The organism is Kosmotoga sp. DU53, from assembly GCF_001639905.1.
In the GTDB taxonomy this organism is placed as follows: domain Bacteria; phylum Thermotogota; class Thermotogae; order Petrotogales; family Kosmotogaceae; genus Kosmotoga; species Kosmotoga olearia.
The window spans coordinates 1-57,671 of sequence record NZ_JGCK01000064.1; the positions used below are offsets into that span (position 1 = coordinate 1).

Here is a 57,671-nt window from a genome sequence, read left to right on the forward strand (position 1 = left end):
CCGATATTTATAACCATGTCAAATTCAATCGGCACCAGTGATTCAGGCTCCACTCCGTTTCATAGACCTTTACATCGGTCGGAACAGCGCCAAGAGGGAATCCGATGACAACAGCACGCGCCACATCAGTGCCTTCAAGAAGCTTGGTGACTAACGGAAGATGACAACTGTTGACACAAACACTGAAGAAGTTGTTCTCTCTGGCTTCCATACAAAGGGTTTTAATCATTTCGGGGGTAGGCATCAGGTTTCAACAGGGTATGATCGATATAACGAGCCAAATTAAGCTCTCCAGAGAGCTTGCGATTGATCGGTTCATAGCTTTGGTTCACCCTTTCTATGACCTCTTTAATTGTTTTTTCAAGCATGAATTTATCCATTTTTTTCACCTCACAAACCCAATTCTTTTGAAATTCCCTGCATCGCTTTGAGCGATATTTCTAAAAATTCATCGAGAGATAGTCCAAGATCTTTACAGCTTCGCATCTGTTCCCTGCTTGCACCCTTTGCAAAGGATTTTTCCTTGAACCTGTTTTTTAAGAACTGAACGTCTAAGTCGGAAAGCGTGCTTCCTCGACGAATAAGAACGGCTGCAACGATAAATCCCGTTACGGGGTCAGCAGCATAGATTGATTTTTCCAATAAGGTTTTCCTTTCTTTTTTACCACAGTGGGCAAGTATCGCATCTTTTACTTCCTGAGGAACATCGTAGGCTTCGAGCATTTCAACGGTTTTTAACCCATGCTTTTCTGGATTGTTTTTTGTTTCTTCATAGTCCAGATCATGAAGAAGCCCTGCGAGTCCCCAGAGTTCTTCATCTTTACCGAAATGTTTAGCCAATGCTTTCATCACCGCTTCCGTAGCCAGCATATGCTTGATAAGATTCACGTGTTTGATCTCTTTCTTTACAAGCTCCATCGCGAATTCTCTGGAAATCATCTCGCACCTCCGAGACATTTGTTTCTTTTTTTGAGGCGAAACTGTAATACCTTCCCTTTCCTATTATAACGTGATCTAAAAGCTTAATGCCAAGTGTTTCTCCAGCTTCTTTTAATCTTTTTGTGATGGCTTCATCTTCTTTGCTTGGGTTTGGGTCACCCGATGGATGATTGTGAACGAGAATGATTGCAGCGGCTGATTTTGATATAGCCGGCTTGAATACTTCCCTTGGATGCAGGAGGGAGCTGTCGAGGGTGCCGATAGTTATGGTGTTCATTCCTGAAAACATGAGTTTATTGTTTAAAGATATAACCCTTACCATTTCCTGGGTGAGTGTGGTCATGTCGTGGCATAGGTAATACACACTCTCTGGATCCGCTATCTTTGTTTTTGAGGTTTCGGTAAGTTCTTTGAAAACCCTATGGCCGATTTCGAGAGCGGCTTTTAAGGTTACGGCCTTTGCCTCTCCTATTCCCTTAAATTTTGCAAGTTCTTCATAACTCGCGCTCAGCAATCCGGAGAGTGAGCCGTACTTTTTCAACAATTCGGAACTTAATGCCATAACATCCATGCCTTTTGTTCCGGTTCTCAAAAGAATGGCAATCAACTCGGTCTCGCTCAAGTTGGGCGCACCAACAGCGAGTAAACGTTCTCGAGGCATATGATTATTTGACGATTTCAATCGTAGTACCCCCTATTCCTCAGGATCTCCCATATGCGGCCAATGGGTAACCCCATCACATTGTAGAAATCACCTCTTATTTCTTTGACGAACAACGCACCGTAGTCCTGTATACCGTAAGCGCCTGCCTTGTCCAGGGGGATTCCGGTGGCGACGTAGTAATCTATGGCGTCATCAGGGAGATCCCTGAACGTTACAAAGGTTTTTTCAACAAAAGTTATTTCTTCATTATCAGGAAAAAGCAATGCTACCCCAGTGTACACAATGTGGGTTTTGCCTGAAAGCCTTTTCAAGAAAGCTTTCGCCTCGGTTCTGTTAATTGGCTTTCCGAGTATCTCGTTGTCGAGGACCACTACAGTGTCCGCTCCAATTGTAACAGAGTCGGGGTAGATGTCAGAAATGCTTTTGCACTTCTTTACAGCTAGCCTCATCAGTTCGTTTTCCAGGTCACAGGCGTCGATGGTTTCATCAACATCTTTGGGGCTGACGCAGACAAAATGCACCCCAAGATATTTCATCAATTCTCTCCGACGTGGTGATGTGGATGCGAGAACTACTTTCTTTGACTTCATAACAAATCACCGATCCTTTTCAATACTGTATACGCCAATATAGCGTTTGCTATTGCTGAAATAGTTCCGATGATAACAAAATACGGATAAAGGTACATAATGGCAATGCTTTTAACAATGAACCATGCGGCAATCGCCAGCTGAACGGAATTGTTTATAATAGCTCCTGTCATGCTGATCCCAATCAGTCCGAACTTGCCTGACTTACCCATCAGCCACATGAAAAAAGTTCCTATTTCGATTCCCAGGAACCCCATGAAGAATCCCGGGGTTGCCAGTTTTCCCATCAAAGTGTTACCGATGACACTTTTTAAGGCAGCCAGAAACAGGAGCTCTTTCAACGTTCCACCGGGTATGGCGAGCAGGATTATCACGTTTGAGAACCCCCAACGGCCGCCCGGGATTGGCAATAAAAAAGGTATAAAGCTTTCAACAACGTATATAGCGGATCCCAGGGCTATTAAAAGTGAGAAAGAAGCAATTTTTCTTGCATTCATCTTGTTATCGCATCCATTTCTGTGTCGCCCTTTTTACCGTTAGAAGGAATAATGATGGTAATTTTGTTTGGGAGACAGACGATGGGAATATCAGGATGCGAAATCCAGCCGCTTTTAACGCACAGTTTCTCGGGACAATCTGATTCAATCACTCGCACCGATCCTTCACTAACTTCTACGACCATGTGGTCAAGGACATTGTAGGTTGCCTCTTTTGTGAGATCTAAAGTCCTGTAAAGCATTCCATCGTGGTAAATCTCAGCAATATTTTGAGCCAGGCCAGGAGATTTTCCTGAAAAAGCGAATATGGTAACCACGAGAAAAATTATCACCAGCAAATCTAAAGGCCTAAATAGCCTGTATTTCATTTTTTCTGATACACCTCAAATCCCGGTGATTTGTACGTACTCAGATCTTCCATAACAAGCATGACAAGAGCGCCATATCTGGGGAAAAAGGTTATCCCGGGTGAGGTTCCTATAACAAAAGCCGCCGTGGCAAAGGCATCAGCTTCCAGAGCGCTTTTGCTTATTACCGTTGCGCTTATCACACCGGATCTAGCGGGTCTTCCCGTGGTAGGATTGAAGATATGATGATATCTGATTCCGTCTTCAATGAAATATCGTTCGTAATCGCCCGATGTGGCAATTGCTCCATCATACATATAAACATACTCAATCACGTCGTCAGCCCTATCGCTTCTGGGATTCCTGATTCCAATTACCCACGGCCTTTTTCCGTATTTTGGTCCGATTATGCCTATATCACCGCCGGCATCGATGAACCCGGTGGCGGTTTCATCCATAGACTTAATTCTGGCAATAGCAAGATCAACTGCGTACCCTTTTGCTATACCCGAAAGGTCGAGTTCCGCTCCGTTGAGGATCCATACCTTGCTTGAGGATACATCGACAACGATGTTTTTGTATCCTACACGCTCGAGAGTTTTCTCGATTTCTTTTTCGGAAGGGACTCGCTTTTTGCTTGACGAACTATCGAATCCCCAGAGTTTGGTTATCGGGTAAATCGTGGGATCAAAAGCTCCACCGGTTTTTTCGGCTATATTGATTACTGCGCTGAGTAAAAAGGCAGTCTCTTCATCCACTTCCATTCCATTCTCACCGGCTTCCGCCATACTCTTCACTATTCCTCTATCTGATCCAAACTTTTTATCGATTCGGGTTATTTCTCTGAAAGCTGCATCGGCAAGAATCACGGGGGAAATCTTCTCCGATGCCACCTTTATGGTGACATAAGTGCCCAGTAGATATTCAGTTCTCGTGTAGTATTCCTCAGGTCGGTTCTTCAGGTAAACAAAAATAAGGGTCGCAATAGCAGCGACCATGAGTATTGAATAAAGGATCGTTCTTCCTATCAAAGAATCACGGGAATCTCTTTTCCGCAATTGGAGCACCTACTTTCCTCGGTAAGGTTTGCTATTTCAACGTCGAAGCCTCTGCGTTTTATCAGAGATGTACCGCAATCAGGACAATAAGTAGTGTTGAGATCTTCTGATGGAACGTTCCCTATATAAACGTAGTAAGATGCTCTTTAGCCACGTTGTGGAGTTCGTTCAATGTTTTAACATCAGTGGGTGGAATTGTGTATTTGTAGTTGGGGAAATATCTGGTTATATGCAACGGGATGTCTCTGGAGAGCGAAGCCAACCATTTTGCTTCTTCACGCATTTCGTCCAGGCTGTCGTTTTTTCCCGGGATAATAAGGGTGGTAATCTCCACATGAACACCGGCAGATAACACAAATTCTATGGTGTCAAGTACATGTTTTTTCGAAGCCCCCAGTTCTTTTGCATAGAATTCGTCATTCCAGCCTTTAAGGTCAATATTCATAGCACTTATAGACTGGACGAGTAATTTCAGAGGTTCCTGCTCGATGTAGCCGTTGGTTATAAGAACGCTATAAATTCCCTCTTTTGCTGCTGCTCGCGAGGTATCCAGAACGAATTCAAAGGACACAGTGGGTTCATTGTAGGTAAAAGCTAAACCAGGAGTTCCCTCGGATCTGGCTATTTCTATCAATTGGTGTGGAATCACCCTTTGAACGATTCTGGGGCGTCCCTTCGATATTTCCCAGTTCTGGCAGAAATCGCAACTTAGATTGCAACCCCATGATCCGACGGAAAATATCATCGTCCCTGGATAAAAATGGTACAGGGGCTTCTTTTCTATGGGATCAGTTCCGATCGATGTAAGTTCACCGTAGTTCAGAGAATAAAGCATACCTTTGACATTCTTTCGTGCTTTGCAGATCCCGGTTTCTCCGGGTCTTATAATACATCTATTGGGGCATAGATGACACTGTAAAACATCCCCTTCCAGCTCATCGAAATAAATAGCCGGTTTCATGAGATCACCTCTTGTTCAGGTTAATAGTAGCGAGTAGCTGAAAACCTGAAGATTTTATAAGGTTCGTTGGGTGAAATTCCAGCTTTCAACAGGGCAATCCTTAATTGTTCCTGAACAGTGACAATTCCCGGTAAATCTGGCAATAATACGCCTCGCCGCCATCCAGCTTCAACAATGACACCGTATTTTTTGGGGTCAAGATCTTCGGGTTTGCACTCCTCGGGTTCGCTGAGTATATCAACGGATATCACCAGATTGTTCAGCTCTTCAGGCTGAACTGGTGGGAACCGCGGGTCTTTTGTAGCGGCGGCAATGGCATTATCTCTTATCTCTTCGGCGAGGTTTCGCTTTGTTGGTAAAATCGTACCTATACAGCCTCGCAAATCCCCATTTGCTTTGTGAAGGGTGACAAAACAAGCTGCTCGCCTTTGGGTGAGTTCTTCAGGCAAATTCCCAGAAATGCCTGGATATTCATTCCTGAGTATGTAAGATTCGATTACATGCCAGGCCCATTCAACATATATCGATCTCGCGGTACTCACCCCTTCATCCAAAGAATATCTGCGCGAGTTTGTAGTATTCGAAGGGAACGAATTTTTTGGTGGCTATCCCATATTCCAGAGGAATTGAAACGATTGCATTTCCACGCAGAGCTACCATTCTACCAAAATCCTTTTCGAGAACGAGTTTCATTGCATGAACACCGTAACGGGTTCCAAGTATCCTGTCAAAAGCCGTGGGTGTTCCGCCCCTTAACAGATGTCCAAGAACAACAGAGCGGGTATCATATCCGGTTTTCTCCTTTATTATTTCAGCAAGGTAATGGGCGATTCCTCCAAGACGTATATGGCCAAAGGCATCGACTTCATTCTTATCACCGATGACATTTTCAAGGTCAGTGGGTTTAAATCCTTCCGCAACCGCTATGATCATGTAGCTCTTTTTATCCATCCTTTCATTCACGTACCTGACGATCTCTTCAAGAGTCATCGGGTATTCGGGGATTAGTATCAAATGAGCACCAGCTGCAAGTCCTGCTTCTAATGTTATCCAGCCTGCTTCTCTGCCCATGAGCTCAACGAAGAGAACTCTCCCGTGGGATTTTGCTGTTGAATGAAGTCTGTCTATGGCATCAGCACCAACGTTCACCGCTGTATGATAGCCAAATGTGTAATCGGTGTTGGAAACGTCGTTATCTATGGTTTTTGGAACACCTATAACCTTGTAACCCAGAGAGGATAACTTTGCTGCGACAGACAGAGTATCGTCTCCACCAATAGCGATGAGGGCATCAAGCCCGAGTTTCTCTATGTTTTCAAGCATTTTATTCTTGTTTTCCTCGCTTTTAAAAGGGTTTGTTCTTGAGGTACCGAGTATCGTTCCACCTATGATGTGAATCCCTTCGACGTCATCGTCAGTAAGTTTTGTGACCTCGCCAGTAATCAGCCCTTTCCAACCGTGCATTATCCCGATAATTTCTATGTCTTTGGGAGCTGATTTAACGATTCCACGAATAACCGCGTTTAGCCCCGGACAGTCTCCACCACCTGTAAGAATTCCGACCTTCATTTTCATTACCTCCTGCGCTCTAGAAGTGAGATTCAAAAAGAACATTTCGTGTATAATTATACCATGAACATCTATCTCTCTCCGAGAGGAGGAACGCTTGTATGAAGATCAGTAAAAAGAAAATTTTAGAGTTGTTAACTTCCGGGAAATACGTGCCGTCGACCTTTAAAGCTATCGCTAAGATTCTTGAGGTTAAAGATAAAGATGATAAAAAGAATCTAAGAAAGCTTTTGAAGGAATTAATAGAGGAAGGAAGGATAATCAGGGATTCTCGTGGAAGGTATGTGATTCCTGGCGAAAATATGGTGATTGGAGATATACAGTTTACCAGAAGAAGATTCGGGGCTTTTGTTTCCAGAGACGATGGGGAAGAGGTATACATTGCCTCAGACGATACGGGGTTCGCCCTCGATGGTGATCGTGTGCTGGTGGAAATAACAGGAACGTATAGAGATCTTCCGAAGGGTTGTGTTGTAAAGGTTTTGAAAAGAGGTCGAACCAGGATAGTCGGAACCTTTGTAACCAGAGGATTGTTCGCTTTCGTGATACCTGATGATCCGAGGATAAAATACGATTTCTATGTTCCACCGGAAGGGTTCAACGGTGCCAAACCGGATGAGAAGGTGCTTTTGAAGATAACCCGGTACCCTTCGCCCGGGAGAAATCCGGAAGGTGTTGTCGACAAGGTACTGGGTAACGCCATGGATCCAGCCGTTGATCTACCAACGGTTATTTTCAAGCACAATCTCCCTGAACCCGGATATTTTCCGGAAGAGGTTTTAAAAGAGGCGGTTAAGGTAGCGAAGCCTCCTACCAAAAAGGAGATAATCGAAAAGGAAGGACTACAGAAAAGATAGAATTTTTACGATTGATGGTGAGGATGCAAAGGATTATGATGACGCGATAAGCATAAAAAAATTGAAGAACGGGAATTATCTTCTCGGGGTGCACATCGCAGATGTTTCTCATTATGTTAGGGAAGGAAGTGCGCTTGATAGAGAAGCTTACGAAAGGGGTACCTCGGTTTATCTTCTTGATACGGTTATTCCCATGTTGCCTTTTGAGCTCTCGAATGGCATTTGTTCTCTGGTAGAAGGTGAGGACAGGCTTACCCTTTCTCTGGAGATGGAGATCGATCCCGGAGGGAAAGTGGTAGATTTCAAAGTTCATGAAGGGGTTATACGCTCCGTAAGACGACTTACATACACCGAAGTAAACAGATTTCTTAATGGAGATAATGATCCGGATCTCCTGAAACATCTCGAACCCGTAAAAAAAGAATTGCTTGTGGCGAGAGAGCTGGCGAGGATATTGAGGGATTGGCGTAAGAAACGCGGTTCGGTGATGGACATATCTTCGCGAGAGGTGAAAATACTGTTTGATGAAAAAGGGCGCGTCGTGGATATTCTTCCTCAGGAACGTGGAGAATCCGAAATAATGATTGAAGAGTTTATGATTAAAGCAAATGAAACCATCGCCGAGATCTTCAACACTCAGGATATTCCCTTTGTTTACAGGATTCACGAGAAACCCGATCCGGAGTCTATTATTCAACTAAAACATTATCTTGAGGCTATTGGAATGAAGCTGAGAATACCCAAGAATATTCATCCAAAAGTACTTCAAGAAATCCTTGAAAAAACGAAAGATCATCCTCTTCACAGTTCGATTGAGCGAATACTCGTTCGCTCTATGAAACGTGCGGTTTATTCCGAGAGAAATATAGGACATTTTGGCCTTGCGTCCCAGGCTTATACACACTTTACATCGCCGATAAGGCGTTACCCTGATCTGATAGTTCACAGGTTGCTAAAAAAAATAATTGAAAAGGGACATTTCAGCCCCGAGGAAATAGACCGTTATGAGAAAGAACTGCCAAGAATTGCTCAGCACTGTTCAAAGAGGGAACGGATCGCCAACGAAGCCGAATGGGATCTCCTCGACATGAAGAAAGTTGAATACATTAGCTATCATATCGGTGAAATCTTTGATTCTGTGATAACAGGAGTAACGAAGTTCGGTTTGTTTGTGGAAATACCTGAAAAAATGCTTTCCGGTCTAGTGCATGTTTCAACCCTTGATGATTACTATGAGTACAACGAAACACAGAATATTCTCGTGGGAAAGCACAAAAAACGGGTTTTCAGGATAGGAGATGGAGTGAAAGTAAGAGCGGTTCACGCTGATAAAACAACCATGGAGGTTGATTTCGTTATTGTTGAAAAGGAAAACAATAAAAATAACAAAAGGAATAATTCTAAAAACAAAGCAAAGAAAAGGAAGAAAAAACGGCGTTCTTAGTTCGGAGTAAAAAAACTGATTTTTTGCAGAGTATTACGTCCTAATTCGGTTAAATCAATTGTTGACCTTGTCTTTTTAATCATTGAGATACGTTTTCTGTATGGTATAGTTTATTTGAGGAAATGAATGGAGGCGATGTGATATGGAAGTAATCAGAATTACCCATAAAGGAAAGAGTTTTGACATAGATGAATTGACTCCTTTCGCAATAGCGATATTGGATCTCGTTTACGATGGTGATCTAAAGGTTGCAAAGGAAGATTTGAAAGGGACAACCCTTGAGGCTCGTTTGAAGGTTATAGAGGAATTGAGTGAGGAATTTCCCGTTCTTGAGCCCACGGTTTATGCTCCCATCGAATATCAGGAATTCAAGCTGTATCTAGAAGAGGCGAAACTGGATCTTTCAACTTTTAAGAACGGGACCTTTAGTGGATTTCGCGACAAGGTAATGGCACTTGCGGATAAAAGCGAATATGGCGAGGCACAGGCTTTTCTGCAAATGCTATACGATGCAGGACTCGATCAGGCAGCTATGGCTGAGATGAAAGGAACGCTTTACATCGAAGAAGGAAAGATTGATGAGGGAATAAAATGGCTAGAAGAAGCAATAGAGAAGAATCCCGCCCTTGTTTCTGCCTATTCTGCCCTTGGCCAGGCTTACTTCAATATGGGGAAGTATGAAGAAGCAGCTCAATACTGGGAGAAGGAGCTGATTCTTGTTCCTGGCAGAGTGGTTACCTATTTTATGCTTGCGGACGCATATTCGCTTTCAGGCCAGAATGATAAGGCAATAAATGTTTTAAAGACGCTTATTAGCAACGATCCAAACAATCTGCTGGCAAGGTATCAATTGATAGAACTTTACAGAGAAATCGGCGAGGAAGAAGAGGCGAAGAAACTCAAAATGGAGATATTGAATGCGATACCTACCCATACAAATGATATAGAGATTTGGGCCCGGGTGCAGTTTGAGCACGGTAATTATGATAGAGTAAAAGAGATTATTGAAAAGTTTGTTGAGACGTCTCCTGACATGCAGCATCTCAAACTCCTGCTGGTTATTCCCTATGCGAAAACCGGAGACACACAAAAGGCTTGCAGATTGTTGAAAGAATTCAAAAACAACGAGATGTGGTACTATTACGGTAAGAAGGAGCTTTTTGATGAATTCCTGACAAACGATGAGAGAAAGGCTTGTGGAATCCTTTGATGGCTGTAGTTTCCTTCATCTTTGGTCTGGTTTTTGGAAGCTTTTTTAATGTGGTAATTTATCGATTGCCGAGGAAAGAATACACCATAAATAGACCTGCACGGAGTTTTTGTCCTTCGTGCGGCCATGAGCTGGTGTGGAAGGACAATATACCATTATTGAGTTATATTGTTCTTAGAGGAAGGTGCAGGTATTGCGGAACCAGAATACCGATAAGATATCCAGTAGTAGAAGCTATTACAGCGGTTTCTTTTACAATCAACGCGCTTATATTTCCTGTTCCGCAGGCGCTGGCCCTTGATCTGGTTGCGGCGGGATTGATTATTTCGAGCTTTATCGATCTGGAACATTACTTGATACCCGATACGGGAATAATCCTTATCGGGATTGGTGCGGTTCTCTTTTCCTATTATCAGGGGAGATTTCCAGAAATTTTGATTCATGCTGCCCTTGTGACTGGGGCAATGGTCGCGTTTTTCTTGATTGCCAACGCCGTGAAGAAAGATTCCTTTGGTTTTGGTGATGTTGAACTTATAGGTGCACTTTCCCTGGCAAGTGGTTTACTTGGGTCCTTATATACGGTTCTTTTTTCTTCGATAGCTGCTCTTCTGACGTATCTGGTGATTATTGGGGTGAAAGGTGAAAAATTTGAAGGAACGAAGCAGATTCCTTTTGGCCCGTTTATAGCTATCGGTGGGTATACCGCTATTCTTCTTCTTGATGAACTCAGGCTTCTTTATGGATTGGTGGGGTAGAATTCCCCGATTTTTCTTTAAGTGTCGATTTTAGTGGTTAGATTTTCAAGGAAGTTTTCTACTACCTTTCTCCGGGATCTTTTGTCAAAGCAATACATTGCGATAACCATTGACTGGGCCTTGAGACCGAGCCTTTTTGCCAATTCAGAATAGCTCTGATTTTCCAGTCTTATACCCCACTTCCGGTTGTATCTGATATAATTCCTGATAAATTCATCTACGAGTTCTCTTGTGGTTTCGTCTGTGGAAAAATAACTGTTGAGGAATTTTTTTGTCTTTTTTGGTGGAAAATGATTAATGAATAACATCGCCAAGGCTTTTCTTGCTTTCTCGTAATCTGAAAGGGTATTGCAAGCGTAAAGGAAGTACGACCAGATGAATTTTGAGTCCAACTCCTTTTCCAGATTTTCTGGATCATCCAGTAGTGTAAACAATCTATCTATGGAACCTTTTCTTGTTAAATTCCGAAATAAATCTCTTCTTCCAGCAAAGCAACTGTAAGCGGTAAACACTTCTTTTTTTCTTTCTAATGGGTTTAAGTTATAGAGTTTTGAAAGATAGATTCTGCTTTGTTCGTCTATTCTTATTTTCACCCATTCGCTAACTATCGGCCCGGGAGCTGACATGGGATCAACATGAAGATTCAGCCCGGCAATAATCTTTCTAAGAGTTTCTCCTTTTATTGTTCTCGTTTTTCCGTGAATTATCCTTGAAATATTTTTCCGATCGATCCCGGTCAATCTGGAAACTTTTGAGATATTTCTAATGTATTTATCCAGATATTCCCTTAATTCATGTGATACTTCGTATTTTGAATTACCGGTGGAAGAGAACAGAGAATAAATCTTTCGGGCCTTTTCAATTACCAGTTTCGATCTTTCTTTTTCCCATTCCGGCAGTCGTGTTATAAGACCAACAATTGTTCGGGACAGCGGAACAAGACATCTTTTTCTTGTTTTGCTAAGCAGAGTAAAAAGGGTGTGTAGGACGTAAAAATTCCACGGTCTATCCGTAAAGTATCCAGCAAGATAGGCGGCTTTTTCTGCAACTTTAAGTCCAAGTACAGGGTGTTCTTCCCTGGAATACCATGCAATGGCATTAAGAGCGAGAATCATTCCAGCGGGATGTTTGGATTTCTCAGCCATTTTGAAACTCTCAATAAATTTCTTGATACCTTCGCGAGTTTTTCCTTTCTTCACAAGTTCTCTTCCCACATTGAGCAGAGTAAAACTCAAAGCATTTTCTTCCATATTGTTGAGCTTTAATTTTCCAAGACAACTAGTATAAGGTCCTTCAACTTTTGAACAGTATAAAAGCAAAGCATTTATCGTCAGCGTGTAACGTATCTCAGGGGTGATTTTATGGAGGTTTTTCCGTAACGATATATAGATCGGTCTTCCTTCCTTGTATCTTCCTGATTTTAGAAGAAGGGACAATTTTCGAGTCAGTAAGGCGTATCGCAAGGAAGGAACCAAACATTTTTTTAATGCTTTGTTGATCATCGCCAATGCTTCTTCGTATTTTCTCTCTCCTTCAAGTTTCAAGGCAACAAAAAAACTTCTCCATACCCTGTCCTCATCGTTGGACGGGGTGGAAAGTTCCTTTTCAACCACGTAGGTGAAAAATGGCCTGCCGAATCCGCCAAAGGAAAAAAGAATTTTTGTAACCGTCAAAAATCTTCGATTCATGAATTTTGCTCCTGAACTAAATCTTGACAACAGTGAGGTGTTATCTATCACATTATAATATTTTCCTATTTTCAAAGAAAAGTATATCAATGTCTCTCGCTAAAAACGAACAATACAGAAACCCTGAATCTTGAATATCAGAATAACCATTGTACCCTCTGTTTGAGGAGGGGATGGTTATGGTGAAGAAAGGGTTGATTTCGGAACTCGTAATAGTTTTGGTAGTGTTTCTCTGGTTTCTAATGGGTTCAACAACCGGTGTGAATATTTCTGTCAGTGATTACGACCCGCCTGATGGAGAGGTTGTGGATGGAGTTATTTTCACAACGCCGTGTATCGTGGATTACGATCCACCCGATGGGGAAGTTGTGGATGGAGTTTCAGAATTCAGGTTTGAATTGTGAAGGGAGAGATTTCATGGCACCAAAAGCAAAGGATAGTAGTAACAGTACGTCACTTGTTAAAGAACTTGAAGAAGAAACGGAATCAATTGTTGAAGAGGTTTACGATGAACAAGTAGTGTTTTAGTTGAAGTAAAGCGCCCAAAAAGTGCCTGTTTTTTTGGTAGATTACATATACAGGATGTGATTGCATGAATTTTTTTAGCCTGCTGTTGTTCTCAAGCTTTTTCAGTTTAGTTGCTTTGGGAGCAGTAACTGAGAGAGTTTTGGTGGTTGGTGTTGAGAATCCACCGTATTCTTTTTATGATAAATCAGGAGAACCCCAAGGAATTAGCGTAGATATGTGGAAGCTTTGGTCTGAAAAAATGGGGATAGAAGTTGAATACATAATTATGGATGATGAGCAAGCAGAACGTATGGTGAAATTAGGGACAGCTGATATCACAGATGGTCTTCTTCGTTCTGAGGAAAATGAAAAGTACTTCGACTTTTCACAACCCTATTTGAAGGAAACGGTTAACATCTACTATCATAAAATGTTATCAGGGATAGGTTCTCCAAGGGATCTTTCTGGTTTTACAGTAGCTGTTGTTAGAAGTGAGCCTTTTTCAAATGATTTGCCCAAAGAAAACATAAATATCCAATATTATGATTCCTGCGAAGAGGTAATAAAAGCCGTTGTGGAAGGAAAGGTGAAGATATTCATAATGAACGATATTTCAGCAAGTTATTATTTGATAAAGTACGGTATAGAAGATGAATTCAAGAAGACCTCACCTTCCTTTTTGCAAAATTTGTATGCTGCCGTAAAAAAGGGAAAAAAAGAGCTACTCGAAACGGTTAATAAAGGCTTGAAGCAGATAACACTTGGTGAGAGAAGGGAAATAATAGAAAAGTGGAACGGTGTAGTACCATTCAATAGAGAATTGAAAAAGTATTACTGGTTAGCGGGAATTTTGGCACTTGTCTTTTTTCATATGGTAGTCTTGAAAATGATATACAGTTATTTTGAAAAAAACTCTTTAGAATTCAGAATGCTCTGGAGAAGATGAAAACAGAATTGAAGTTGAAAAACAGAGATATAGATTTTTTGTACGACCATTCCACGGAGATGACAACCAGATTATCGCACGTACTCTCGCTGTCATCACGATTAACCGATGCGGCTTTGAAGAATGACGAAGTTTTTTTGAAAGAGTTGCTGGAAATGGCAATGAAGCTTATTCCAACTGCGGATTACGGTAGCATATCTGTAATTGAAGACGGTAAATGGAAGTACGTTCATGCAATAGGACACGATATTGAGAAACTCAAAGCCATCGATTTAAAAGAGGAATACTTCGTTGATTTATCAGATGGACCAACCATAATCAACGATCTGCTTCATAGAAATTATTCTAAAATGCCTGCAAAAATTGCAAGAGCGATTGAAGAAGCGACGAGAGCTTTTGAGGAAAGCATGGTCGTTAGGTTGACCGTAAATGGTAAACTCATTGGCGGATTCTCTCTGGAAATTGCAAAAGGAAGCAAAAAAAGGTTTACCGAGGAAGATCTACAAATCTTTACCGCTCTTGCTGAACTCGCTAAAGCTTTCCAGACCATAAGACAATATATTATCATGCAGGGGAAATTCCAGAAAGAACTCGTTTTTTCGGTTGTAAGAATACTCGATTTGCACGATGCCAGTACGAGGGGGCATTCTGAAAGGGTAGCAGAACTTGCAGCGCTAACCGCGGAGATACTTGGGTTACCCAGCAAAGATATAAAAGATGCTTATTGGGCTGGATTAGTTCATGACATAGGAAAGCTTTTGATACCGAAAGAAATTTTGGACAAACCCGCAAAACTTACGGACGAAGAATTGGCGCTGGTCAAAAAACATCCCTTCTGGGGTTATAAAGTACTTGTCTCCTCTGAAAGGATGGAGAAATTGGCAAAATATGTTCTGTATCACCACGAACGATGGGATGGGACAGGGTATCCTCAGGGGTTGAAAGGCGAAGAGATACCGCTGATATCGCGAATATTGGCTGTGGCAGATGCTTATGATGCAATGAGAAGCGACAGAGCTTACAGAAAAGGGTTGACAAGGGAAGAAGCTATAAGAGAACTGCAAAAGAATGCCGGGAAACAATTCGACCCGAAATTGGTGAAAACGTTCGTAGCCATTCTTCTGGAAATTTTGAGTGAATATTCTGAAACAGGTAAGGTACAATAAAACATACCACGGGAACAATTCCCGTGGCATGTTTTTACCCTTGATAAATCGAATTTACTTTATGTTGTAGAAAGAATCCAGACCCAGGAACTTGGCGTCTTCTCCCAGCTCTTCCTCGATTCTAAGAAGCTCGTTGTACTTGGCAATTCTTTCGCTTCTTGAGGCTGAACCTGTCTTTATCATGCCGGTATTTGCCGCTACTGCAAGATGAGCGATGAACGTGTCTTCTGTTTCACCGGATCTGTGGGAAATAACACAAGTCATTCCGTGTTTCTGAGCGTACTCTATGGTATCCAGAGTCTCGGTAACTGAACCGATCTGGTTGAGCTTTATCAGGATAGAGTTGGAAGAGTTATTTTCCACACCCTTCTTAAGTCTTTTCAAGTTGGTAACGTACAGGTCGTCTCCAACGATCTGGACTTTTTTGCCGACTCTTTCGTTGAACTTTGTGAAGGCTTCCCAGTCTTCCTCGAAGAATGGGTCTTCAATGCTGATTATCGGATATCTGGAAACGAGGTCTTCATAGTAGTTTATAAGATCTTCCGAAGTCATTTCCTTGCCATCGATGTAGTATATGTTTTTCTCTTCATCGTAGAATGAACTTGCTGCACAATCAAGAGCAACAAAAATCTCTTCTCCCGCTTTGTAGCCAGCGTTCTCAATAGCTTTTATAATGTACTGAATGGCTTCTTCATTGTTGGAGAAATTCGGAGCGAAACCACCTTCGTCACCAACGGCAGTGACGTGTCCGTCAGCTTTCAGCAATTTTTTCAGGTGTTGGAATGTCTCCACACCTGCTCTCAGAGCGTCTTTGAAGGTTTTGAAGCCTGCCGGGACAATCATGAATTCCTGGATATCGAGATTATTGTCTGCGTGTTTACCACCATTAATGATGTTCATGAAAGGGACCGGAAGCTGTTTGGCGTTGACTCCGCCAAGGTATTGATACAATGGAAGGCCGAGGCTTTCTGCTGCTGCTCTAGCTACCGCCATGGATACGCCAAGGATCGCGTTGGCACCGAGTTTTTCCTTTGATTCCGTACCATCGAGTTCCAGGAGAATCCTGTCGATCTCTGTTTGGGCGAAAGCGTTCATTCCAATGATTTCAGGTGCGATAACCTCGTTCACGTTGTCTACAGCTTTCAAAACACCTTTACCGAGAAATCTCTTTTTATCTCCATCTCTCAATTCGAGAGCCTCAAACTTTCCAGTAGAGGCTCCTGATGGAACGATTGCCCTTCCATAGGCTCCATCGTCCAGCCAGACTTCAACTTCTACTGTTGGTGTTCCGCGTGAATCGAGAACCTCTCTTGCGATTACATCAACTATCTGGGCGTACATATTAACACCTCCTGTATTCAGTCGGGAATTACCAGAGTACCAACTTTCTCGCCAATTATAGCACGCAGCAGATTTCCGCTGGTAAAGAAATCGATAACGATGATAGGTATTTTATGTTTTTTGCAAATGGAAAAAGCTTCTATATCCATTATCTTTAAATCCCGTTCAATTGCTTCGGTGAAAGTGATTCTGTCGATTTTTTTCGTGTCAGGATGTTTCTTTGGATCGAGTTCGTATACACCGTCAACCTTGGTGGCTTTTATTATGATGTCAGTATGAAGTTCAATTGCTCTGATAGCGGCTGCGGTATCGGTGGTGAAGTAGGGAATTGTCGTTCCTCCACCGAGAATAACGATGTTTCCTTCCCTCAGAAGTTGTTCTACTCTGCTGTATTTGTAAGGCTCGAAAGATGGGAACGAGACAATCGATGAAATTGCCACCGCTTTCAATCCCTTTGAAGAGAGATAATCCTTCAAATAGAGTGTGTTAATCAGGGTTCCCAACATCCCGATCTCGTCGGATACGGTGGGAGAAATATGTGTTAGCTCTTTGCCTCGGAAGAGGTTGCCTGCACCTATGACGATTGCAATCTCGATTCCACGTTCCTTTACGCCGCGAAGTTCGTTAACGAGATATTGTAACCTTTCTTCGCTGAATCCTTTATTGCCCTCGCCACTAAGGGCTTCACCACTGAGTTTTAACAATACTCTCCTGTACATAGCACCCTCCAAAAAAAGAGGTGAGCAATGCCCACCTCTTTATCTTTCATTATTAATCGCTTTCCCCAACTTCCCATCTAACAAATCTGCTAACCTTTATATTTTCACCAGTTTTGGCGATGGTTTCAACAATCAGGTCTTTGATTGTTTTACCTTTTTCAAACACGTATTCCTGCTCCATGAGACAATTTTCCTGGTAGAAGGATTCGAGCTTGTTTTCAATAATTTTGTCGATTATGTGTTCGGGTTTTCCGGAATTCTTCATTTGTTCACGATAGATTTCCTTTTCCTTTTCAATGACATCGGCTGGTACATCTTCTCTTGAAATCCAACGTGGAGCCATTGATGCGATCTGCAGAGAGATCTTGTGGGCGAGTTCCTTGAACTCATTGGTTCTCGCAACGAAGTCGGTATTACAGTTGAGCTCGAGCATGACACCGATTCTACTGTTGTGGTGGATGTAAGAGTAGATTATTCCTTCACCGGTAGCTCTTCCTGCTACTTTGTCAGCTTTCATAGCACCTTTCTTTCTCAGGTATTCCTTTGCTTTCTCGAAATCACCGTCATTTTCCATAAGAGCCTTCTTGCAGTCAAGCATACCGGCTCCGGTCATGGCTCTCAGCTTTTTTACCATGTCAGCGGTAATTTTTGCCATTCTGTGTCTCCTCCTTTCTAACATCTCCTTATGGATTATATCTTAACTTGAGAAAATAATATTTCAAAGTCGTTAAGTTGAACCTGAAAATTTTCTTTTCAGGGCTTCCTCAACGTATGGAGGAACCCATAAAGAAACATCTCCACCGAAACTTGCAGCCTCTCTAACAATAGAAGAAGATAAGAAAGAGTATTTAGGATCCGTCATGAGAAAAACCGTTTCCAGGTCGGCGTACATGGCCTTATTGATGTGTGCCACCTGAATCTCCATTTCAAAATCAGAGATAGCGCGAAGACCTCTAACTACTATCTTGATACCGGTCTTTCTAGCGTAATCTACCAATAACCCTTCGTAAGAATCTGCTCGAGCGTTTTGAATTCCTTCAACCGCTTTTTCAACCATCGACAACCTTTCGGAAAAAGTAAAAAAGTATCTTTTGTTGATGTTCTTCATTACCAGAACAACAACCTCATCGAAGATCTTTGAAGCGCGTTTTAAGATATCCATATGACCGTAGGTTATTGGATCAAAGGATCCGGGATAAATTGCTTTCACCTTGACTCCCCCGTTTCTGGTTTCTCTTCGAGTTGCAATTCTACCCGTTTGTTCTTTTTTAGTTTTTCTCCTATTTCGATTAGATCAGCCAGCGTCATTTTTCCAAGCTCACGCATCATGGAATTATAAAGCCGGAACCAGACATATTTTACAGTACAATTCGGATCTATATCACATTCTGTATTTTCTCTTACGCAGACGTATGAATTCATTGGTTTATCGAGTTTGAGTATTACATCCCTCAGGTAGATTTCGTTGGCCGGTTTGGCGAGTACATAACCACCATAGCGTCCCCTTGTTGCTTTAACGAATCCTGCATCCCTGAGCTCTGCGAAAATCTTTTCCAGAAAATCTCTCGGGATCATGTCGCGTTCCGCTATTTTTGCCAGCGATAGCTTTGGATTGCCGCTTTCAGCGGCAAGTGCAAGCTCGTAAAGCGCTCTGAGAGCGTAGCTGCTTTTAACGGTGAATCCCATGGATTACACCTCCGTATCCATGGCTTCTTCTGTTGCCAGAAGGGCATCGACGAATTCTTCCGGATCGAAGGGTTTTAAATCATCGACACCTTCGCCAACACCGATGTATTTAACGGGTGTTTTAAGCTCTTTTTTTATTGCAAAAACAATACCGCCCTTGGCTGTACCATCGAGTTTCGTTAGAACAATACCCGTGATGTTAACTGTTTCAGCGAACTTTTTCGCCTGCACCAGCCCATTTTGCCCCGTTGTCGCATCTATAACCAGCCAAACATCGTGAGGGGCACCTGGTAGGACTCTTCCAATCGTTCGATGAACCTTCTTTAACTCTTCCATGAGGTTATGTCGGGTATGCAACCTTCCGGCGGTATCGATTATGACAATGTCCTTTCCCTTGCTTTTTGCGTGCATAACGGCATCATAAGCCACGGCAGCTGCGTCTGCTCCCTGGCCCTGTGAAATGAAATCAGCTCCCACTCGTTCGCTCCAGACCTTTAACTGTTCAACGGCCGCTGCCCTGAAGGTATCTGCCGCCGCCAAAACAACACGTTTTCCCTGTTCTTTGAAAATCCTTGAAAGCTTTCCGATTGTGGTTGTTTTTCCCGTACCGTTAACTCCCACGATCAGCAGGACGTATGGTTTGGGTGTTTCCTTTTTTTCTTCCTCATCGTCTTTCAGGATGTCTATGAGAACTTTTTTTAAAGCTGTATTTGGATCTTTCACTTCTTTGACCTTTTCTTTTAAACGCTCTATTACCTCTTCAACGGTTTCAACACCCATGTCTGAAAGAATTAAAAGTTCTTCGAGTTCCTCAAGGGTTTCCGCATCAAGTTTTTCGAGACTTAGAATGTTCTTGACTTTGCTGAATACGCTATCACGGGTTTTTTTCAGGCCTTCTTTTATCTTAGAAAGGAATCCCATGTTAATCTACCTCCGCCACCTTTGCAGGATCGTATTTTTTCAGCAGTTTTTCCACGGTTTCAAGGACTGAATCATAACCTTCGGAGATAGAGACTTCCACGAGTTGTTTTTCGGTCCGGAGTTTCAGTTCTATGAGCCCTTTTGTGAGTTTTTTACCCACGGTGATCCTCAAAGGTATTCCTATGAGGTCTGCATCTTTGAACTTAACACCAGGGGAAGCCTGCCGGTCGTCCAGGAGAACCTCGTATTTCTCCTTCAGAAGTTCGTACAATTCCTCTCCAACCTTAGAAATCTGTTCCTGAGATGGATTCACCATGGTAATGATGATATGGAAGGGTGCAATGGAAAGGGGCCATATCATACCGTGCTCGTCATGCATCTGTTCAACAACAGCACTCATGGTTCTTGAAATTCCCCAACCATAACATCCCATTATATAAGGATGATTTTCGCCATTTTCATCTGTGAAATATCCGTTCATCTTTTCGGAGTATTTGGTCCCGAGCTTGAAGATATGCCCTAGCTCTATACCTTTGGTCATCTTCATTGGTTTTCCGCACTTTGGACAGGGATCGCCTTCAACGGCTAGTTTGAGATCGAACCATTCATCAACAGAAAAATCTCTACCTAAACAGACGCCCTTATAGTGATAGCCTTCCTTCATTCCACCAACAACGAAATTTCTCAATGGTTTTACTGTGAAATCGGCTACGATTTTGACCTTGTCGTTCATACCCACAGGCCCTATGAATCCTATCGGGACGCCGAAGTTTTCAAGAACTTCTTCCAGAGTTGCCATTGTCAGGGTCTGGTCCTTCAAATGTGCCTTAAGCTTGGATTCGTTCAGTTCCTGATCGCCTCTTATAAGAGCCATTACGAACCCTTCTTTGCCCCTGTACAGCAGGGACTTTACAATCTGCTCCGGTGTTACTTTCAGGAAATCCGCAACTTCCTGTACGGTTCTGACGCCGGGTGTTTCAACCAGTTCAAGTGCCTTTTCTTCCTGAACATCAGGATCTTCGTCGCTGAGCATCATGTATTCAGCCTTTTCGTCACTTGCCGCATAGCCACAATCACAGTAAAGCAACGTTGACTCGCCTGTGTCTGCTAGGGCGTTGAATTCATGTGATTCATCTCCGCCTATTGCGCCAGTATCCGCTTCAACGACGAGATATTTAAGACCTATTCTTTCCATGATTCTGCCATATGCTTTATAGAAATCTTTATAGGCTTTATCTAAAGACTCCCAGTCTGTGTGAAAACTGTATGCATCTTTCATGAGAAATTCTCGTGCCCTTATCAAACCAAAGCGTGGCCTTATTTCATCCCTATATTTGTTGGCTATTTGAAATAGAGAAAGAGGAAACTGTCTATAAGATCTTAATTCATTCCTTACTATGCTTGTCAGTAACTCTTCATGTGTTGGACCGAGAGTAAAATCACGTTCATGACGATCCTTGAATTTCATCATTTCTGGACCATAATCGTCCCATCTTCCGGATTCGAACCACAGCTCCGCAGGCTGAATGATGGGCATGAGAATCTCCTGGCAACCGATAGCTGCCATTTCTTCACGGACGATTTGCTCCACTTTTTTTAATACCCTGAGTCCGAGCGGCAGATATGTATAGACTCCAGCTGCATTTTTCCTTACAAATCCTCCCCGGATTAAAAGTTTGATACTTACAAGATCGGCATCGGAAGGTGCTTCTTTTAGTGTAGGGGCATACAACTGTGAAAAACGCATATATTCGATTCTCCTTTCGTTACCAAAATAGACTATTTCGGTTGTGATTATAACATGTCCAGACATAGTTTTCCTGATTTGTTATAATCTAATTGAAGTTAACAAGTTGAATTAGTGAGGAGGGAAACAGAATGTCTATTTTTGATCTCAAAAAAGAAATTCAGGAATATGTTCAAAAGGTAAAAAATTCAGCTCATTATCTCGAAGAGAGATTTCCTGAGAATCCAAAGATAGGTATTATCCTTGGGTCCGGTTTGGGTGATATATCCAAAAGTCTCGAAGATCCCATTGCAGTGCCTTATTCTGAGATACCTGACTTTCCAGAATCAACAGCTCCCGGGCATAAAGGAGAACTGATTTTTGGTAAAATCAGTGATCAACCGGTTATCCTTATGAACGGAAGGTTCCATTATTATGAGGGTTATGATATGCGTACCGTGACTTTTCCGATACGTGTCATGCAGGAACTTGGCGTCCAGATTTTAGTGGTTACCAATGCTGCTGGTGGACTCGATCCCGATTTTGAAGTAGGTCATCCGATGATAATAAGGATCATATAAACTTCATGGGGAATAACCCGCTGATTGGCCCCAATATTGAAAAATGGGGGCCAAGATTCCCGGATATGAGTGAACCCTATGACAGAAAACTCAGCGAATTAGCCGTTCTTAGTGCTAAGGAGCTTGGTATCGGAGTATATCAGGGTGTTTACGTTGGTGTTTCCGGGCCGAGTTTCGAAACCCCGGCAGAGCTCAGGATGTTGAGACGCTTTGGAGCTGATGCTGTTGGAATGTCCACAGTTCCGGAGGTTATAGTAGCTAAACACGCGGGAATGCGTGTCCTGGGGATTTCTGCCATCACAGATAGAGCCGTTCCTGACGATTTGAAACCTCTTACAGCGGAAGAGGTTATAGAGGTTGCGAACAGAACGGGGAAACAGATTGCAGCAATTATCCTCAAAGTTATGCAGAAGATAAAAGAATCGAAGTGATTTCGAAGATAAAAAACGGGGAGACAGTTTGTCTCCCCATTTTTTATTTGGTGGGTGCGGCAGGGATTGAACCTACGACCTCTTCCTCGTCAAGGAAGCGCTCTCCCACTGAGCTACGCACCCTCCAACGATGTAAATTCTAACATCGACAATTGAAGTTGTCAAGCGTCAGCAACGCCAGAACTTTAGAAAGTGTACTTCGTTCCTTCCGGTGTATCCATGAGTTTTATTCCAAGTTCGTTGAGCCTATCTCGGATCTGATCAGCTTTCTCGTAGTTTTTATCCTTCTTGAATTCTGCGCGTATCTCTATCAGTAGTTTTACGAGACCATCGATGTTTGCACTTACCTCTTCGTCCTTTTCGAGTATTCCCAGAACGGGGCCGAATTCATTTCGGATAAGATGATAGATTTCCAGTTTTCTGTTTCTGTTTTTTGTCTCACCCATTTTATTGATCAGATCGAACATCAAGGCAACGGCTTTTGGGGTGTTAAAGTCGTCATCCAGTGCTTCGATAAAACGTTCTATTTGTTCCTTCACGAAAGGCGTCTTTTTTGAAAACAGTGGTTTGTCACCTTCGGATTTTTCGAAATCCCGGAGTATAGCGTTTACCCTTTTCACCGCTCTCAGGTTTTCAGCGAGCATCTCTTCAGAGTAGTCTATCGGCGAACGGTAGTGCTTGGAGAAGATAAACAATCTGATTGCGTCCTTTCCATATTTTTTGACGGCATCTTTTATCGTGATGAAATTTCCGAGAGATTTTGACATCTTGGAGCCCGCGAGTCTCATCATGCCGTTATGCATCCAGTACCTGGCGAAGGTCTTGCCATGTCGCGCTTCTGATTGAGCTTTTTCATTCTCATGGTGCGGGAATATCAGATCAGCTCCACCAGCATGGATGTCAAAGGTCTCGCCGAGGATGCATGTTGACATCACCGAGCACTCTATATGCCAGCCGGGCCTTCCGGGTCCCCAGGGGCTGTTCCAAAAAGGTTCCCCTTCTTTTGCGGCTTTCCACAATGCGAAATCTTCCGGGGATTTCTTCTTTTCACCCGGCTCGATTCTCGCACCTGCTATCATATCTTCGAGTTTCCTGTGAGATAGTTCTCCATAATTTTTGAATTCCGAGACATTAAAGTACACGTCGCCGTCTACAACGTAGGCAAAACCCTTATCGATCAGATCCTGTATGAATTCTATAATTTCATCTACGAAATGAGTCGTTCTCGGGTGGAAGTTTGCCGGCCTTATCCCCAGAGCCAGAGAATCCTTCCAGTACTGAACGATGTAACGCTCAGCGATTTCCAGCGCATCCACACCTTCCTCATTCGCTTTGATGATTATTTTGTCATCAATATCGGTGAAGTTTTGAGCAAGAATTACCCGGTATCCCCGGTACTCGAGATATCTCCTGAAGGCATCGAAGGTTATGGCGGGGCGGCTGTTCCCGAGATGCACAAAATTGTACACCGTGGGTCCGCAAACGTAGATCCTGACCTCTCCGGGGGTTATCGGGATGAATTCTTCCTTTTTTCCTGTGAGAGTGTTTGTTATCCTCAGCACAGATTACCCACCGCCCTATCTATTCTGTCTATCACTTTATTTCTTCCAAGCAGGTAGAGAATTTCAACGAGTTCAGGCCCTTCGTCCATACCTGTGAGAACCTTCCTGAAGGTGTGATAGAAAAGCTTCCTGTCTGGCTTAATCTCTTTTATCACATTTCTAATAACATCTACTACTATTTTATGGTCCCAACTGTCGAGCTCGTCGAGGCGTTCTTTGATTTTTTTAAGGGCAAGTGCGACTTGTTTTTCCTCCTCGGTTTTAATCGAGAGCTTCATGGTTTCAGGTCCTTTGAAGTAAACGGCTAGTTTTTCGGGAATTTCTTCAAGGGTTTCGACGCCTTTGCGTACAGAGTCCACGGCTTTTCTAAGCCATTTTATGTTCGCTCTTGCTTGTTCTTCCGTCATATACCCTTTCTTGACGATATATGGGATAGCCAGCTCAGTGACTCTTTCTATACTTGTCTGGCGTATGTAAACCCCGTTCATCCAGCGTGCCTTGGTAACGTCAAACACCGCAGGACTTGAATTCAAGCGTTCAAGTGAGAACTTTTCAATCATTTCGTTTTCGTCCATGATCTCTTTACCGTCCGGATGAGACCATCCAAGGAGAACAAGAAAGTTTACGAAAGCTTCAGGCAAGAACCCCTTTTCTCTGAATTCCTCGATGGAGGTATGTCCATGGCGTTTGCTCAGTTTTTTGTCCATCAGGCCCGAGAATGGTCGAAACGTGCGCGAAAGCAGGCGCTTCAACCTCAAAGGCTTCGTATATGGCGAGTTGCCTCAAGGTGTTTGAAAGATGGTCGTCGCCACGAATAACGTGTGTAATTTTCATCGTCATGTCGTCTACAACCACGGCGAAGTTATACGTTGGAAGGCCGTTTGACCTCAGTATAACGAAGTCACCTATCGACCCTTCTTTAAAAGCAACTTTCCCTTTTACGATGTCTATGAACACGAACTCCCTTCGTGGCATCTTGAAGAAGATCGCCGGTTGGAGGCCGCGCTCTTCCAGCTCTTTTCTCCTTTCAGGTGTATCAAATTGTTTAAACAATTCTTCAGAATAGTGAGGCGGCTTGCCTTGTGCAAGCAGTTCATCATGTATTTTTTCAATTTCTTCAGGGTAAGCGTATACTGGATAGGCCTTCCCTTCTTTGATAAGTCTGTCACAGTGTTCACGATAGATCTTCGTTCGCTCGCTCTGCCTGTAAGGGCCATAAGGGCCACCAACATCTGGACCTTCGTCCCAGGAAATTCCGAGCCAGAGGAGAGATTCCATCAGTTTCTCTTCAGATTCTTTTGTTGATCTTTCGATATCGGTGTCCTCTATCCTCAAAACGAATGTTCCACCGGTATGCCTTGCAAAGAGATAATTGAATAACGCCGTTCTTGCACCACCCACGTGCAAATATCCTGTGGGACTTGGCGCGAATCTTACTCTGATCATTGTATATCACCACCTATTTCTAATTCTATCAGCAAAGAGAATTCCGGCAATGGTTTTACCATCCCTTATCTTTCCTTCTAAAATGAGCTGAAGAACTTCTTCAAAAGGCATTTCGATGGCATCGATTATCTCGTCTTCATCCGGATTGGGTGCGGAGTTACGCTCTACTTCCGCCAGATAAAGATATATCCTTTCATCAGAGAACCCCGGGGAGGTGTATAACTGAGTCATAAGCGTTATTTTTTTTGGTGAGCAACCTGTTTCTTCCATTAATTCTCTTTTAGCGCATTCTAGGGGATCCTCACCCATTTCGAGTTTTCCAGCCGGAATTTCCAGCAGATCATCTTCAACGGGAAATCTGTACTGTTTAACCATCAATACCCTGTCTTCTAAAAGGGCTACAACAGCAACGGCACCCGGGTGTCTTACCACTTCGCGGAAGCTTTTTGAACCATTCTCTAACTCTACCTCGTGTTTTTCGAGTTTTACCACTTTTCCTTCGAAATATGTTTTAAAACCCAGAGATTTTTCCATAGATATCACTCATCCTCATTCAGTTTGAATTGTAAAGGTAGCAATTCTGAAACAGATGTTCTGATGATTTTCTCTTTTCCCACAAGAATTACATCGAAATCTCCGAACTCTGCCATAACCTGTCTGCAAGCCCCGCAGGGTGGCGTGGGGTCATCCTGTGAACCTATTATCGCGATGGCTTTGAATTTCCGTTTCCCGGAAGAAACAGCCGAGAAGATCGCGGAACGTTCAGCGCAGATCGTCAGGCCGAAAGAAGAATTCTCGATGTTTGTTCCGAGAAATATCTCGCCATCTTCTGTCAGCAGTGCTGCTCCAACGGCAAAGTTGGAATAAGGAGAATAGGACCTTTCTTTAGCCTTTGTTGCCATTTCTATCAGTTTTTTCTCCAGGTCTTTCTGCAACATTTTTCTTCCCCCGATCTACTATTAGTCTGATTTTTTCGATCTTCTTTTTTCCTGCGGCAAGGATTTCAAAAATGAAATCTCCGACCACAATACGTTCGCCAATTTCCGGGAACCTTTCAAGGATCTCAAGCAGGTATCCCCCGATGGTCTCATATTCTGTTTCCGGGAACTTTACGTCGAGTTCCCTTTCAAGGTCGTTGATGGGTGTCATGGCATCAACTATATAAACATTATCACCCACCTTTTTGATGGTAATTTCTTCGGCTTCGATATCGTATTCATCCAGGATTTCACCGGTGAGTTCTTCAAGAATGTCTTCCATTGTAACCAATCCAGCGGTTCCGCCGTATTCATCAACGACAATCGCAAGGTGTATTTTCTGTTCCTTAAATTCTTTCATAAGGTCGTCAACTTTCTTTGTCTCAGGGACGAAATATGGTTGTCGCATCATCTCTTTTACCGGAGTTTTTTCAAGGGTTTCTTTCTCGTCATTGGTATCGATGATGTACCTGAAAAGGTCTTTGGCATAACAAACGCCCACGATCCTGTCAATGTTTTCCCTATAAACAGGTATCCTCGAGTAGCCCTCATCCTCGACAACTTTCATTAGATCCATAAGAGATTCATTCTCTTCCATGCATACCATTTCAACCCTTGGTGTCATGATTTCCCTTACCGAAATATCCTTAAGCTCCAGCGAACGTTTCATCATCTGTCTTTCCTGATCTTGAAGGACACCTTCTTTGTGTCCAACATCAACAGCGGATATGATCTCATCTTCAGTGATAAAAGGCGTCTCTCGCATTGATTTTCCCCCGATTATGACTATGAAGAAATTCGATAGACTCACAAGAAGCCATATCACAGGTTTGAGTACGATCGTAATAAAGGAAATGAGACCTATAACACTATTAAATACTTTTTCTGTATTCTCCCTTGCGTATATCTTCGGTGTAATTTCTCCAAAAACGAGTATCAGGAAGGTCATTATACCTGTGACGACTGCAGCAGCAACACCCTCCGACGTTTCTGGTAACAACTTAAGAGCTAACAGTGTGGCCTCAGCTGAAGCAAGGATATTCACGAGATTGTTCATAACAAGGATTGCTGTCAGCATCTTGTTTGGTTGTTCGATGTACTTGTTTATCATTTCTTTTCTTGAGTCATCTTTTTCGTCTTCTGCGTACTTCCGCAATTTCAACTTGCTGACGGACATGAGGGCAGTCTCAGAACCGGAAAACACCCCAGAAAGAAACAGCAGGAAAATCAAAAAAATGAGATTAATGATAATAGATAAAGGATCACCACTACTGGCAGGTTCTTCCACTCTTGTTCCACCTCCAAAAAAATATCGGTTGTTTTTCAATAATGATAAATCATTCCACGGTTTATAGTTTCAGCTCTGTACAGCTGTTCAAGTAAGACAAGAAGGGCCATTTCGTGGGTGAAGGTCATTCGTGACAGCGATAATTTCTTCCAGTTTTGTGAAAGCACGTTATCACTGAACCCCAGAGGCCCTCCGATTATGAATATGAGCTTCCTCGTACCACTATTTTGCCACTTTTTTATAAAAGTTGCAAATTCCATAGAGCTCAGTTCTTCACCGCGCTCGTGAAGCACAACAACGTTCTTTTCATTTTGCAACGCTTTGAGGTAGCGTTCGCCTTCTTTTTTCTTTATTTGATCCCTGTTGGCCGATGTGCTGCCGGCTAGAGGGAAAGACGTTATTTTAATTTTATGATATGGTCTAATCCATTTTAGATATTGTTCCACACCTTCTAAAATGAATTTGGTTTTCACTTTACCCGTTAGATAGATTTCAAGATTCATGGAAAACCACTCTGCCTGATTTTATTACAGAAACAACAGTAATTCGTGAAAACATGTAAGGGATTTCAGTATAGGAATTTAGTCCCAATAAAACAATGTCAGCATCGTACCCTTCTTCTATCTTTCCTTTCCTGTTAGAAAGGTTCAGAATATGAGCGGCGTTTATGGTGTAAGCAGTGACAGCTTCTTCGATTTCCAAGCCACACCGGGTAACAGCCAGGTGCATGATCAAATAAGGATCGTATATATTGCACGAACCAGGGTTAAAATCAGAAGCCAGAGCAACAGCACTTCCCAGATCTATCATCTTTCTACCTCTGGCGAAACGTTCTTTCAGAAAGAAAGATGTTCCCGGAAGGATAACAGCTGTTGTTGCACTTTTAGAGATAGCCTCGAGGGTTTCGTCATCAGCGGATATGAGATGGTCTGCGGATACCGCTCTGAGTTCAACGGCGAGCTTACCAGCCCCGGAGGGTGCCAATTCATCGGCGTGCAATCTCAAGCGGAAACCCATGGCTTTAGCTCTTTCAAGGAATTCCCTCGATTCCTCGACTTCGAAAACTCCTTTTTCACAGAAAATATCTACCGTGTCAGTATATTCTCTCACATCCTTGAGCATGTTGGAAAGGTAATTTAGATACTCCTTCTTGTCTTCGAATTCTTCTGGTAAAGCATGTGCCCCAAGAAAGGTCGGGATAACGTCAACAAGTTGAACTTTGTTTAATAATTTCAATGCTTTCAATTGCTTTATTTCAGCTGTTTTTTCTAGCCCGTAACCGCTTTTCCCCTCAACGGTGGTAACTCCCAGCTTTAGCATCTCATTCAGTGCATATGCTCCTCTTAAAACAAGTTCTTTGAGTGAGGCCTTTCTTACTGCCTTAACAGTGGATAATATGCCACCTCCCGCCTGCATGATCTCCATGTAGCTTTTTCCGTGAAGCCGCATTATGAACTCATGAGCCCGGTTACCGGTAAATGGAATGTGGGTGTGGGGATCCACAAGTCCCGGAAGGGCGATTGCGCCATTAGCGTTTATTGTTCGCAGAGCCGGGGGGATTTCAGAACCAATATAAACGATTTTTCCATCTTTTATAGCTATATTCTTATTCTTTCGAATTGAGAGCTGCGACATATTTTTGCCGCAGACAGGTGGTTTGCCTTTTGGAGAAACTATTTCTGAAAGGTTTGTTATTGTGAGGTCAACCCTCACACTCATTCCTCCTCTACTATCTTCTGAAGAATCTTGTTTTCCAGTACGGTACTGGAATCAAATTTTTCCAGTCTGAGATAGAAATCAGCAACGGAACTCAGAGCATTCAGCGGGATGAGTCCCACAATTTCTGAACCAACGATGGGAACACCGTATCTTTCAGCTTCCAGTTTTATAACTTCAAAAACGCGGTGAATTGGTGTCTTTTTGAAGTTCGTAAGGTTCATGGACACTTGAACGATCTTTCTTTCCTCGAGTTTGAATCCCAGGGCTTTGACGTATCTGAACCCACCGCTTATATGTCTGACGGCCTTTGCTATTTTCTTCGCGACCTCGATATTGTCTGTTCCAAGATTTACGTTAAAAGCTATCAAGAACTCTCTACAACCGACAGCAACAACACCCGCGGAAGGGTGAACTTTGTCAGGACCAAAATCTGGTTTCCACTCTTTCATTTTTATTTTTTCAGAAAAGCCCTCGAATTCGCCCTTTCTTATGTTAGAAAGGTTTTCACGGGTGGGTGAGGTTGCGGATTGTTCGTATAGATAAACAGGTATATTGAGTTCATTGCCGATTCTCTCGCCGAGGATCCTGGATAAGCTAATACATTCATCTTTCGTGACATTCATTATGGGAACAAGCGGTATGACATCAGTTGCTCCCATTCTTGGGTGTTCGCCTGTGTGCTTTCTCAGGTCAATGAGCTCAGCTGCCTTTTTTGTCATCTTGAAAAGTGCTTCGAGCAATGGTTCAGGTTCTCCCACCAGTGTCACCACTGAACGATTGTGGTCAGGGTCGCTTGAATAATCGAGTATCCATACCCTTCTGATCTTACGGGCTTCGTTCACTATCCCTTCAATAACCTCTTTTCTTCTTCCTTCGCTGAAGTTAGGAACAGATTCTACGAGTTTCATTTCGCTACCTCCCCTCTTTATTCTTTTCAATTATAGCGCAAGTGGAGGAAAACTATGTCTTTGCAGTTTTTTCAGAAGCTCCGTATATCATGCCGAGCTGTGCTGAGAAGAAAAGGGCAGAACTGCCACCGTAGCTGATGAAGGGCAGGGGGATACCGGTGACCGGGAAAAGCCCGAGATTCATTCCGATGTTTTCGATAATGTGGAAGAGAATAATGGTTAAAAAGCCTGTAGATACGAGAGCCATGAATTCAGAATGGGTGTTTTTTGCTGTCTTCCATATTCTCCATATCAGAACGGTATAGAGTGCTATAAGCAAAACGGAACCCAAAAAACCAAATTGTTCCCCGACGGCTGAGAAAATGAAGTCTGTATGATTTTCAGGAACGAACCCGTACCTGCTCATATCACCCTGTAAGAACCCTTTTCCGGAGAATCCGCCGGAACCTATTGCCCTCATTGCCTGGATTGTATTGTAAGCGGCCTCCCTTGAATAAGCTGCTGGATTGAGAAAACTCAGTATTCGCTTCAACTGGTATTCTTTCAAGCCAAAGAATAGCACGAAGGGAGAAACCGCTATTATGATGATGAAAGAAGCGATCAGGAGCCTGTCAAATTTAGCACTAACAAAAGTAATAACGAACCACAACGCGAAAAGCATGAGGGCTGTACCAAAGTCCGGTTCGATAAAAACAAGAAAGGAAGCCGCAATGGTTGTAAAAAATCCGATTATTCCGATTTTCAGAGTCTGGTCCTTTGTATAAAGCCAGGCGAGAAACATAACGATAGATAATTTTGCGAGTTCTGAAGGTTGAAAGCTCGCGATTCCAAGATCCAGCCAGCGGTTTGCACCTGCGACGGGTGGTGTCAATAAAACAACGACGAGTAACCCAAAAGAAAGCAACAAAAGATAAACGGCGTTGTCTTCCCAGAATTTTCTTTTTATTCTGCTGAATAGGAAGAACACGCCGACGGATAGTATATCCCAGGAAAGTTGTCTGTAAAAGAGATAGGAGAATCTCCTCCCCCATGTTACGCTGTATAGAATGGTCAGCCCGAAAACTAAAATAATTATGTAGGACAGAAAGAGAATCACATCATGTTCTTTTTTCATTTAGCTTTTGCTCCAGGCGTTCAGTGAGTTTACAGAATGAACACACTTCTTGTGTTGTTGGATAACCGCACCTTGAACATTCGTTTAGTTTGACAGAATCTTCTTCGGCATTATCGAATATCCCTTTGTTTTTATAATAATCCATGAGGAACCGTTGTTTTGCGCCAGGTTGCGATAACTCGAGATCGTTCAGCAGTCTCTTGTATACGATAGAAGAAGCTCCCCTTGCGGAAGGACACTCCTCGAAGATGTATTCTATTCCTTTCATAATGGCAAAGGTGGCAACCTCCTTCTCCGTGACAAGAATCAATGGCTTTACCTTTGGAGTGAGTTTTTCATGAGTTTTTGGAAGTACAGGATATTGCTTTCCCAAATAACCGGTTTGCCAGTGAAGCAGGTTTCCGAGCAGTGTGGCTGCCTCGTCATCCAGATTATGCCCTGTGGCGATTACTTTATAATCGCCTTCGTGGGAGAATTTATTCATGATATAGCGTTTAACAAGACCGCAGACAGAGCAGGTTTTGCGACGCATCTTCCATGCCGCTTCAGGTGTGGAAAGTCCATGGAGGTATTTCCTGACATCTTCAATATGCAAGGTGAGGTTCCTTGATTTCGCGAAGCTTTTTGCTTTTTCTTTGGACGTTTCGGAATAACTTCCGATACCGAGATCTATATAGAGTCCCTCGGTTTGATATTCAAGTCTGTAAAGAACGTCCCAGAGAACAAGGCTGTCCTTGCCACCGGATACGGCGACAAGAATTTTAGAGGATTTATCGAACATCTTGAACATGTGTATAGCCTTTTTCACTCTTGAGAGAAAGAACTCTTCATAATGTTTCGCACATAGAGCTATATTATGTTGTTTGAGATGTATAATTGCCTGAGCTCCGCATTTCTTACATTTCATACCGTTCACAACCTTTCTGGAAGATGTTCCAGGGTTCTAAAGGGTAGTTTACCTTCTTCCCACGTTGTATAATTCTATCATCAGAAGGGTTATTATATTTTTTTCTCCGGTAAAGTCTTTTGTGAAAGGTCTGAATGTGAGGCGAGGTTTTGTGAGCGAAGAGATATCCTTTGTTGGTGCAGGTCGTTCCGGGTCAATGTTTGCTATTTTTTTCAAAGGACTTGGTTATCCCGTAAAATTCATTATCGATTGCATTCCTGAAAAAGCGGTTGAACTATCAAAAAGAGTACCGGGAGCCATTGCAGGTGGAATGGAATTATTGAAAGAGCTTTCCGGTGCAGTATTCATCTCTGTAAATGATGACGCTATTCGGGACGTTTTCCTCAGAATATGGGAGCAAAATACATCACCCGAATATTTCTTTCATTTCAGCGGTGCACACAGTAGCGCTCTTTTTGAGGAAGCCGCAAAGGCTGGAAAGGGTGTTGGGAGCCTGCATCCTAATATATCGATTTCTGATCCTGAAAAAGCCTTGAGACGTATTAGAAATGTGGACTGTATCATAGAAGGAAATGAAAAAGGCTTGAGATTTTTAACAAATTTTTTGCACAAAGCGAGTCTTTCAGTGTCAATTATTGGGAAGAAAGACAAGGTTCTTTACCATACGGCCGCGGTCTTTTCAGCCAATTTCACGCAGGTGCTGTTTGAAATCTCGAGGCGACTGTATGTTGAAGCGGGACTGCCTGATGAAACAGCGCGTAGAATAGTATCAAACTATGCGTCCGTAATTCTTGAAAGGATCAAAAGCGAGGATCTGATAGGTACTCTAACTGGCCCTGCGATCAGGAATGATGTAGAAACTATAAAAAAAGAAACTGAGGAATTGAAAAAACTATCACAGGATCTTTCGGAACTTTACGAACTTTTGAGCAAAACGATAATCAGTTTCAAGGGGAGGGGAAACCTTGAACATAAGGCAGATAATTAATTCAAAGGGCAAGCGAAAGCTTTCCATGGTGACAGCTTACAGTTACTTTCAGGCTAAGATGGCAGAAGAAGCCGGTATAGATATGATGCTTGTTGGAGATTCTTATGGTAATACTATACTCGGTTATGAAAATACCTTACCGGTGACAATGGAGGAGATGCTTATCGCCGTTTCGGCCGTGAGAAGGGGTGCGCCGAACACCTTTGTTATAGCGGATATGCCCTTTTTGTCTTACCAGGTTTCTGAAGAAAAGGCGATAGAAAACGCCGGGCGTTTTATTAAGGTTGGTGCAAACGCTGTGAAGCTTGAAGGCGGCGCCGAGGTTGCGGGGCTTGTGAAGAAACTGGTGGATTTTGGCATACCAGTGATGGGGCACCTTGGGTTGACACCCCAGCATGTTAACGTAATAGGCGGATATCGTGTGCAGGGAAAGACCGATAAAAGTGTTAAACGATTATTGGAAGGCGTCAAGCTATTGGAAGAAGCGGGAGTGTTTGCCATTGTTCTCGAGCTGGTTGTTGAGGGAATAGCAAAAAAGCTTACGGAAGAGACCAGCGTTCCTACGATAGGTATTGGTGCTGGTAGGTATTGTGACGGGCAGGTGCTTGTATGGCATGATCTGCTGGGAATCAATACGGAATTCTCGCCGAGATTCGTCAAGAGATACGCCAATCTGAGAAAGGACATCGTTGATGCCCTGAAGAAGTACAATGAAGAGGTGAAGAACGGGGAATTCCCGGGACCGGAAAATGTTTTTGAGAGTGGTGGTTTTGATGAATAACTGGGTGAACGTTGTTATAAAGATTGGATTGAGTCTGGCTGTTTTAGGCATATCCTTTTATATTCTCAAAAACGATTTTTAAGATTGTCTCCGCAGTTTCGGAAAAGAGAGGGACTCCATTAAAGGCACCCAATACTGTTCGATTGATACTCAATATAGTTTTCTTTCTCATAGCCGCGATGATAATCCTTTCTCTCATCTTTGAAGATCTCGTACCAATAATTACGGGAATAGGTGTTAGCGGGATCATTGTTGGGTTTGCCCTTCAGCAACCGCTGGAAAACCTTGCTTCGGGGCTCTTCCTTCTGGTTGGCCGTACGATAAAGGAAGGCGACGTTGTAAAAGTCGGGGATGATGTTGGCATAGTTGAGCAGGTCAATATAAACCACACCCACATCAGAACATTCGATGGAAAGAAGGTTCTGATACCAAATAAGATCGTCTGGACCAATCCAATCGTTCATTACTGGCCCGGAAATATTCGGCGTATGGAGATGACTGTGGCTCTTCCTTACGAGACGGATATAGGTCTTGCGTTGAAACTCCTGCAGGAGGTCCTCGATGAGGAGGAAATGATAGTGCAAACGGGTGTTTCTAACTTTGTCGTTTTCGATGGATTCAAGTCTTCCAGTATTGATTTCAGGCTTTATTTCTGGTTTGAAAGGAAAAACTACTTTGATGTTCAAAATGCTGTTGCAGAAAGAATTTATAGCAAGTTGAAAGAAAAAGGAATATCCATCCCCTTCCCCCAACTCGATGTGCATGTGAAGGAATTTCCGGAAATGACCCCAAGGGGTTGATGAAATGAAAGTAGGAGAGAAACTGATATCTTTTTCAGTACTTGAATCCACCAACAAATATGCCATTTCGAACATAGATAAGCTGCCGTCCGGAAGTGTTGTTTGGGCTCTGGAACAAACGGGTGGATACGGGAGATTCAAGAGACGATGGATTTCCCCAAAAGGGGGACTGTGGTTCTCGGTAGTGTTCAAACCACGCTTGTTAAGGGATCCAAATCTCTACACCAAAGTCATCTCAGTTGCCGTTGTCGAGACCCTTCAGAGAATCGGCTGCCCGGCAAAAATAAAGTGGCCAAATGATATTGTTGTTTCCGACAGAAAGCTGGCAGGAAGTTTAACAGAAGTGATTTTCAAAGGCACCAGAATTGCCGGTATCGTTGCGGGGATCGGTCTAAACGTGAACAATGATCTGCCCGAAGAATTGAAAGAAACGGGTATTTCCTTGAAAGATGTTATAGGAAAGGAAATGGATGTATCTTTGTTGCTGGCTATTTTGTTGAAAAAAATTGATGCTTTGAGGAGCCGATATGTAATGAAAAAAAAGAGCGGCTATCTAACGAGAAGATGGAAGAAATATCTGGCATATCGCGAAGGTGACGTAGTTGCTGTTAGTCTCAATTCCGGAATGAAGATAAAGGGAACGATATTGAAAATAGCCTCAGACTATATGACAATTATGGACGAGCGTGGAGACGTTCATAAAATAAGGTCAGGAGAATTCATCTCCTGACCTCTTCGATGATTTCTGCACTGAAATCCTCGGTAACTTTCAACGATATAACTCTATTTGAAAAAATAACTTTTAGCTCGTCTCCGGGCTTCAGGGCTACTCCGGGTTTGGTTGTGTGGCCGTTTTTAAGAACGTAGCCTTTTTCAACCGCTTGCTTGGCAAGGGTTCTTCTTTTTATGATTCTGTTCTTTTTAAGAAAAAGATCTACCCTCATAGAGACCACCTCAGTATACGCTTGACTATCTTCGGAGAAGATGGTATAATTTTTTTACGAGATGTTCCTTGCCCCCATCCGCTCTCCGCTCAGCCTGTTGGGGGCTTTTTTTACTACTTAATAACCATTAGTCCTTCAATCCGGGTGTTTACATCTGAATACCATGCCGCTGACATTATTCCACTTTGTATTTCCGTACCGAAGAGTGCTGAAAGTATATAGCCTGTATCCATAAAGAAGGTTAAAAACCTATCTTTTGCCATAAGTTTCAAAAAACTTTGATACAGAGAACTTTGTGTGTAAGGCGTTGAATTGTCAAGAGCAGAATAGGCTTCAGACTTATCGAGATTTGAGGTATAAAGCCATCTGTTGTTTTTCCATATGAACACATTTTTATCGGTCTTCAGCACGTCCTCATTGATAGTGACATCCACTTCTTTGGCAGATAGCGCGTTTTTAACTTCTTCGAGAGTTCCCATATATCCGATGCGGCTTATGGTTTTAACGGGGAGAGTAGGGGCGGTGTTAGCGTTTCCATTTGATTGTTGGGCAGCGAAGAGGTTGTTAAATAGTTCTTCCATGGGGAGATCTATATCAACGAGGATTGTGCCGGTTAAATTCCTGGAAATGCTTTTCAGGATATCCTGTGAGATGCCCAATTTTTCGGACATGAGAGAGAAATTCAATTGTGTGGATAAAAGTTCTTCAGCTTCCGGAAGGTCATTTGCACGGAACATGAATCCAGCAAGAGGTAGATGTGGTAGCTCTTCCAGATCGTTTATTGACATTCCTGAGAAGAGCGTCTTGACTTGTTCTTTCGCTTTATCGGATAGAGGTATTGTGTAGCCCTGGCCTAATAGGAGGTTGTCACTGTATCTGAAGGACATTCTTGAAAGGATGTCGGTGTTGCGCATATATAAATAAGAAATGCCGGGTTCGAGATCACCAGTCAATGCATCAACGGAAATGCCTTTTTTCAAATTGGCATATTCGGTAACATTACCAATAAACAGATAGTTCGAGTCGACCAGTATTTCAAATTCAAAGGGTAAAAAGAAATCGAGCACCTTTTTTAGAGCGGAAGCAACACTTTTGGGATTATTTATAGGGCCAAGAATTATTATCATTTTGTATTCATTTTCGGAGGTAGCCCATGAAGCAATTGCCAGGTCACCGGACAACGCTGCATACACCGATGAAGGATCAACACCATTGTTGTAAGCAACCAGTTCTATCTGCTGACTTATTGTCTGTTCCAGAGCCAGCTGGTTGAGCAAGCTGTCGCCAAGAGTCAGCTTTTTGAATTGCGCGTACGAACCTGGTAGGTTTTCTACCACTATTATCATCTGAGAATCTGATGGTAGCATTGGTGCGAGTTCCAAAATGCCAGCAAAAGAAGCAACGATTACAAGCAGGAACGAAACCAGGAAAATAGTTTTCCTCACAAAAACACCCCCAGTCTATTGATCATAACCACTGTTCTCATATTTTCGACAGGTTGATACCTAAAATCGTTCGATGGGTGTTGTTTTCAATAGTCAACACGCCTTTTAAGACGCCTTTCCAGATCACGCTTCGCTATATCTTCACGTTTGTCGTAAAGCCGTTTTCCTTTTGCCAGGGCAATCTCCACTTTCGCGATACCTTTGTCGTTGAAGTATATTTTTGTAGGTATCAGTGTCAATCCACGTTCTTTGACTTTTTGAGCGATTCGAAGCAACTCCCTTTTATGCATAAGAAGTTTCCTTTTCCTTAAAGGATCGTGGTTCCAGTGTGTTCCATGACTATACTGGCTAATGTTTGCGTTTATTAGAAAGAGCTCTCCGTCCTCAAACTTGCAGAAAGCTTCCGATATGGAAGCTGAACCATTTCTTAAGGATTTAACCTCGGTTCCCAGTAGCTGTATACCTGCTTCATAGGTCTCGAGAATATGGTACTGAAAGCGTGCTTTTTTGTTTGTAGCGACGATTTTCATATGATCAGCCCCTTAAATGTTGTCTTTCTTTGTTTCTCGCTTGATTCTGAGCATCTCGTCACGTAACATCGCTGCATCCTCATAACGTAGTTCACTTGAGGCCCTCCACATCTCTTCTTCCAGTAGTGCAAGGTATTCTTCAGCTTCAAGATCCTCTTTCAACGCAAGAATGCCATCAAGGTAGGTGTTTTTGGCGATTTCTATCTTTTCTTCGTTGTCAGCAAACTCTTCAAAAATATTTTCGTACAGGGGTTTAACGATACTCTCAGGTTTTATGTCATGTTCTATATTATACATGAGTTGTTTCATTCTTCTCCGATTAGTCTCTTCGATGGCACGTTTCATGGAATTTGTTATCCTGTCAGCATACAGCAGGACCTTCCCGTTGATATTTCTTGCTGCCCTTCCTATGGTTTGAATTAAGGTCGTTTCTGAGCGCAGAAAACCTTCTTTATCCGCATCCATTATAGCAACAAGGGAGACCTCAGGTAGGTCGAGCCCTTCCCTGAGCAGGTTTACGCCGACAACCACATCAACGCTGCCTTCCCTTAGTTTTTTCAGTACCTCAACCCTTTCAACCGTATCGAGTTCTGAATGCAGGTATTCAGCTCTTATACCGAGTTCGTTGAGGTAAGCACTGAACATCTCGGCAGCCTTTTTTGTCAGTACCGTAACAAGTGCCCGTTCACCTCTTTCTATTACCTTTTGTACTTCTTCTATGAAATCATCTACCTGATTTTGAGTAGGTTTGACAACCACCTCCGGGTCGATCAAACCGGTTGGTCTTATGAGCTGCTCAACAATCTGAGTGGAAACACTCAGTTCGTAATCTCCCGGAGTGGCTGACACAAAAATTATCTGTCCAACACTTTCTAAGAACTCCTCAAATGTGAGAGGTCTGTTATCAAAAGCTGACGGAAGGCGGAATCCGTATTCCACAAGGTTCTTCTTTCGAGAATGGTCACCATGATACATAGCTCTGATTTGTGGAACGGTTATATGTGATTCATCCAGGAATACGATCATTTCGCTCTTATCAAAATAGTCTAAAATTGTGTAGGGTGGTTCACCGGGTTTTCTTCCATCGAAATACCGCGAATAGTTTTCGATGCCAGAGCAGTAACCGAGGGTTGTTAGCATTTCAAGATCGTACAGGGTTCTTTGTTTTAAACGCTGTGCTTCAAGATATTTGCCGTTCTTCTCCAGTTCTTTCGCACGTAATTCCAGATCTCTTTCGATCTCCTTGACCGCATGCTTTATCTTTTCTTCGGTGGTGACGAATTCTTTGGCAGGGTATATGATAATCCTATCAAACTCCTCGAGAGTTTTCCTGTTCATTGGATCGAAGGAAATAATTCGCTCGATTTCATCATCGAAGAAATATATTCTTATACCATAGTCTTCATAAGGAGGGAAGATCTCAACAACATCACCCCGGAGGTGAAAAACACCTCCACTTGAGATGTCTTCAGATCGTGAGTACTGTATACTTGCTAGTTTTAAGGCAAGTTCATTTCTGGGAATCCTCTGACCTATTTCCAGTGATATGTTCAGCTCCTGGAAATCCCTGGGGTCTCCACTGGCGTAAATAGCGGAGACACTGGCAACAACAACGACATCTTTGCGTGTCAGCACGGATTTCAGTGCGGAGATTCTCATTCTTGCCAACAAATCATTTATATCTGCATCTTTTTCGATATAAAGGTCTTTGGTAGGAATATAGGCTTCTGGCTGATAGTAGTCATAGTAACTGATAAAGAGTTCAACCCTGTTCTCAGGGAAAAAGCTCCTGAACTCCCTGTAAAGCTGAGCTACCAGTGCCTTATTGGGGGAGATAACCAAAGCCGGTTGCTGAACCCGTTCTATAATACTGGCCATGGTAAAGGTTTTACCTGAACCCGTGACTCCAAGGAGAGTTTGAAACCTGTCTCCTCGCCTTAAACCTTCCACCAACCTGGTTATCGCCTCGGGTTGATCCCCCCTTGGTTCAAAGGGAGCTTTCAGGTTGAACCTCATAAGTCTACTCCACCCCTATAGAGTTGTAGCGGGACATGACTTTCTTAAAATCCGCAGCGAACATCTCTTGAGCGGCTGATATCGCGAGATCAAGAACTTTCCACAATACCTTTAATTCGGAATCTGTAAATTCCCCGAGAACATAGGAAACCATGTCAATGTCATCAGGCTTGGGACCGATTCCAATCCTGATTCTGGAAAATTCCTGGGTTCCAAGAGAAGATATGATTGATTTTACCCCGTTGTGTCCCCCGTCACTTCCGCGTTCCCTGATCCTCAGGCGGCCGAGTGGTATCCAGACATCATCATAAATTACGATAAGCCTGTCGTTCTGAGACAATCCAAAATCGCGGATTAGATCCCTTACGGCGATCCCGCTGTTGTTCATATAGGTGAGAGGCTTGACAGCGATTGCAGGTGATTGTGACTTTAATTTGAAAGCTTCATAGGTTTCTGCTCTGTAACTACTTCCAATTTGAAATTTCTTCAGTAACTCGTCCACGAAGAGAAAGCCCACGTTATGCCGTGTGAGAACATAACGTGGGCCAGGATTACCCAGTCCAATAAAGACCAGCATTTATTCCTCTTCTTCCTCTTTCTTTCCCTTTTCAATGACTTCAGGTTCCGCTTCCTCTTCCTTCTCGGCAGCGGTTCCCTCTGCCAGCATAGAGCGTGGTACTTCGATAACAACGACAGGCTCTTCAGGATCAGCGAGTACCTTCATACCCTCTGGGAGTGGAATGTCTTTGACCCTTAAAACGTCTCCAAGATCAAGGTGCTCTATATTAACCTCAAGAGCTTCTACTATAGTACTTGGGAGTGTTTCAACGGGCAAATGGGTGATTATGTGCTCAAGAATACCACCCTTTTCGACACCCTTTGCTTTACCGATGAAATGGATAGGTATGTGGATTTCCATTTTGTGCCCTTTTGCGGGGATATAGAAATCCATGTGGATGATTGCATCGCTTACTCTGTCACGCTGCACAGCTTTCAGGAATCCGTGGTATTCTTTTTTTTCACCGTTTTCCTCGATCTCGAAAACGATGGGGGTCGTTTCAACGATGTGGTTGATATGTCTCATAACCTCAACTTTGTCCACAGAAATCGGGAAAGACTCTACATCAGGTCCGTAGACAACAGCAGGAATCTTACCGTTCTTCAAAAGGTCCTTTGCTTTGACAGAAGTATCACGCTTTTCTGCAGGTAACCTTACTTCGTGCATCTGAATCCCTCCTCTATCTGAACAAAATACTTACTGAAAGATTCTTTCTTACTCTCATTAACGCTTCACCAAGCAAACCAGCGATAGAAACCACTTCAAACTTTTCAGGGAGTTCGGGATGGTGAATGGTATCGCTTATAAAAACCTTTTCAATGGGTGAATCTGAGATTAACTGCTTTGCTTTTCCTGATAAAACGGCGTGTGTAGCACACGCATAAACCTTGTTTGCGCCTTTATTTTTTATCATTTTCGCCGCTTCCACCAACGAGCGACCGGTGTCTATTATATCATCAAAGATTACAGCTGTCCTGTTTTCCACCTCACCAATTACGTGAACGATTTCTGCGATGTTGTCCTTTGGTCTTCTTTTGTCCAATATTGCAAGAGGAACACCAAGCCTTTCAGCGAATTTGCTTGCGCGTTTTACTCCACCGATATCAGGAGAAACCACGACTAAGTTATTTTTGGAGATATCCGTTTTTTCTTCGAGGTGTCTTTTGAAGATCGGGAACCCCCATAGATTATCCACGGGAATGTCGAAAAAACCCTGTATTTGCTCGGCGTGCAGATCGATGGTCATTATTCTTGAAGCCCCGGAAATGGTGAGAAGGTTTGCTACAAGCTTCGCTGTTATAGGATCCCGTCCCCTTGCTTTTCTATCCTGGCGCGCATAACCATAATAAGGGATCACAGCTGTAATGCTTTTTGCGGAAGCCCTTCTCAACGCATCCATCATTACGAGGAGTTCCATCAGATTTTCGTTTACCGGAGGGCAGGTTGGCTGGATAATAAAAATGTCGTGACCTCTAACCGTTTCATCTACCCTTATGTTAATTTCCCCGTCAGCAAATCTCTCAACTTCACATTTTCCGAGGTCTATTCCTATATATTTCGCAATTTTCTCCGCAAGCTGCCGGTTTGAGGAACCGGAAAAAACCTTCATTTCATTTGGCTGAAAAGGCATAATTATTCCCCTTTCTCCTTGTTTTTATATCTACCTTCTTTGATTACCTGCCTTCCTCTTCCAAGGGCTAGAGAATATGGTGGAACATCATCGGTAATAACCGAACCAGCACCAACAACTGAACCCTCGCCGATTTTTACCGGGGCGACAAGAGAACAGTTACTTCCTATGAAAGAGTTATTTTCAATGATGGTCTGATGTTTGCGAACACCATCATAGTTGCAGGTTATCGTTCCAGCACCAATATTTACATCTTCTCCGATTGTAGCGTCTCCAAGATATGTGAGGTGCTGTGCTTTACTATTGCGACCTATGGTAGATTTCTTGACTTCAACAAAATTTCCTATCTTCGTGTTTTCCAGAAGCGTTGTTCCGGGTCTCAATCTTGAAAAAGGTCCTACCCGTGCTCCTGATTTTATGATAGCCTGTTCCACCTCAGACCTTATGATTGAGACGCTGTCATCGATGCTTGAATCGATGATCCTGGTCATTGGTCCAATGAGGCAATTATTACCTATTTTTGTTTTCCCGAGTATGAAGGTCATGGGTTCAATAACCGTATCCTGTCCAATCTCAACATCAGGTGAAATATATGTTGTGTCGGGATCCACAATTGTTATGCCGTTTAGCATCAACCTCTCATTTATCTTTTTTTGCGCTATCTTTTGGATCTCAGCGAGTTGTACCCGGTTGTTAACACCAAGGACCTCCGTTGGGTCTTCGATCACATGTGCCGTGGCTTTTTCAGCCAGGGCAACTGTATCAGTTAGATAGTATTCTTTTTGGTTGTTGTTATTGTTAATTTTCTTCAACGCGTCTTTTAAAAAGTCACTTTTGAAAACGTAAATACCGCTGTTTATTTCTTTGATTCTCTTTATTTCCTCAGAAGCGTCTTTTTCTTCTATGATTCTGAGCTTACCATTTTCCCTCACTATTCTTCCGTATCCTGTTGGGTCCTCTTGAAAGGTACTTGCGACGACAACGTCGTAATCTTTTTCGCGCCTTATTTTATATAGGTTTATGAGGGTTTCAGGGGATATTAACGGTGCGTCACCCGTGAGTACTATGACCTCATCATCCATGACAGCATCTTGGGCTACCATGACAGCGTGTCCGGTTCCAAGCTGTTTTACCTGTCTTACGGTCTTAACATCCTCAGGTAACAGTGCTTCGACGATCTCGGCTTTATATCCTGTAACTACTATAATGTTTTCTATTCCTGCTTTTTTGACCGCTCTCAGAACCCAATTTATCATTGGTAAACCGAGAATGGAGTGTACCACCTTCGGGATTTCGGATTTCATCCTTTTTCCAAGTCCTGCCGCTAAAATAATTGCGGTCATCTCACATCCCCCCTATTAACAGTATAATTCAAATGATAAATCAGCGGAAGCAGATGTTTTACCGGGTCTTATTTAGTTTTCTCAGAGCTTTCCTTACCAATTCCTGGGTATTTTCTACCGTTTGCTCTTTCAGGACCTCGTTTACAGCCAATTTGGCGCTTGTCATATCGAATCCCAGAGCGGTCAGCGCGCCGACCGCGTCTTCAGAAACGTCACTCAGTTCTTTCGGGAACTCTACCGCATAGTCTTTTACGAGATCGTAAAGTTCACTAACCAGCCTTTCGGCGGTTTTTTTACCTAATCCTGGCAATCTGGAAAGCCCGGAAATGTCTTTTGACGCTATCATCTTCTGAAGCATTTCCGGAGAAGTTGCAGAGAGAATTTTCAAAGCCATTTTTGGGCCTATTCTTATTCGCTTTTAACAGCATTAAAAAGACGTTATATTCCGCACGGTCTTTGAAGCCGTATATTTCAGGGGCCCTGTCGGCTGAGAAAGAAAGGTACGTCAAAAGATGAACCTTTGCCGACAGTGAAAGTTCCTTTATTGTATTGGTCGAACACAGAATGTTCAGATAGAACTGTCCTGCCTTCAGTGTGACCTCGTTTCCGGATATCTCTGTTATTTCTCCTTCAACGCCTTTTATCAATATCTCCAACTCCCTCAACGATTAGATTTCTAAGATAACTCACCAGATACAGAGAACCCGTGATGAGTAAAGTATTTTGTGTGCTGTTGAAAAATTTTTCAAAGGCTCTATCCGGTTCCGTTATAAACTCAACATTACCGTGGTACACTTTCCATATTTCCCGCACCCGCTCGGGATTTATGCTTCTGTGACTCGGAACCTTTGTTACGACAACTTTCCCGGAGATAGGTGCAAGAATTGAAATCACGCTTTCGTAGTCTTTGTCATCGAGACTTCCGAAAATTATATCGAGCTTTTGACCGGGGAAGTAAATCTCAAGACTGTTCCGTAGAGCATAAGCACCGTCGATATTATGAGCACCATCAAGGATTATTTTCCTGTTTTTATGGGTTAAAACCTCAAACCTTCCGGGCCAGCTTGTTTTTTTGAGGCTGTCTCGCAGTTTGGCATTATCGATCTTCTTTTTCAATCCATTAAAAGCGATCTCTAAGGTTTTCATAGCTACCGCCAGGTTTCTTGCCTGATGGGTACCGTTCAAAGAGAGGACCAGGTTGGGGTACGTTTCCTCTCCAGAATAATTGTACACGTTTTCATTGATTTTTAATTCCTTCGTCTCAACCTGAAAATCTTTCCATAGAAAGTATGAAGGAGCGTTCTTTTCACCGGCTTTTTCTTCGATTGTATATCGAATGGAAGGACGTGTTACACCTGAAACAACCGGAACACCTTCTTTGATGATCCCGGCTTTTTCAATAGCAATTTTTTCTTCGTTCTTCCCCAGTATGTTTTTGTGATCCAGAGAAACAGTTGTTATGACTGAAACAAGAGGTTTCTTAATGATATTGGTTGCATCGTATCTACCGCCTAAGCCAACTTCGATGACGGCAACATCCACCTTTTTCTTTCTGAAAAAGTGGAAGGCCATGGCGGTTACAACCTCAAAGAAACTCGGGGCATATTCTGGCCCTTTTTTATCCATCGTTTCAATTGCTGGCAGAATTTCTTTCAGGGTTTCACATACCTCTTCTTCTGTTATGTACCTGTTGTCTAATTGAATTCGCTCCCTGAAGGAAACGATATGCGGTGATATATTCATACCAACGTGTAATCCATGGGCTTCGAGAACCCCTTTGAGTATCGTTGCTACACTTCCTTTCCCGTTTGTACCTGTTATGTGTATGGTAGGATAGCTTTCTTGAGGGTTCCCCAGGCGTTCCATCAATTCTTCAATACGAAAGAGACCGTACTTGATTTTTCCGTACGGTCTCGAAGAATAAAGGTACTCCAGAGCTTCTCTGTATTCCATAACAGTCACTTCAAATCATCTATAATTTTTTTGAGCCTATCACAATTGCTTTTGGCAGCTTTCAGTTTTTCTTTTGTTTCCTCAACAACCTCTTCCGGAGCTCTTTCGACGAAATTCCTATTTGCAAGTTTTTTCTCGAGCCTTTCCAATTCTTTCTCTTCTTTTGCCAATTTTGCTTCAAGCCTTTTCAATTCAGCTTCGAGGTCAATCTCAACAAGCTCCACATAGACGTGCAAATTATCATCGCTGTATGCAGTTGCGCTTCCAGCGACCTTTTCTGCTTTATGTTCCAATTCATGGGAATTTGATAGATTGGATATGATGTTACAGGAACGTTTGGAAAGTTCCGTGCCTATGTAATAAATCTTTACCTTCGTGGACGGCGGGATATTCATTTCGGCTTTGACGTTTCTTATTCCTCTGACTATACTCATGATTCTTCCAAACTCTTCCTCGGCGGGGGAATTAATCAAAGAATCATCCACAGCCGGCCAGTCACTGATAATTATGGCTTCGCCGCCAACTGGAAGCTTCTGCCACAATTCTTCTGTGATAAAGGGCATGAATGGATGCAGGAGCCTCAGGGATTGATCCAAAACCTTTACAAGAACATTTTGTGCGACATGCTTTGTCATTCCGTTTTCACGGAGTCTCGGCTTGACAGTTTCGATGTACCAGTCGCAGAACTCATTCCAGAAGAAAGAGTATATAGCTTTAGCGGCTATGTTGAAATCGTAATTCTCCATTGCATCTGTGACCTGTTCAATGGTTCTTTGAAGCCTGGAGAGAATCCAGCGATCTTCGAGTTCAAGGGTTTCCTCTGTAAGTTCTATCGGTACGTAATTATCAAGGTTCATTATTGCGAATCTTGAGGCGTTCCAGATTTTATTGGCAAAGCGCTTATAAGTGTCAAAAAACCTTGGATCGAGTTTGATATCCCTTCCCTGGGCTGCTAACATGGACAAAGTGAATCTCATTGGATCCGCTCCATATTCCTCGATAACATCAAGTGGGTCTATACCATTTCCAAGGGATTTTGACATTTTTCTACCGTGTTTGTCCCTGACTAGTTGATGTATGTAAACGTCGGAGAAAGGCTTTTCTCCGGTGAAGTGGTAGCCTGCCATTATCATTCTGGCTACCCAGAAGAATATGATATCAAACCCCGTGACGAGAACAGATGTTGGGTAAAAGGTTTTGAGATCTTCGGTTTCTCCCGGCCATCCGAGGGTCGTGAAGGGCCATAATTGCGAACTGAACCACGTGTCGAGAACGTCTTCATCCTGTCTTAAGGATTTTGAACCACATTTAGGACAGCTTGTCGGATCATCTTCTTCGACGATTATCTCGCCGCAATCATTACAGTACCAGACAGGTATCCTGTGTCCCCACCACAACTGCCTTGAAATACACCAATCTCTGATTTCGTTCATCCAGTTCAGGTAAACCTTCTTCCAGCGTTCTGGGAAGAAAACGACTTCGCCGTCTTCAACGGCTTTTTTTGCCCTTTCAGCGAGGGGACCGATTTTGACGTACCACTGGTCAGACAGAGAAGGTTCAACAACTGTATGGCAGCGGTAACATTTGCCGACGGCATGAGTCATTGATTCGATCTTTTCAAGATACCCTTGTTCTTCAAGATCTTTTACGATAGCCTTCCTTGCTTCATATCTGTCCATTCCAGCATATTTTCCGCCATTTTCGTTTATCTTAGCGTCTTTATCAATTACCTCAACTATATCGAGTTTGTGTCTCAAACCTATTTGAAAATCGTTGGGGTCATGAGCGGGAGTAACCTTCAAACACCCGGTACCGAAAGAAGGATCCACATAATGATCGGCTATTACCGGTAATTCTCTTCCTACGAGAGGTAAAATCACGGTCTTCCCGACAAGGTCCTTATAGCGTTCATCTGAAGGATGTACCGCAACGGCGGTATCTGCAAGCATCGTTTCAGGTCTTGTGGTTGCAATGATCACGTAACTTTCTTCGTCTTTCAGGGGATATCTGATGTAATAAAATGCACCTTTCTCGTCTTCATGTTCCACTTCTTCATCCGAGAGGACTGTTTTGCAGCGTGGACACCAATTAACGATGTATTTTCCTCTGTAGATGAGCCCTTCTTTATAAAGGGTAACAAAGGCCTTACGAACAGCCTTACTCAAACCTTCGTCCAGGGTGAATCTCTCTCTTGACCAGTCGCACGATGCACCAATCGCCTTTATTTGAGTAACAATTCGTTTTCTGTACGTATTTACCCAGTCCCAGACTTCTTCGAGAAATTTCTCTCTTCCAAGTTCCTCTCTATTGATTCCTTTCGAAGCGAGGGAACGCTCAACAGCATTCTGTGTAGCTATTCCCGCATGGTCTTCACCCGGGACCCATAACGTATTAAAACCTCTCATCCTTTTATACCTGATTAAAATATCTTGCAGGGTGAGATTAAGGGCATGACCCATGTGGATGCTACCAGTTATATTTGGTGGTGGAATAACGATTGTGAATGAGTCACCTTTTCCCTTTGGTTTGAAGTAACCTTTTTCCAGCCAGTAGTTATACCATTTTTTTTCAAGGTCAGAGGGGTTATATCGTGTGCCGAGTTTCTCCATTGTTTCCCTCCTTATGTGGTTTTGCAATGATTATATCATGTGAAAAAGCCTCATACTTGACTTAAAAATAAAACATTTCAAAAAAACAACGGTGCCGTCCAGGCACCGTTGTTTTAATGGAAGAAACTTAATCGTCTTTTAGAGATTCTTTCACAGCGGTTAGAGCTACTTCCAGTTGCTTGTCATCTGGCTCTTTTGTTGTTATTCTTTGGAATAACAAACCAGGAGCTGCAAGAATTTTACCAAAGGGGGTTTTGATTATTTTTGCTGTCAACCTTTGAAATTCATAGGTTAACGAAGCCACAATGGGAATGAAAATAATCCTCGTTATAAATTTTCCGAGAAAATTCAACTCTACAAAAGCTCCAAGAATGGCGAACACAATGATGGCGAAAAAGAGTGTTAAAATCAGAAAACTCGTTCCACACCTTGGATGCAGCGTTGAATACTTGCGCGCGTTTTCGACGGTTAATTCCTCATTGTTTTCGTAGGTGTAAACCGCCTTATGTTCGGCACCATGATATTGAAAGACTCTCTGAACGTCTTTGAACAACGAAATAACCCAGACATAGGCGATGAAAAATGCTCCTCTTATGAGTCCCTCTACCAGGGCAAAAATTCCAGCGTTACTTTTGGGGACAAGCAGTTGAGCCAGCAACAAAGGCCCCAGTGCAAACATACCTATAGCCATGACAAAGGCTATGATGAATGTCACAACGAAATCCTTTTTAGTCAATTCACCTTCTCCACTTATCTCAGCGGATATTCCAAGAGCTTTGGTGCCTATGTACAGGGCTTCGTAAAGAACAATTATTCCTCTGAGAAACCAGATAGAAAAGAGGGACCGGTTCTTAACGGCCCCCTCAATACTTTTTGTAACGATATTTCCATCAGGGTCACGAACAGACACAACCGTTCTCTTACCTTTTATCATCACACCTTCAATAACGGCCTGTCCACCAACGTTAAGTTTTTTCATCTTTCCTCCTTGCTTTGTAAATAGCGAATCATTCCTTATTCGACAAAAGATGTGTTTAGTTTTAACGGCCGTATAATCCTAAACCTTGTAAACACAACGCTCCGCAATTTCCACAACAACCCGGCGGCTTATATGCCGCTAATGATTTAGTCCAAACTACACACACCTTTTTCAATGAACGGAGCTTGTTTTTCCCTCTATGTATTCGGGAACAGTGGCTATCTTTCATCAATATTATTATTCGCCTGTTTTTTCAGCCTCGTCTTTTTTTGCGACCACCCTCAAAGTAATTCCTGTTCTCATTTCGTCACCAATCTGGATTTCTACAAATCCAGGGATCATAAAGACTTCCGTACCCTTCTCACTTAGAAATCTGGAAGCGATTGCCACCGCTTTGACTGCCTGATTAACAGCACCTGCACCGATGGCCTGAAGTTCGACCTGATCGTCTTTCGAAAGAACACCAGCAATAGCACCAGCAACTTTGTTGGGATTTGATTTAGAACTGACTTTCAAAACCTCCATCCAGACTGCCTCCTTTTGCATGAAATCGGTGTAAATTACTTCTCATTGGAGTGAGAAGCTTTTAGGCTAAACGATCGAGAATCCCGATCTCAAATATGCTCAAACTCCCGTGCTTTACACGGTAAGCCTTTACGGATTTACACACAACTCCTAAACCATTTTATCACACAGCGAAACGTTTTTCAAAACTATTAAGAACTGTTTTCAACATCTTTTGTATGTTGCGATCTAACTCATCATAGGTCCAGAATGGAGGACTTAACTTTGGCGATTACATCCAGTATTTCCTGTGGGCTTATCAGCTCACCATTTACTTTGCTGAGCAATTCAATTTGCGTATTGGTTCTTCTGTTCACCCTTGACACTTCGTAGACTATTTGACCGAGATTCATCTCAGCGATTATAACCGCACTGACTTTTTTTAGCAGCTGTCTTAACCTTGTTGTGGGGAACGGCCAGATTGTAATCGGTTTGAATAAACCGACGTTTATTTTATCTTCTCTGGCAATCCGCACTGCTCTGATAGCACTTCTGGCTACGGAACCATAAGCAATAACGAGAATTTCTGCGTCATCAACCATATATTCGTCGTATTTTACGATTTCATCAGCGTGCAACCTGATTTTGTGGTCAAGTCTGCGCAAAAGCCTGTCGGCATCAAGGGGGCCCCCACAGGGAAACCGGATTCGTCGTGTACAAGCCCGGATACATGGAACTTGGTTTTTCCCATTTCGACAAGTGGGGCAGTGAGCATTAAATCATCACCTTTGAAGGGATGGAAAAGTTCGTCATCTTCTATTTCTTTTTCGCTGACTCTCTTCAATGAGATAAGTTCGGAATCAGGTGGTAGATAGATACTTTCTCTCATATGACCGAGAATCTCGTCCATAAGGAAAATGACTGGAGTTCTGTATTTTTCTGCGTAGTTAAAAGCAGTAACTATGTATCTATAAACTTCTTCAACCGTTGACGGATACAAAGCGATTATCTGGTGATCCCCATGTGTTCCCCATCGAGCCTGCATGATATCTCCCTGAGCGGGTTTTGTTGGCATCCCTGTTGAAGGGCCACCGCGCTGAACATCCACTATGACCACAGGGGTTTCGGTCATAGAAGCGTATCCTATCACTTCCTGCATTAAGCTAAAGCCAGGCCCGCTTGTAGCTGTCATTGATTTTTGACCGGCCAGGGAAGCACCAACGATTGCCGCTGCGCTGGCTATTTCATCTTCCATTTGAATGAAGGTTCCACCAACCTTTGGGAGTTCCCTAGACATGGTTTCCGCTATTTCAGTTGCGGGTGTAATGGGATAACCGGCAAAGAACCTACACCCAGCTTTTATAGCACCCAGTGCACAGGCTTCATCCCCCTGCAGGAGTACAAATTTACCCATTCTCTTTCACCGCCTCACGTTCGACAACGTTTATCGCGAAATCCGGACAGGCATTTTCACATATCAAGCAACCAATACAAGTGTCGGGATCGGGAACGAGTGGTTTTCCCAGTTCTCCACGAGTGATAGTTTTGGTTGGACATATCCAGTAACATATTCCACACATCTTACAATAGGAATGGTTGAAAATAATGTCATATTTCTTTTTCTCCGCCATCAAGCGTACCCTCCATTAGACACCAATTATGGATAGAAAAACACCTGCTGCTATTGCAGAACCTATTACTCCAGCTACATTCGGTCCCATAGCGTGCATTAAGATATAGTTAGTTGGATCGTCCTTTTGTGCCACACGCTGTGCAACCCTTGCTGAATCAGGAACGGCAGATACCCCGGCTGCACCTATCAACGGGTTGACTTTATGTTTACTGAAAAGATTCATCACCTTCGCGAATATAATACCAGAAGCAGTAGCGATGATAAAAGCCGCTGCTCCCAGCCCAACAATCTTTAAGCTGTTCAAAGACAAAAAAACTCTTCCTTCCGCGGTCGCGCCAACTGAGAGACATAAAAGTATTATAACGGTATATTCAATATACTTGGAAGCCGCTTCTACCAGCCATTTTGCCACCCCACATTCGCGCAGGAAATTTCCCAGCATCAACATGCCAATAAGAGGTAATGCCTTTGGAACGAGTAGCGCGATTATTATCGTGCTGGCAATTGGGAAGATCATTCGTTCGAGCTTTGAAACGTGTCTTAACTGCATACCCATCTTTATCTTTCTTTCTTTTTTGGTGGTAAGAAGTTTCATTATCGGTGGTTGTATGACGGGGATAAGGGCGATGTAAGAGTATGCAGCGATGGCGATTATCGAAAGATAGGGAGAGTTGAATTGGGATGCAACGTAGATCGATGTGGGACCATCAGCACCACCGATGATACCTATTGACGCGGCGTCAGCAAAAGAGAAACCCATCAATCTTGCAACTATGAAGGTCACAAAAATTCCCACCTGGCTGCTGCGCCGAGGAATATAGTCTTTGGATTGGCAAGCATAAAAGAAAAATCTGTGAGGGCACCGATGCCCAGAAAGATAAGAGGGGGATAGAATCCTTTGAAGAGGCCCTGTTGAATGAACCACATGAGTCCCATTCCCGGATCGAAAAGACCGGTTACCTCGTTTGGGATGTTGGCCAGAATCATTCCGAAGGCAATGGGGATAAGAAGAAGAGGTTCGGCCTCTTTTGCAACGGCGATGTACAAAAGTGCGCCGGCGATTCCAAACATAACGAGGTTTTGCCACGAAATATGTGCGAACCCCGTTGAGCTAACGAATTTAAGGATCGCTTCCAGCATCATCAACCCTCCAAAAAAATAAAGCCGCGACCCGCATTGGAGTCGCGGCAATAGTGTTCATTATTTACCATGCTTTATTGCTGCCTGAGCAGCGGCAAGTCTTGCAACGGGTACTCTGTAAGGAGAGCAGCTCACGTAGTCGAGACCGGTTATATGACAGAATTCAATTGAAGAGGGTTCGCCTCCGTGCTCGCCACAGATACCAACTTTCAGGTTTGGTCTTGTTGACCTGCCCTTTTCGGTACCCATCTTAACGAGCTGGCCGACACCAGTTCTGTCGAGTTTCTGGAATGGATCAACCTCGAGAATGCCCTTTTCTATGTATTCTTTTACGAACTTTCCGTAGTCGTCACGGCTGAATCCGAAGGTCATCTGTGTGAGGTCATTTGTTCCGAAACTGAAGAATTCAGCTTCGGTTGCTATTTCGTCTGCAGTGAGAGCAGCTCTTGGAATTTCGATCATTGTTCCCACCTTGTACTGCAGATCCACACCAGCTTCTTCTATCATCTTATCGGCGGTTTCGGTAATTATCTTTTTGAGATACTTCAGTTCGTTAATGTGACCAACAAGAGGAATCATTATTTCAGGAATGACCGTTTTTCCTTCTTCTTTGAGCACCTGAATGGCTGCACCGATAATTGCTTTGGTCTGCATGACAGCGATCTCTGGATATGTAATACTTAAACGGCAGCCTCTGTGTCCCATCATCGGGTTGAACTCGTGGAGTTCTTCAACAGTTGCCTTGAGCTCTTCGTAGGAGAGTCCCATTTCTTCCGCAAGGGCTTTGATGTCCTCGTCTTCCTTCGGTAGGAACTCGTGAAGAGGTGGGTCGAGAAGTCTGATTGTAACAGGATAACCTTCCATTGCCTTGAATAGTCCAACAAAGTCTTCCTGCTGCATTGGGAGAAGTTTTTCAAGAGCTATTTCGCGCTGTTCCTTTGTCTTGGCTACAATCATTTGTCTAACGACGGGGATTCTCTCTTCTTCGAAGAACATATGCTCTGTTCTACACAGACCGATACCTTCAGCGCCGAAGTTTCTGGCAACCGTCGCGTCTCTCGGGGTATCAGCGTTGGTCCTGACACCGAGTTTTCTGATCTCGTCGGCCCATTGCAATATCTTTGCGAGAGGTCCTTCAAGTCCCTGAGGTTTCACGGTGGCAAGCTTGCCGTCGAATACCTCACCCGTCGTTCCGTCTATACTGAGCCAGGAGAACTCCTTAATCTCTTTGCCATCTATTCTTATAACGCCAGCCTTTTCGTCCACCTCGATAGCTTCACAGCCAACAATACAGGGTTTGCCCATACCTCTGGCAACAACAGCGGCGTGAGAGGTTTTACCGCCGGTGGATGTGAGGATACCTTCAGCTGCTGCCATTCCGGCTATATCTTCCGGAGACGTTTCGGGTCTGACAAGGATTACCTGTTTGTTTTCCTCTTTGACCATTCTTTCGGCTTCTGCAGGATCAAAGACAATGATTCCCGTTGCTGCTCCCGGAGAAGCGGCTATACCCTTAGCGAGAAGGGAAGCGTTTTTCTTGGTTTCGGGTTCAAAGTAGGGGTGCAGCAGGGTTTCGATGTGATCTGGGGAGACCCTCATAATGGCTTCTTCTTTGGTTATGAGCCCTTCTTCTGCCATATCGACAGCGATCCTCACAGCGGCGAATGGGGTTCTCTTTCCTGTTCTTGTCTGGAGGAGATAGAGTTTTCCACGTTCAATGGTAAATTCTATATCCTGCATATCCCTGTAGTGCTTTTCAAGTTTCTCGAATATATCGAGGAGCTGTTTATAAACGTCCGGCATCATTTCTTCGAGTTTTGTCAGAGGATATGGGGTTCTTATACCGGCAACAACGTCTTCACCCTGGGCGTTTGGGAGATATTCTCCGTAGTACTTCTTTTCACCGGTGTTTGGATCTCTTGTAAAGGCAACGCCGGTACCACTGTCTTCGCCCATGTTACCGAAAACCATCGCAACAACGTTGACAGCCGTACCTAGGAGAGAACCTTCCTTTATGCCGTTAAGTTCTCTGTACTTAATGGCCCTTTCATTCATCCAGCTTCCAAAGACGGCATCGATAGCCTTCCAGAGCTGATCCCATGGATCCTGCGGGAATTTGTGTCCTGCTTTCTTATAAACCTCTTTGTATCTTTCTACAACCTTTTTGAGGTCATCGGCATCAAGATCGGTATCCAGCTTGACACCTTTTTCGGTCTTGACTTTATTGAGTTCCTCTTCGAAGTACTCATGCTTGATGTTCAGAACAACATCGCCAAACATCTGCATAAACCTGCGGTAGGCATCGTAGCAGAATCTTGGATTATTTGTGGACTTTATCATACCTTCAACGGTTTCGTCGTTCAAGCCAAGGTTGAGGATTGTGTCCATCATACCAGGCATAGAAACTGCGGCACCAGATCTAACGGAAACAAGGAGAGGATTTTCAGGAGAACCAAAGACCTTTCCAGTAGCTTCCTCGAGTTCTTTCATAGCTTTGAGTACCTGATCCTTTAGCTCTTCAGGATACGTTTTTCCATGGTCGTAGTAATATTTACAGACTTCAGTGGAGATTGTAAAACCAGGTGGTACGGGAACTCCAAGGCGCACCATTTCAGCGAGGTTCGCGCCTTTACCACCGAGGAGCTGCTTCATAGAAGCGTCTCCCTCAGCCCTGCCTTTTCCGAAAAAGTATACGTACTTCTTAGACACGGTTTTTCCTCCTTTCGATACGAACATATTCGTGTTGAATTATAACATGACAGGGCGCAATATGCTGTAACTCGAATTTGTACTAAAGACCCTCCAATTAAGTTTTACACTGATTTTCTAAGAAATTGTTTCTTGAATATTTCGCTTTTATACATTGAAAGATAGACGTTCAGGATAGCTGCGTATTAGCACGTGCCAAAGAGTTCTTTCGACCTTGAAAAAGCATATTTTACGCCTATAACGCATATTGGGTTTGAATAAAGGATGCAACAGGAATTAGAATTTTTGATGCAACCAATAAAACTTGACAGGAGGTACGGTATGAAAGACTCGTTGAGGAAATATGTTGGAAACATAGATTTTATTGATTTGAAAGTTATCGATATTATTGGAAGGGTGCGGCACGTAATTCTTCCCGGAGATCGGTTGACCGACGAGCTTTTTGAAGAAGGCGTTGGTTTTGATGCCTCCAACTTTGGTTATTCCTCTATAGAAAACAGCGATATGATAATGCTGCCGGATCCAGATACTGCCTTTGAAGATCCCTTCTTTGAGCGCAAAACCCTTTCTTTTTTCTGCGATGTTCTCAGAACAGAAGATCGCAAGCCCTTTGAACACTATCCCAGAAACGTTCTAAGAGCGACGCTTGAGAAACTGAAATCCATTGGAGCTGCAGATGCGATGCTAGGCCCGGAACTGGAATTTCACATCTTTGAAGGAATGAGTTACAGAGTTTCGGAAAATCAGGCTTATTTTAAGGTCGATGTTGCCGAAGGTTTCTGGAATAGCGGAGAGTTTTCAAATGCGAATGTTGTTGAGCGGAAGATGGGATATCATAGGTGCCCCCCTGCGGATGCCATGGCGAATTTCAGAAACGAAGCCGTTATGATTATGAATTCGATTGGAATTCCAGTTAAATACCATCATCATGAAGTGAGTTCTGCGCAACACGAAATAGAGTTTCGTTTTCAAAATGCCTTGAATAGTGCAGATTCAATAATCCTTGCCAGGTACATTCTTCAAAACCTGGCTTCCCGTTACAACCTAAAGGTTACCTTTATGCCCAAACCGCTTTTCGAGGAAGCCGGAAACGGTATGCACATTCACCAGTACCTTGTAGATGGAACAGGTAAAAACCTGTTCGCCGGTGATATTTATTGTGGACTTGGGGAAATGGCTTTACAGTACACCTCGGGGATTCTGAAACATTCGTTGACTGGAGCGCTTCTGGCCTTTACCAACCCATCGACTAACTCTTACAGAAGGCTCGTTCCAGGATTCGAAGCGCCTATATGTGCTGTTTTTGCTAAGGGGAACAGAAGCGCGGCTGTAAGAATTCCTGGTTACGTTAAAGATAAGCATAAAGCAAGGATAGAATTCAGGACGATAGACGCCAGCTGCAATCCATACTATGGAATAGCGGCCATGCTGCTTGCGGGTGTGGACGGAGTCAAACAGAAACTCGACCATAAAGAGCTTGGATTTGGTCCCATCGAAACCAATATCTACAACATGAACGACGAATATAGAAATAAGATCCGCTTCTTTCCTTCAAGTTTAGAAGAATCATTAAGAGGTCTTAAGGAAGACAATGAGTTTTTGAAACCCGGTTTTCCGGATGAGCTTATCAGGCAATGGATTTTAGTGAAGGAAGAAGAAGCGAGATATGTCAACAGCGTGCCAAGTCCCGCGGAATACCAGCTTTATTTTGACCTTTGACAAATAACAAAGCTCTGCCGGGGGATTCCCGGGCAGAGCTTTGCTGTTGTCGTTCATTTCAAACGATCTCTATGAGGTTGATTTCAAATACGAGATCTTTTCCCGCTAGTGGGTGGTTCGCATCGAGCGTTACCGCTGTTTCGTTGATGTCGGTGATGGTTACTATGAAGGTTCTGCCATCCGGTTGTCTCAACTGAAGTTGTTGACCTAACTGTGGCTCCATATCATCCGGAAAACGTGAACGTTCAAACCGTCAAAACGAGTTCATCGTATCGAGGACCATAAGCTTTTTCCGGTGGAATTTTTACTGTCTTCGATTCCCCTGTATTCATTCCTATGATCGCTTCTTCAAATCCGGGAATTACCTCTCCTTTACCGATGGTGAATTCTAACGGCTCTTTTCCAGTGGAGGAATCAAAGATCTCTCCGTCCTCGAATCTTCCGGTATAATGTACTTTTACGGTGTCGCCCTTTTTTGCTTCTGGCATAGTTTTCTCCTTTCGATATCACAATTTAATACCTGACCGCACAGGTACCTTTTCATTATACCAGCAAACTTCATAAAAGACGTAAAATTTCCAACATAAAAAATGGCGGATAAACCACCCTTTTTTATTTAACGAACAATCATCTTCGGCCCATCCTGTTTAAACTTTCCTCTAAATTGCTCTTCTTTAAGCATCAGGTGAGAATCGAGGTCATGGAATACGAAGGCTCCTGTTCCCAGCGCAAATTGAACGCTCTGATTTATTCCAACACTGGATTCACCCATACAACCTATCATCAACTGAATCTTCGCGGTATTCGCCATTTCCACGATGGCAAGGGCGTCGGAGATTCCTGACTTCATCAGCTTTATATTCAC

General features: G+C 43.1%; 54 protein-coding genes, 1 tRNA gene and 8 pseudogenes (1 of these 63 running past the window's edge). 13 read left to right on the forward strand and 50 right to left on the reverse strand.

What is annotated here, in order from left to right:
• Positions 1–7 precede the first annotated feature (7 nt).
• From DU53_RS12180 to DU53_RS08865, 11 genes and pseudogenes are all read right to left on the reverse strand, one after another.
• A complete protein-coding gene (locus tag DU53_RS12180) occupies positions 8–229 on the reverse strand; it encodes a hypothetical protein (RefSeq protein WP_153020848.1) in 222 nt (73 codons plus the stop codon).
• Entirely contained in the window at positions 222–380 is a 159-nt protein-coding gene (locus tag DU53_RS12330; RefSeq protein ID WP_161484781.1) for a hypothetical protein, read from the reverse strand. Before DU53_RS12330 ends, DU53_RS12180 begins: the two co-directional genes overlap by 8 nt.
• A 10-nt stretch (positions 381–390) precedes the next feature.
• Entirely contained in the window at positions 391–939 is a 549-nt protein-coding gene (locus DU53_RS08825; RefSeq protein ID WP_015869021.1) for an HDIG domain-containing metalloprotein, read from the reverse strand.
• A gap of 22 nt (positions 940–961) precedes the next feature.
• Positions 962–1,600 (reverse strand): annotated as a pseudogene (gene radC / locus DU53_RS08830) (DNA repair protein RadC); the annotation flags it as partial.
• Positions 1,601–1,617: 17 nt separating this feature from the next.
• Positions 1,618–2,193, reverse strand: a complete 576-nt coding sequence (locus DU53_RS08835; protein WP_041288724.1) for a nucleoside triphosphate pyrophosphatase — start codon at positions 2,191–2,193, stop codon at positions 1,618–1,620.
• Positions 2,190–2,690, reverse strand: a complete 501-nt coding sequence (locus DU53_RS08840) for a Gx transporter family protein (RefSeq protein ID WP_015869023.1) — start codon at positions 2,688–2,690, stop codon at positions 2,190–2,192. The genes DU53_RS08835 and DU53_RS08840 overlap by 4 nt, the downstream gene beginning before the upstream one ends.
• Positions 2,687–3,058, reverse strand: coding sequence for a NusG domain II-containing protein (locus DU53_RS08845; protein WP_015869024.1), 372 nt, complete (start codon positions 3,056–3,058; stop codon positions 2,687–2,689). The genes DU53_RS08840 and DU53_RS08845 overlap by 4 nt, the downstream gene beginning before the upstream one ends.
• Positions 3,055–4,095, reverse strand: a complete 1,041-nt coding sequence (locus tag DU53_RS08850; protein ID WP_015869025.1) for an FAD:protein FMN transferase — start codon at positions 4,093–4,095, stop codon at positions 3,055–3,057. The genes DU53_RS08845 and DU53_RS08850 overlap by 4 nt, the downstream gene beginning before the upstream one ends.
• A pseudogene (amrS, locus tag DU53_RS08855) lies at positions 4,065–5,056 on the reverse strand (AmmeMemoRadiSam system radical SAM enzyme). Before amrS ends, DU53_RS08850 begins: the two are co-directional and overlap by 31 nt.
• Before the next feature lie 20 nt (positions 5,057–5,076).
• A complete protein-coding gene (amrA, locus tag DU53_RS08860) occupies positions 5,077–5,598 on the reverse strand; it encodes an AmmeMemoRadiSam system protein A (protein ID WP_015869027.1) in 522 nt (173 codons plus the stop codon).
• A gap of 4 nt (positions 5,599–5,602) precedes the next feature.
• Positions 5,603–6,625 (reverse strand): 6-phosphofructokinase, encoded by a 1,023-nt coding sequence (locus DU53_RS08865; protein WP_015869028.1) that lies wholly within the window; start codon positions 6,623–6,625, stop codon positions 5,603–5,605.
• A 101-nt stretch (positions 6,626–6,726) separates the two neighbouring features.
• On the opposite strand from DU53_RS08865, the pseudogene rnr reads away from it, so the two are divergent.
• From rnr to DU53_RS08880, 3 genes and pseudogenes are all read left to right on the forward strand, one after another.
• Positions 6,727–8,926 (forward strand): annotated as a pseudogene (gene rnr / locus DU53_RS08870) (ribonuclease R).
• A gap of 142 nt (positions 8,927–9,068) precedes the next feature.
• Entirely contained in the window at positions 9,069–10,136 is a 1,068-nt protein-coding gene (locus DU53_RS08875) for a tetratricopeptide repeat protein (protein WP_015869030.1), read from the forward strand.
• Positions 10,136–10,891, forward strand: a complete 756-nt coding sequence (locus DU53_RS08880; RefSeq protein ID WP_015869031.1) for an A24 family peptidase — start codon at positions 10,136–10,138, stop codon at positions 10,889–10,891. The genes DU53_RS08875 and DU53_RS08880 overlap by 1 nt, the downstream gene beginning before the upstream one ends.
• 17 nt (positions 10,892–10,908) lie before the next feature.
• Here the strand turns inward: DU53_RS08880 and DU53_RS08885 are convergent, their stop codons facing one another.
• On the reverse strand, positions 10,909–12,654 hold the full coding sequence (locus tag DU53_RS08885) for a helix-turn-helix transcriptional regulator (RefSeq protein ID WP_148208026.1): 1,746 nt from the start codon (positions 12,652–12,654) through the stop codon (positions 10,909–10,911).
• Between the two features lie 104 nt (positions 12,655–12,758).
• On the opposite strand from DU53_RS08885, the gene DU53_RS08890 reads away from it, so the two are divergent.
• From DU53_RS08890 to DU53_RS12545, 4 genes are all read left to right on the forward strand, one after another.
• Complete coding sequence (locus DU53_RS08890) at positions 12,759–12,983, forward strand: hypothetical protein (protein WP_015869033.1); 225 nt, start codon at positions 12,759–12,761, stop codon at positions 12,981–12,983.
• The gene (locus DU53_RS13225; RefSeq protein WP_255358904.1) at positions 12,973–13,107 is read left to right on the forward strand and encodes a hypothetical protein; all 135 of its coding nucleotides are present in this window, start codon (positions 12,973–12,975) and stop codon (positions 13,105–13,107) included. The genes DU53_RS08890 and DU53_RS13225 overlap by 11 nt, the downstream gene beginning before the upstream one ends.
• Before the next feature lie 64 nt (positions 13,108–13,171).
• Positions 13,172–14,032: a transporter substrate-binding domain-containing protein gene (locus DU53_RS08895; protein ID WP_041288725.1), complete on the forward strand. Its 861-nt coding sequence runs from the start codon at positions 13,172–13,174 to the stop codon at positions 14,030–14,032.
• Positions 14,029–15,198: an HD-GYP domain-containing protein gene (locus DU53_RS12545; RefSeq protein WP_201030046.1), complete on the forward strand. Its 1,170-nt coding sequence runs from the start codon at positions 14,029–14,031 to the stop codon at positions 15,196–15,198. The genes DU53_RS08895 and DU53_RS12545 overlap by 4 nt, the downstream gene beginning before the upstream one ends.
• Positions 15,199–15,252: 54 nt before the next feature.
• Here DU53_RS12545 and eno read toward each other — a convergent pair whose 3' ends face one another.
• The 7 genes from eno to DU53_RS08935 form a co-directional block, all read right to left on the reverse strand.
• Positions 15,253–16,539 carry a phosphopyruvate hydratase gene (gene eno, locus DU53_RS08905; RefSeq protein WP_015869035.1) on the reverse strand — a complete coding sequence of 429 codons (1,287 nt, stop codon included), beginning with the start codon at positions 16,537–16,539 and terminating at the stop codon, positions 15,253–15,255.
• A gap of 17 nt (positions 16,540–16,556) precedes the next feature.
• Positions 16,557–17,258, reverse strand: a complete 702-nt coding sequence (gene pyrH / locus DU53_RS08910) for a UMP kinase (protein WP_063728449.1) — start codon at positions 17,256–17,258, stop codon at positions 16,557–16,559.
• Positions 17,259–17,310: 52 nt separating this feature from the next.
• Entirely contained in the window at positions 17,311–17,913 is a 603-nt protein-coding gene (gene tsf, locus DU53_RS08915) for a translation elongation factor Ts (protein WP_015869037.1), read from the reverse strand.
• A 72-nt stretch (positions 17,914–17,985) separates the two neighbouring features.
• A complete protein-coding gene (gene coaD, locus DU53_RS08920; protein ID WP_063728451.1) occupies positions 17,986–18,468 on the reverse strand; it encodes a pantetheine-phosphate adenylyltransferase in 483 nt (160 codons plus the stop codon).
• Positions 18,465–18,944, reverse strand: coding sequence for an Rrf2 family transcriptional regulator (locus DU53_RS08925; RefSeq protein WP_063728453.1), 480 nt, complete (start codon positions 18,942–18,944; stop codon positions 18,465–18,467). The genes coaD and DU53_RS08925 overlap by 4 nt, the downstream gene beginning before the upstream one ends.
• 3 nt (positions 18,945–18,947) lie before the next feature.
• The gene (gene ftsY / locus DU53_RS08930; RefSeq protein ID WP_063728455.1) at positions 18,948–19,865 is read right to left on the reverse strand and encodes a signal recognition particle-docking protein FtsY; all 918 of its coding nucleotides are present in this window, start codon (positions 19,863–19,865) and stop codon (positions 18,948–18,950) included.
• A 1-nt stretch (position 19,866) separates the two neighbouring features.
• Entirely contained in the window at positions 19,867–21,612 is a 1,746-nt protein-coding gene (locus DU53_RS08935; RefSeq protein WP_015869041.1) for a proline--tRNA ligase, read from the reverse strand.
• Between the two features lie 131 nt (positions 21,613–21,743).
• On the opposite strand from DU53_RS08935, the pseudogene DU53_RS08940 reads away from it, so the two are divergent.
• Positions 21,744–22,603 (forward strand): annotated as a pseudogene (locus DU53_RS08940) (purine-nucleoside phosphorylase).
• A 48-nt stretch (positions 22,604–22,651) separates the two neighbouring features.
• On the opposite strand, the gene DU53_RS08945 reads toward DU53_RS08940, so the two are convergent.
• The 11 genes and pseudogenes from DU53_RS08945 to DU53_RS08995 all read right to left on the reverse strand — a co-directional run bounded on the left by DU53_RS08945 (position 22,652) and on the right by DU53_RS08995 (position 32,524).
• Positions 22,652–22,726: transfer RNA gene (locus DU53_RS08945), tRNA-Val, on the reverse strand.
• Positions 22,727–22,788: 62 nt separating this feature from the next.
• Positions 22,789–24,162 (reverse strand): cysteine--tRNA ligase, encoded by a 1,374-nt coding sequence (gene cysS, locus DU53_RS08950; RefSeq protein ID WP_041289015.1) that lies wholly within the window; start codon positions 24,160–24,162, stop codon positions 22,789–22,791.
• Positions 24,159–25,611, reverse strand: a pseudogene (gene gltX / locus DU53_RS13360) (glutamate--tRNA ligase). Before gltX ends, cysS begins: the two are co-directional and overlap by 4 nt.
• Positions 25,612–25,617: 6 nt before the next feature.
• Positions 25,618–26,145, reverse strand: coding sequence for an NUDIX hydrolase (locus DU53_RS08960; protein WP_015869045.1), 528 nt, complete (start codon positions 26,143–26,145; stop codon positions 25,618–25,620).
• 5 nt (positions 26,146–26,150) lie between these two features.
• Positions 26,151–26,549, reverse strand: a complete 399-nt coding sequence (locus DU53_RS08965) for a cytidine deaminase (protein WP_015869046.1) — start codon at positions 26,547–26,549, stop codon at positions 26,151–26,153.
• Positions 26,497–27,876, reverse strand: coding sequence for a hemolysin family protein (locus tag DU53_RS08970; RefSeq protein ID WP_015869047.1), 1,380 nt, complete (start codon positions 27,874–27,876; stop codon positions 26,497–26,499). The genes DU53_RS08965 and DU53_RS08970 overlap by 53 nt, the downstream gene beginning before the upstream one ends.
• Before the next feature lie 35 nt (positions 27,877–27,911).
• Entirely contained in the window at positions 27,912–28,379 is a 468-nt protein-coding gene (locus DU53_RS08975) for a 23S rRNA (pseudouridine(1915)-N(3))-methyltransferase RlmH (protein WP_015869048.1), read from the reverse strand.
• The gene (gene hutI, locus DU53_RS08980) at positions 28,369–29,589 is read right to left on the reverse strand and encodes an imidazolonepropionase (protein ID WP_201030048.1); all 1,221 of its coding nucleotides are present in this window, start codon (positions 29,587–29,589) and stop codon (positions 28,369–28,371) included. The genes DU53_RS08975 and hutI overlap by 11 nt, the downstream gene beginning before the upstream one ends.
• A 2-nt stretch (positions 29,590–29,591) precedes the next feature.
• Positions 29,592–30,503, reverse strand: a complete 912-nt coding sequence (gene ftcD, locus DU53_RS08985) for a glutamate formimidoyltransferase (RefSeq protein WP_015869050.1) — start codon at positions 30,501–30,503, stop codon at positions 29,592–29,594.
• Positions 30,504–30,555: 52 nt separating this feature from the next.
• Positions 30,556–31,617, reverse strand: coding sequence for an FtsW/RodA/SpoVE family cell cycle protein (locus tag DU53_RS08990; RefSeq protein WP_015869051.1), 1,062 nt, complete (start codon positions 31,615–31,617; stop codon positions 30,556–30,558).
• Positions 31,601–32,524, reverse strand: coding sequence for a TIGR00269 family protein (locus DU53_RS08995; protein ID WP_015869052.1), 924 nt, complete (start codon positions 32,522–32,524; stop codon positions 31,601–31,603). Before DU53_RS08995 ends, DU53_RS08990 begins: the two co-directional genes overlap by 17 nt.
• Before the next feature lie 151 nt (positions 32,525–32,675).
• Here DU53_RS08995 and DU53_RS09000 point away from each other — a divergent pair, with 151 nt between their 5' ends.
• The 4 genes from DU53_RS09000 (at position 32,676) to DU53_RS09015 (ending at position 35,823) form a co-directional block, all read left to right on the forward strand.
• Positions 32,676–33,512, forward strand: a complete 837-nt coding sequence (locus DU53_RS09000; RefSeq protein WP_015869053.1) for a Rossmann-like and DUF2520 domain-containing protein — start codon at positions 32,676–32,678, stop codon at positions 33,510–33,512.
• A complete protein-coding gene (gene panB / locus DU53_RS09005) occupies positions 33,490–34,293 on the forward strand; it encodes a 3-methyl-2-oxobutanoate hydroxymethyltransferase (protein ID WP_063728459.1) in 804 nt (267 codons plus the stop codon). The genes DU53_RS09000 and panB overlap by 23 nt, the downstream gene beginning before the upstream one ends.
• A gap of 143 nt (positions 34,294–34,436) precedes the next feature.
• Entirely contained in the window at positions 34,437–35,093 is a 657-nt protein-coding gene (locus DU53_RS09010; RefSeq protein ID WP_082853899.1) for a mechanosensitive ion channel family protein, read from the forward strand.
• A 4-nt stretch (positions 35,094–35,097) separates the two neighbouring features.
• Positions 35,098–35,823: a biotin--[acetyl-CoA-carboxylase] ligase gene (locus tag DU53_RS09015; RefSeq protein WP_015869056.1), complete on the forward strand. Its 726-nt coding sequence runs from the start codon at positions 35,098–35,100 to the stop codon at positions 35,821–35,823.
• On the opposite strand, the gene DU53_RS09020 is transcribed toward DU53_RS09015, so the two are convergent.
• The 18 genes and pseudogenes from DU53_RS09020 to ppdK form a co-directional block, all read right to left on the reverse strand.
• On the reverse strand, positions 35,813–36,037 hold the full coding sequence (locus DU53_RS09020; RefSeq protein WP_015869057.1) for a S4 domain-containing protein: 225 nt from the start codon (positions 36,035–36,037) through the stop codon (positions 35,813–35,815). The genes DU53_RS09015 and DU53_RS09020 overlap by 11 nt on opposite strands.
• A 113-nt stretch (positions 36,038–36,150) precedes the next feature.
• The gene (locus tag DU53_RS09025; protein WP_015869058.1) at positions 36,151–37,482 is read right to left on the reverse strand and encodes a hypothetical protein; all 1,332 of its coding nucleotides are present in this window, start codon (positions 37,480–37,482) and stop codon (positions 36,151–36,153) included.
• An 86-nt stretch (positions 37,483–37,568) separates the two neighbouring features.
• Positions 37,569–38,012, reverse strand: coding sequence for an SsrA-binding protein SmpB (gene smpB, locus DU53_RS09030; protein WP_015869059.1), 444 nt, complete (start codon positions 38,010–38,012; stop codon positions 37,569–37,571).
• Between the two features lie 12 nt (positions 38,013–38,024).
• Complete coding sequence (gene uvrB, locus DU53_RS09035) at positions 38,025–40,028, reverse strand: excinuclease ABC subunit UvrB (protein WP_015869060.1); 2,004 nt, start codon at positions 40,026–40,028, stop codon at positions 38,025–38,027.
• Positions 40,029–40,032: 4 nt separating this feature from the next.
• The gene (gene pth / locus DU53_RS09040; protein ID WP_369816080.1) at positions 40,033–40,602 is read right to left on the reverse strand and encodes an aminoacyl-tRNA hydrolase; all 570 of its coding nucleotides are present in this window, start codon (positions 40,600–40,602) and stop codon (positions 40,033–40,035) included.
• Between the two features lie 3 nt (positions 40,603–40,605).
• On the reverse strand, positions 40,606–41,253 hold the full coding sequence (locus DU53_RS09045; protein ID WP_015869062.1) for a 50S ribosomal protein L25: 648 nt from the start codon (positions 41,251–41,253) through the stop codon (positions 40,606–40,608).
• Positions 41,254–41,266: 13 nt separating this feature from the next.
• Positions 41,267–42,217, reverse strand: coding sequence for a ribose-phosphate pyrophosphokinase (locus DU53_RS09050; RefSeq protein WP_015869063.1), 951 nt, complete (start codon positions 42,215–42,217; stop codon positions 41,267–41,269).
• A gap of 2 nt (positions 42,218–42,219) precedes the next feature.
• The gene (gene glmU / locus DU53_RS09055) at positions 42,220–43,560 is read right to left on the reverse strand and encodes a bifunctional UDP-N-acetylglucosamine diphosphorylase/glucosamine-1-phosphate N-acetyltransferase GlmU (RefSeq protein WP_015869064.1); all 1,341 of its coding nucleotides are present in this window, start codon (positions 43,558–43,560) and stop codon (positions 42,220–42,222) included.
• Positions 43,561–43,618: 58 nt separating this feature from the next.
• Positions 43,619–43,954 (reverse strand): Holliday junction ATP-dependent DNA helicase RuvA, encoded by a 336-nt coding sequence (locus DU53_RS12000; RefSeq protein WP_082853900.1) that lies wholly within the window; start codon positions 43,952–43,954, stop codon positions 43,619–43,621.
• Positions 43,854–44,225: an OB-fold domain-containing protein gene (locus DU53_RS13365; protein WP_153020849.1), complete on the reverse strand. Its 372-nt coding sequence runs from the start codon at positions 44,223–44,225 to the stop codon at positions 43,854–43,856. Before DU53_RS13365 ends, DU53_RS12000 begins: the two co-directional genes overlap by 101 nt.
• A complete protein-coding gene (locus DU53_RS09065; RefSeq protein ID WP_041288728.1) occupies positions 44,191–45,513 on the reverse strand; it encodes a folylpolyglutamate synthase/dihydrofolate synthase family protein in 1,323 nt (440 codons plus the stop codon). The genes DU53_RS13365 and DU53_RS09065 overlap by 35 nt, the downstream gene beginning before the upstream one ends.
• A 5-nt stretch (positions 45,514–45,518) precedes the next feature.
• A complete protein-coding gene (locus DU53_RS09070; RefSeq protein WP_015869067.1) occupies positions 45,519–48,122 on the reverse strand; it encodes a valine--tRNA ligase in 2,604 nt (867 codons plus the stop codon).
• Between the two features lie 127 nt (positions 48,123–48,249).
• Positions 48,250–49,101: a DUF1385 domain-containing protein gene (locus DU53_RS09075; protein WP_015869068.1), complete on the reverse strand. Its 852-nt coding sequence runs from the start codon at positions 49,099–49,101 to the stop codon at positions 48,250–48,252.
• Positions 49,102–49,338: 237 nt separating this feature from the next.
• Positions 49,339–49,626 carry a stage V sporulation protein S gene (locus tag DU53_RS09080; protein WP_015869069.1) on the reverse strand — a complete coding sequence of 96 codons (288 nt, stop codon included), beginning with the start codon at positions 49,624–49,626 and terminating at the stop codon, positions 49,339–49,341.
• Positions 49,627–49,862: 236 nt separating this feature from the next.
• A pseudogene (locus DU53_RS09085) lies at positions 49,863–51,019 on the reverse strand (2-oxoacid:acceptor oxidoreductase subunit alpha).
• Entirely contained in the window at positions 51,012–51,236 is a 225-nt protein-coding gene (locus DU53_RS09090) for an ATP-binding protein (protein WP_015869071.1), read from the reverse strand. The pseudogene DU53_RS09085 and the gene DU53_RS09090 overlap by 8 nt, the downstream one beginning before the upstream one ends.
• A gap of 15 nt (positions 51,237–51,251) precedes the next feature.
• Positions 51,252–52,378 (reverse strand): annotated as a pseudogene (locus tag DU53_RS09095) (sodium ion-translocating decarboxylase subunit beta).
• A 60-nt stretch (positions 52,379–52,438) separates the two neighbouring features.
• Positions 52,439–55,087: a pyruvate, phosphate dikinase gene (gene ppdK / locus DU53_RS09100; protein ID WP_015869073.1), complete on the reverse strand. Its 2,649-nt coding sequence runs from the start codon at positions 55,085–55,087 to the stop codon at positions 52,439–52,441.
• A 321-nt stretch (positions 55,088–55,408) separates the two neighbouring features.
• Between ppdK and glnA the strand changes: the two genes are divergently transcribed.
• Positions 55,409–56,806 carry a type I glutamate--ammonia ligase gene (gene glnA / locus DU53_RS09105; RefSeq protein WP_015869074.1) on the forward strand — a complete coding sequence of 466 codons (1,398 nt, stop codon included), beginning with the start codon at positions 55,409–55,411 and terminating at the stop codon, positions 56,804–56,806.
• A gap of 58 nt (positions 56,807–56,864) precedes the next feature.
• Here the strand turns inward: glnA and DU53_RS13370 are convergent.
• A pseudogene (locus DU53_RS13370) lies at positions 56,865–57,294 on the reverse strand (peptidylprolyl isomerase).
• 128 nt (positions 57,295–57,422) lie between these two features.
• Positions 57,423–57,671, reverse strand: the 3' portion of a protein-coding gene (locus DU53_RS09115; protein ID WP_015869076.1) for an L-Ala-D/L-Glu epimerase. Its footprint extends 783 nt past the window's final position; only the last 249 of its 1,032 coding nucleotides appear in the window; the start codon falls outside the window, past its right edge — the gene reads right to left on this strand; it ends in the stop codon at positions 57,423–57,425.

Excerpts from the sequence above, each read along its gene's own strand:
- smpB (WP_015869059.1), bottom strand. The coding sequence starts at position 38,012 with ATGAAAATCGTCGCTACAAACAAAAAAGCACGCTTTCAGTACCATATT.
- DU53_RS09050 (WP_015869063.1), bottom strand. The coding sequence starts at position 42,217 with ATGCCTTTTCAGCCAAATGAAATGAAGGTTTTTTCCGGTTCCTCAAAC.
- DU53_RS12330 (WP_161484781.1), bottom strand. The coding sequence starts at position 380 with ATGGATAAATTCATGCTTGAAAAAACAATTAAAGAGGTCATAGAAAGG.
- DU53_RS12545 (WP_201030046.1), top strand. The coding sequence starts at position 14,029 with ATGAAAACAGAATTGAAGTTGAAAAACAGAGATATAGATTTTTTGTAC.
- DU53_RS08840 (WP_015869023.1), bottom strand. The coding sequence starts at position 2,690 with ATGAATGCAAGAAAAATTGCTTCTTTCTCACTTTTAATAGCCCTGGGA.
- eno (WP_015869035.1), bottom strand. The coding sequence starts at position 16,539 with ATGTACGCCCAGATAGTTGATGTAATCGCAAGAGAGGTTCTCGATTCA.
- ftsY (WP_063728455.1), bottom strand. The coding sequence starts at position 19,865 with ATGGGATTCCTTTCTAAGATAAAAGAAGGCCTGAAAAAAACCCGTGAT.
- DU53_RS08995 (WP_015869052.1), bottom strand. The coding sequence starts at position 32,524 with ATGAAATGTAAGAAATGCGGAGCTCAGGCAATTATACATCTCAAACAA.
- DU53_RS09020 (WP_015869057.1), bottom strand. The coding sequence starts at position 36,037 with ATGAGGGTAGATCTTTTTCTTAAAAAGAACAGAATCATAAAAAGAAGA.
- DU53_RS08865 (WP_015869028.1), bottom strand. The coding sequence starts at position 6,625 with ATGAAGGTCGGAATTCTTACAGGTGGTGGAGACTGTCCGGGGCTAAAC.
- DU53_RS08935 (WP_015869041.1), bottom strand. The coding sequence starts at position 21,612 with ATGCGTTTTTCACAGTTGTATGCCCCTACACTAAAAGAAGCACCTTCC.
- glnA (WP_015869074.1), top strand. The coding sequence starts at position 55,409 with ATGAAAGACTCGTTGAGGAAATATGTTGGAAACATAGATTTTATTGAT.
- DU53_RS08880 (WP_015869031.1), top strand. The coding sequence starts at position 10,136 with ATGGCTGTAGTTTCCTTCATCTTTGGTCTGGTTTTTGGAAGCTTTTTT.
- DU53_RS08965 (WP_015869046.1), bottom strand. The coding sequence starts at position 26,549 with ATGTTGCAGAAAGACCTGGAGAAAAAACTGATAGAAATGGCAACAAAG.
- DU53_RS12180 (WP_153020848.1), bottom strand. The coding sequence starts at position 229 with ATGATTAAAACCCTTTGTATGGAAGCCAGAGAGAACAACTTCTTCAGT.
- tsf (WP_015869037.1), bottom strand. The coding sequence starts at position 17,913 with ATGGCAAAAATTACCGCTGACATGGTAAAAAAGCTGAGAGCCATGACC.
- pyrH (WP_063728449.1), bottom strand. The coding sequence starts at position 17,258 with ATGTACAGGAGAGTATTGTTAAAACTCAGTGGTGAAGCCCTTAGTGGC.
- DU53_RS08895 (WP_041288725.1), top strand. The coding sequence starts at position 13,172 with ATGAATTTTTTTAGCCTGCTGTTGTTCTCAAGCTTTTTCAGTTTAGTT.
- DU53_RS09080 (WP_015869069.1), bottom strand. The coding sequence starts at position 49,626 with ATGGAGGTTTTGAAAGTCAGTTCTAAATCAAATCCCAACAAAGTTGCT.
- DU53_RS09045 (WP_015869062.1), bottom strand. The coding sequence starts at position 41,253 with ATGCACGAAGTAAGGTTACCTGCAGAAAAGCGTGATACTTCTGTCAAA.
- DU53_RS08825 (WP_015869021.1), bottom strand. The coding sequence starts at position 939 with ATGATTTCCAGAGAATTCGCGATGGAGCTTGTAAAGAAAGAGATCAAA.
- DU53_RS09065 (WP_041288728.1), bottom strand. The coding sequence starts at position 45,513 with ATGGAATACAGAGAAGCTCTGGAGTACCTTTATTCTTCGAGACCGTAC.
- DU53_RS08960 (WP_015869045.1), bottom strand. The coding sequence starts at position 26,145 with ATGGAAAAATCTCTGGGTTTTAAAACATATTTCGAAGGAAAAGTGGTA.
- DU53_RS08875 (WP_015869030.1), top strand. The coding sequence starts at position 9,069 with ATGGAAGTAATCAGAATTACCCATAAAGGAAAGAGTTTTGACATAGAT.
- DU53_RS08845 (WP_015869024.1), bottom strand. The coding sequence starts at position 3,058 with ATGAAATACAGGCTATTTAGGCCTTTAGATTTGCTGGTGATAATTTTT.
- DU53_RS08835 (WP_041288724.1), bottom strand. The coding sequence starts at position 2,193 with ATGAAGTCAAAGAAAGTAGTTCTCGCATCCACATCACCACGTCGGAGA.
- ftcD (WP_015869050.1), bottom strand. The coding sequence starts at position 30,503 with ATGAAACTCGTAGAATCTGTTCCTAACTTCAGCGAAGGAAGAAGAAAA.
- DU53_RS08990 (WP_015869051.1), bottom strand. The coding sequence starts at position 31,617 with ATGAAAAAAGAACATGATGTGATTCTCTTTCTGTCCTACATAATTATT.
- DU53_RS09070 (WP_015869067.1), bottom strand. The coding sequence starts at position 48,122 with ATGGAGAAACTCGGCACACGATATAACCCCTCTGACCTTGAAAAAAAA.
- DU53_RS09090 (WP_015869071.1), bottom strand. The coding sequence starts at position 51,236 with ATGGCGGAGAAAAAGAAATATGACATTATTTTCAACCATTCCTATTGT.
- DU53_RS09075 (WP_015869068.1), bottom strand. The coding sequence starts at position 49,101 with ATGAAAAAACTTAACGTTGGTGGACAGGCCGTTATTGAAGGTGTGATG.
- DU53_RS09015 (WP_015869056.1), top strand. The coding sequence starts at position 35,098 with ATGAAAGTAGGAGAGAAACTGATATCTTTTTCAGTACTTGAATCCACC.
- DU53_RS08975 (WP_015869048.1), bottom strand. The coding sequence starts at position 28,379 with ATGAATCTTGAAATCTATCTAACGGGTAAAGTGAAAACCAAATTCATT.
- uvrB (WP_015869060.1), bottom strand. The coding sequence starts at position 40,028 with ATGAGGTTCAACCTGAAAGCTCCCTTTGAACCAAGGGGGGATCAACCC.
- DU53_RS08925 (WP_063728453.1), bottom strand. The coding sequence starts at position 18,944 with ATGGGATTCACCGTTAAAAGCAGCTACGCTCTCAGAGCGCTTTACGAG.
- glmU (WP_015869064.1), bottom strand. The coding sequence starts at position 43,560 with ATGACCGCAATTATTTTAGCGGCAGGACTTGGAAAAAGGATGAAATCC.
- DU53_RS08890 (WP_015869033.1), top strand. The coding sequence starts at position 12,759 with ATGGTGAAGAAAGGGTTGATTTCGGAACTCGTAATAGTTTTGGTAGTG.
- DU53_RS12000 (WP_082853900.1), bottom strand. The coding sequence starts at position 43,954 with ATGGCTTTGAAAATTCTCTCTGCAACTTCTCCGGAAATGCTTCAGAAG.